The 44,719-nt window shown below is 60.9% G+C and carries 43 protein-coding genes; 17 read left to right on the forward strand and 26 right to left on the reverse strand.

Annotated features, from left to right (window positions below; genetic code table 11):
- Window positions 1–176 precede the first annotated feature (176 nt).
- Window positions 177–884, reverse strand: a complete 708-nt coding sequence (locus tag BP846_RS10170) for a DUF1614 domain-containing protein (protein ID WP_292395005.1) — start codon at window positions 882–884, stop codon at window positions 177–179.
- Between the two features lie 443 nt (window positions 885–1,327).
- Between BP846_RS10170 and BP846_RS10175 the strand changes: the two genes are divergently transcribed.
- Together BP846_RS10175 and BP846_RS10180 are read left to right on the forward strand one after the other, a co-directional pair.
- Complete coding sequence (locus BP846_RS10175) at window positions 1,328–2,047, forward strand: ATP-binding cassette domain-containing protein (protein ID WP_292395007.1); 720 nt, start codon at window positions 1,328–1,330, stop codon at window positions 2,045–2,047.
- A 95-nt stretch (window positions 2,048–2,142) separates the two neighbouring features.
- Entirely contained in the window at window positions 2,143–2,577 is a 435-nt protein-coding gene (locus tag BP846_RS10180; protein ID WP_292395009.1) for a rhodanese-like domain-containing protein, read from the forward strand.
- A 3-nt stretch (window positions 2,578–2,580) separates the two neighbouring features.
- On the opposite strand, the gene BP846_RS10185 is transcribed toward BP846_RS10180, so the two are convergent.
- From BP846_RS10185 to BP846_RS10230, 10 genes are all read right to left on the reverse strand, one after another.
- Complete coding sequence (locus tag BP846_RS10185; protein ID WP_292395011.1) at window positions 2,581–3,033, reverse strand: RDD family protein; 453 nt, start codon at window positions 3,031–3,033, stop codon at window positions 2,581–2,583.
- A 410-nt stretch (window positions 3,034–3,443) separates the two neighbouring features.
- Window positions 3,444–4,190, reverse strand: a complete 747-nt coding sequence (locus tag BP846_RS10190) for a proteasome assembly chaperone family protein (protein WP_292395013.1) — start codon at window positions 4,188–4,190, stop codon at window positions 3,444–3,446.
- Window positions 4,172–4,339, reverse strand: a complete 168-nt coding sequence (locus BP846_RS10195) for an RNA-protein complex protein Nop10 (RefSeq protein WP_292395015.1) — start codon at window positions 4,337–4,339, stop codon at window positions 4,172–4,174. Before BP846_RS10195 ends, BP846_RS10190 begins: the two co-directional genes overlap by 19 nt.
- Window positions 4,340–4,345: 6 nt before the next feature.
- Window positions 4,346–5,125 (reverse strand): translation initiation factor IF-2 subunit alpha, encoded by a 780-nt coding sequence (locus tag BP846_RS10200; protein ID WP_292395017.1) that lies wholly within the window; start codon window positions 5,123–5,125, stop codon window positions 4,346–4,348.
- Window positions 5,126–5,132: 7 nt separating this feature from the next.
- Entirely contained in the window at window positions 5,133–5,321 is a 189-nt protein-coding gene (locus BP846_RS10205; protein WP_292395019.1) for a 30S ribosomal protein S27e, read from the reverse strand.
- A 7-nt stretch (window positions 5,322–5,328) separates the two neighbouring features.
- A complete protein-coding gene (locus BP846_RS10210; RefSeq protein ID WP_292395021.1) occupies window positions 5,329–5,607 on the reverse strand; it encodes a 50S ribosomal protein L44e in 279 nt (92 codons plus the stop codon).
- Window positions 5,608–5,644: 37 nt separating this feature from the next.
- The gene (locus BP846_RS10215; RefSeq protein ID WP_292395023.1) at window positions 5,645–6,310 is read right to left on the reverse strand and encodes a hypothetical protein; all 666 of its coding nucleotides are present in this window, start codon (window positions 6,308–6,310) and stop codon (window positions 5,645–5,647) included.
- A gap of 1 nt (window position 6,311) precedes the next feature.
- On the reverse strand, window positions 6,312–7,430 hold the full coding sequence (locus BP846_RS10220; RefSeq protein WP_292395025.1) for a DNA primase small subunit PriS: 1,119 nt from the start codon (window positions 7,428–7,430) through the stop codon (window positions 6,312–6,314).
- Complete coding sequence (locus tag BP846_RS10225) at window positions 7,427–9,001, reverse strand: tRNA uridine(34) 5-carboxymethylaminomethyl modification radical SAM/GNAT enzyme Elp3 (protein WP_292395027.1); 1,575 nt, start codon at window positions 8,999–9,001, stop codon at window positions 7,427–7,429. Before BP846_RS10225 ends, BP846_RS10220 begins: the two co-directional genes overlap by 4 nt.
- Window positions 9,002–9,004: 3 nt before the next feature.
- Window positions 9,005–9,271: a UPF0058 family protein gene (locus BP846_RS10230; protein ID WP_292395029.1), complete on the reverse strand. Its 267-nt coding sequence runs from the start codon at window positions 9,269–9,271 to the stop codon at window positions 9,005–9,007.
- Between the two features lie 76 nt (window positions 9,272–9,347).
- On the opposite strand from BP846_RS10230, the gene BP846_RS10235 reads away from it, so the two are divergent.
- Window positions 9,348–10,211, forward strand: a complete 864-nt coding sequence (locus tag BP846_RS10235) for an ADP-ribosylglycohydrolase family protein (protein WP_292395031.1) — start codon at window positions 9,348–9,350, stop codon at window positions 10,209–10,211.
- A gap of 2 nt (window positions 10,212–10,213) precedes the next feature.
- On the opposite strand, the gene BP846_RS10240 is transcribed toward BP846_RS10235, so the two are convergent.
- A complete protein-coding gene (locus BP846_RS10240) occupies window positions 10,214–10,666 on the reverse strand; it encodes a UPF0179 family protein (protein WP_292395032.1) in 453 nt (150 codons plus the stop codon).
- A 7-nt stretch (window positions 10,667–10,673) separates the two neighbouring features.
- Window positions 10,674–11,756 carry an NAD(P)-dependent glycerol-1-phosphate dehydrogenase gene (locus BP846_RS10245; RefSeq protein ID WP_292395034.1) on the reverse strand — a complete coding sequence of 361 codons (1,083 nt, stop codon included), beginning with the start codon at window positions 11,754–11,756 and terminating at the stop codon, window positions 10,674–10,676.
- Between the two features lie 11 nt (window positions 11,757–11,767).
- On the opposite strand from BP846_RS10245, the gene BP846_RS10250 reads away from it, so the two are divergent.
- From BP846_RS10250 to proS, 3 genes are read left to right on the forward strand one after another with little or no spacing between them, the layout of a single operon-like run.
- Window positions 11,768–12,613 (forward strand): DUF63 family protein, encoded by an 846-nt coding sequence (locus BP846_RS10250; protein ID WP_292395036.1) that lies wholly within the window; start codon window positions 11,768–11,770, stop codon window positions 12,611–12,613.
- The gene (locus tag BP846_RS10255; protein WP_292395038.1) at window positions 12,606–13,172 is read left to right on the forward strand and encodes a stage II sporulation protein M; all 567 of its coding nucleotides are present in this window, start codon (window positions 12,606–12,608) and stop codon (window positions 13,170–13,172) included. The genes BP846_RS10250 and BP846_RS10255 overlap by 8 nt, the downstream gene beginning before the upstream one ends.
- 33 nt (window positions 13,173–13,205) lie before the next feature.
- Window positions 13,206–14,639, forward strand: a complete 1,434-nt coding sequence (gene proS, locus BP846_RS10260) for a proline--tRNA ligase (RefSeq protein ID WP_292395040.1) — start codon at window positions 13,206–13,208, stop codon at window positions 14,637–14,639.
- On the opposite strand, the gene BP846_RS10265 is transcribed toward proS, so the two are convergent.
- Window positions 14,640–15,095 carry a hypothetical protein gene (locus BP846_RS10265; RefSeq protein ID WP_292395042.1) on the reverse strand — a complete coding sequence of 152 codons (456 nt, stop codon included), beginning with the start codon at window positions 15,093–15,095 and terminating at the stop codon, window positions 14,640–14,642.
- A 480-nt stretch (window positions 15,096–15,575) separates the two neighbouring features.
- On the opposite strand from BP846_RS10265, the gene BP846_RS10270 reads away from it, so the two are divergent.
- Window positions 15,576–16,496, forward strand: a complete 921-nt coding sequence (locus tag BP846_RS10270) for a DUF362 domain-containing protein (RefSeq protein WP_292395044.1) — start codon at window positions 15,576–15,578, stop codon at window positions 16,494–16,496.
- A gap of 3 nt (window positions 16,497–16,499) precedes the next feature.
- Here BP846_RS10270 and BP846_RS10275 read toward each other — a convergent pair whose 3' ends face one another.
- The gene (locus tag BP846_RS10275) at window positions 16,500–17,060 is read right to left on the reverse strand and encodes a manganese efflux pump MntP family protein (RefSeq protein WP_292395046.1); all 561 of its coding nucleotides are present in this window, start codon (window positions 17,058–17,060) and stop codon (window positions 16,500–16,502) included.
- Window positions 17,061–17,158: 98 nt separating this feature from the next.
- Here BP846_RS10275 and BP846_RS10280 point away from each other — a divergent pair, with 98 nt between their 5' ends.
- Window positions 17,159–19,072 (forward strand): agmatine deiminase family protein, encoded by a 1,914-nt coding sequence (locus BP846_RS10280; RefSeq protein ID WP_292395048.1) that lies wholly within the window; start codon window positions 17,159–17,161, stop codon window positions 19,070–19,072.
- 791 nt (window positions 19,073–19,863) lie between these two features.
- Here the strand turns inward: BP846_RS10280 and BP846_RS10285 are convergent.
- From BP846_RS10285 to BP846_RS10310, 6 genes are all read right to left on the reverse strand, one after another.
- Window positions 19,864–21,345: an MFS transporter gene (locus BP846_RS10285; protein ID WP_292395050.1), complete on the reverse strand. Its 1,482-nt coding sequence runs from the start codon at window positions 21,343–21,345 to the stop codon at window positions 19,864–19,866.
- 264 nt (window positions 21,346–21,609) lie between these two features.
- Complete coding sequence (locus BP846_RS10290; RefSeq protein ID WP_292395052.1) at window positions 21,610–21,789, reverse strand: hypothetical protein; 180 nt, start codon at window positions 21,787–21,789, stop codon at window positions 21,610–21,612.
- A 38-nt stretch (window positions 21,790–21,827) separates the two neighbouring features.
- Window positions 21,828–22,712, reverse strand: coding sequence for a thiamine pyrophosphate-dependent enzyme (locus tag BP846_RS10295; protein ID WP_292395054.1), 885 nt, complete (start codon window positions 22,710–22,712; stop codon window positions 21,828–21,830).
- Window positions 22,709–24,367, reverse strand: coding sequence for a 2-oxoacid:acceptor oxidoreductase subunit alpha (locus BP846_RS10300; RefSeq protein WP_292395056.1), 1,659 nt, complete (start codon window positions 24,365–24,367; stop codon window positions 22,709–22,711). The genes BP846_RS10295 and BP846_RS10300 overlap by 4 nt, the downstream gene beginning before the upstream one ends.
- A gap of 314 nt (window positions 24,368–24,681) precedes the next feature.
- A complete protein-coding gene (locus tag BP846_RS10305; protein WP_292395058.1) occupies window positions 24,682–25,815 on the reverse strand; it encodes an NAD-dependent epimerase/dehydratase family protein in 1,134 nt (377 codons plus the stop codon).
- Window positions 25,816–26,004: 189 nt separating this feature from the next.
- Window positions 26,005–27,594: an FMN-binding glutamate synthase family protein gene (locus tag BP846_RS10310; protein ID WP_292395060.1), complete on the reverse strand. Its 1,590-nt coding sequence runs from the start codon at window positions 27,592–27,594 to the stop codon at window positions 26,005–26,007.
- Window positions 27,595–27,838: 244 nt separating this feature from the next.
- Between BP846_RS10310 and BP846_RS10315 the strand changes: the two genes are divergently transcribed.
- Window positions 27,839–28,303, forward strand: coding sequence for a hypothetical protein (locus tag BP846_RS10315; protein WP_292395062.1), 465 nt, complete (start codon window positions 27,839–27,841; stop codon window positions 28,301–28,303).
- A gap of 45 nt (window positions 28,304–28,348) precedes the next feature.
- Here BP846_RS10315 and BP846_RS10320 read toward each other — a convergent pair whose 3' ends face one another.
- Window positions 28,349–29,029, reverse strand: coding sequence for a 2,5-diamino-6-(ribosylamino)-4(3H)-pyrimidinone 5'-phosphate reductase (locus BP846_RS10320; RefSeq protein ID WP_292395064.1), 681 nt, complete (start codon window positions 29,027–29,029; stop codon window positions 28,349–28,351).
- Window positions 29,030–29,316: 287 nt separating this feature from the next.
- Between BP846_RS10320 and BP846_RS10325 the strand changes: the two genes are divergently transcribed.
- The 3 genes from BP846_RS10325 (at window position 29,317) to BP846_RS10335 (ending at window position 32,989) form a co-directional block, all read left to right on the forward strand.
- Complete coding sequence (locus tag BP846_RS10325; RefSeq protein ID WP_292395066.1) at window positions 29,317–31,047, forward strand: PAS domain-containing sensor histidine kinase; 1,731 nt, start codon at window positions 29,317–29,319, stop codon at window positions 31,045–31,047.
- A gap of 3 nt (window positions 31,048–31,050) precedes the next feature.
- Window positions 31,051–31,479 carry a response regulator gene (locus BP846_RS10330; RefSeq protein ID WP_292395068.1) on the forward strand — a complete coding sequence of 143 codons (429 nt, stop codon included), beginning with the start codon at window positions 31,051–31,053 and terminating at the stop codon, window positions 31,477–31,479.
- A 184-nt stretch (window positions 31,480–31,663) separates the two neighbouring features.
- On the forward strand, window positions 31,664–32,989 hold the full coding sequence (locus BP846_RS10335; RefSeq protein WP_292395070.1) for a glycosyltransferase: 1,326 nt from the start codon (window positions 31,664–31,666) through the stop codon (window positions 32,987–32,989).
- 245 nt (window positions 32,990–33,234) lie between these two features.
- Here BP846_RS10335 and BP846_RS10340 read toward each other — a convergent pair whose 3' ends face one another.
- A complete protein-coding gene (locus BP846_RS10340) occupies window positions 33,235–33,711 on the reverse strand; it encodes an Hsp20/alpha crystallin family protein (protein ID WP_292395073.1) in 477 nt (158 codons plus the stop codon).
- Window positions 33,712–34,235: 524 nt separating this feature from the next.
- On the opposite strand from BP846_RS10340, the gene BP846_RS10345 reads away from it, so the two are divergent.
- Entirely contained in the window at window positions 34,236–35,480 is a 1,245-nt protein-coding gene (locus tag BP846_RS10345; protein ID WP_292395075.1) for a hypothetical protein, read from the forward strand.
- A 354-nt stretch (window positions 35,481–35,834) separates the two neighbouring features.
- On the opposite strand, the gene BP846_RS10350 is transcribed toward BP846_RS10345, so the two are convergent.
- A complete protein-coding gene (locus tag BP846_RS10350; protein WP_292395077.1) occupies window positions 35,835–36,485 on the reverse strand; it encodes a phosphoribosylanthranilate isomerase in 651 nt (216 codons plus the stop codon).
- A gap of 183 nt (window positions 36,486–36,668) precedes the next feature.
- Here BP846_RS10350 and BP846_RS10355 point away from each other — a divergent pair, with 183 nt between their 5' ends.
- Window positions 36,669–37,955: a site-specific integrase gene (locus tag BP846_RS10355; RefSeq protein ID WP_292395079.1), complete on the forward strand. Its 1,287-nt coding sequence runs from the start codon at window positions 36,669–36,671 to the stop codon at window positions 37,953–37,955.
- Between the two features lie 357 nt (window positions 37,956–38,312).
- The gene (locus BP846_RS10360; RefSeq protein WP_349680779.1) at window positions 38,313–38,915 is read left to right on the forward strand and encodes a GNAT family N-acetyltransferase; all 603 of its coding nucleotides are present in this window, start codon (window positions 38,313–38,315) and stop codon (window positions 38,913–38,915) included.
- Window positions 38,916–39,594: 679 nt separating this feature from the next.
- On the opposite strand, the gene BP846_RS13130 is transcribed toward BP846_RS10360, so the two are convergent.
- Together BP846_RS13130 and BP846_RS10365 are read right to left on the reverse strand one after the other, a co-directional pair.
- Window positions 39,595–40,416, reverse strand: coding sequence for a PEGA domain-containing protein (locus tag BP846_RS13130; RefSeq protein WP_394339970.1), 822 nt, complete (start codon window positions 40,414–40,416; stop codon window positions 39,595–39,597).
- A gap of 65 nt (window positions 40,417–40,481) precedes the next feature.
- Complete coding sequence (locus BP846_RS10365) at window positions 40,482–41,084, reverse strand: tyrosine-type recombinase/integrase (RefSeq protein WP_292395083.1); 603 nt, start codon at window positions 41,082–41,084, stop codon at window positions 40,482–40,484.
- A gap of 294 nt (window positions 41,085–41,378) precedes the next feature.
- Between BP846_RS10365 and BP846_RS10370 the strand changes: the two genes are divergently transcribed.
- The gene (locus tag BP846_RS10370; protein ID WP_292395085.1) at window positions 41,379–41,600 is read left to right on the forward strand and encodes a helix-turn-helix domain-containing protein; all 222 of its coding nucleotides are present in this window, start codon (window positions 41,379–41,381) and stop codon (window positions 41,598–41,600) included.
- Window position 41,601: 1 nt separating this feature from the next.
- A complete protein-coding gene (locus tag BP846_RS10375; protein ID WP_292395087.1) occupies window positions 41,602–44,634 on the forward strand; it encodes a hypothetical protein in 3,033 nt (1,010 codons plus the stop codon).
- The last annotated feature ends 85 nt before the right edge of the window (window positions 44,635–44,719 follow it).

Here is a 44,719-nt window from a genome sequence, read left to right on the forward strand (position 1 = left end):
AGTTCTCTGCTGGAGCACTACCGAATCGCCATGGGCGAGGCTGACGCTATATCCCCTCGAAATCCGTGCATGGGGTGCGCGACCAGAAGCGAAGCCTAAATTATCCGCATTATTTTGAAGTGGCCCTATGGATCGTCATCAAGATCTGCCCCGTGCGCCTCCCTCTTCTGGCATCATCACTCCTCCCTCTCCTGCGGGCAGACTCCCGCCTTCTCCCGCAGGCGTCTTCCTGCATACGCGGCCAGCAGGACCGAGAGCACACCGGTGATGAAGATGCCGTCGAATATCCCGGCCCCGCCTATGGAGAGGACCGTTGCCTTGCTTCCGGCAAGCGCCGCGAGGACTGCAGGGTTCGCGAGGTTGAGGATGTCGGCGCCGAGCAGGGTGCCCATGGTCCCGCCCGCGTAGGCGAGTCCGGGGGCGGTTTGGCAGCCGCGGGCGAGGAGGAGTCCTGTGGCAGCGCCTGCAAGGGGGGCGACATAGAACGGCATGGTGATCCCGAGGCCGGGGACCGGCGTTGCGAACGCGTAGGCGACGAGCGACACGAAGACGATGGCAGCGAGGGTCTTTGATGGTGAGACCCGGCTTCTCGCGACCATCCCGATGGTCACGAAGAGGGGAATGACGGCTCCACCCACGTTGACCGCGATGACGGCCTCGCCGATGGGGACGAGCGGTATGTTGATGAGGCTCCCGAGCAGCGCTCCCACGGTCACCAGCATCGCCTGGTAGAACCGGAGCCCGATCGATTCAAAGACCTCCTCGCTGATGAGGAGCAGGTTGAATATGACCAGAGCCGGTATGAGGACGGCTAGAGCGATGAGAACCTGCTCCGGACTGAAGGGAACCGGGAGAATGGCAATTGTGGATAAATCGGTCTCCATGACTCAAGTTTACCTGATGGGTCCATGCCTTAAATAGTTTGATCGGCATGCCCGGTATGGGCCTTCCGGGGCCGTTCTGTGGAGAGGCTGCCGCAAGACCTTCGGACCGGGGCGGGGTCGGCCTGCTTTACCGGCTACGGATTTCTCCCAGGTACTGGCTCGCTGGAGCAGTTTTATGGTAAAATGGGCATGTAAGGAAATATAAAAACCTTAAAGGATTAATTTTATGTCTATTTTTAAATAGATACATTCATGTGCAGATAGTCAAAATACTATTACCCTGTCGTTCCTTCCCCAAATCGGATAACGGGCACCGGATCGCACATCTCTGGGCGGTATTCCGCAGGTTAACTCCCATCCCGGAATGCCGCACATATATCGGGGTAATGGGTGATTGAAGACGATTTCGTTCTATCTGACTGACCGTGTCTGTGCGGAGGAGCATGACTGCCTTTACCGTTGAGGATCTGATCCAGCGCCTGGAGCAGCTTCAGGCACGAGGTCCGATCCCGTTCGATGTGAAGAGCGGAGAGATTTTTGGTATCCTCTGCACCCGCGGCCAGGGTCGGCGGACCCTGATTGCCGTTCTCATGACGATGCTCTTCCCGGTCTCCGGGTTTGCCGAGTCTTCACCGTTTGCGATCCTCGGGAACCTCGGGGATGTGCGGCGGAGCATGGGCATCGTCCTCCGGGAGTCAGTGCTCGACCCTGCGCTGACCGCGAGGGAGAACCTGGACTTCCACGCACGGCTGCACGGCCTGGATGACGAGATCAGGGGGAGAAGGATCCCTGAGGTTATCGGGCTTTTCAGGATATCCGGGAGCGCTGACACCGCGGTTGAGACCTACTCTCCCGCCATGGTGCAGCGTCTTGAGATCGCCCGGGCTTTTCTTACGCACCCGGATATCCTCTTCCTTGCTGAACCGACGAAGGGGCTGGACGAGCCCGGCCGCCGGGAGATCTGGAACCTGCTCCGGCGGCTGAACCGCGAGCGGAGGGTGACGATCGTCTTTACGACTCATGATATGGATGAAGCGGAGGCGATCTGCAACCGCGTTGCCGTGGTGGATGGCGGAGAGGTTGTAGCCCTGGATACGCCGGATACTTTCTGTGCAATAATGGCCATCAATGGTACGCTGCTGAAGTTTGACGATACTGCCTGAGGCTTCCGGGTTCTCGCACCGGCGGACGGATCCCGGGAATAAGAGTGACCCGGAGAACCACAACCCCTTTATCTTTGCAGTCGTGACATGGGAGTATGACCGACTCTTATCCGCCGCTCGCGTTCCTGCTCGCTCTCGGGAGCGCTGTCGCGGCCGTGCTTATCGCCGGATGCCTTGGCGGCGGTTCGGTCCCTGAAGACCGGATCATCCGGACCATACCGCCCGCCGAGGCATCTGCCCTGATAGAAGAGATGGGGCAGGGCTCCGGGTTTGTCATCATCGATGTCAGGAGACCGGACGAGTTCGCCGCCGGGCACATCCGGGGTGCGATCAACATTAACTCGGTGCAGTTCTCAGAACATCTCGCGAGTCTTGACCCGGGCGGGACCTATGTCATATACTGCCAGCGGGGCGGGCGGAGCGCAGGCGTCCGGGAACTGATGAGGGAGGCCGGATTCCGGGAGGTCTATGAGATCGAAGGCGGCATGAGTGCCTGGAGGGCTGCTGGGTATCCGGTGGTCAGGGGTTGACCCTCACTCCTCGCTCTTCACGTAGGTGACGCCTTCCGGCTCTTCCCTCTCCTGGGTTTCTATCACGATGGTGCGGGAAACCCGGTTGAAGAGCCTCTGTTTTGAGCCCGGCATGGCAAGCCATGCGATCAGGCAGTCGGGGACAAGGAGAAACGCCTTCCCGAAACTCTCGACCGCAGCAGCAGCAAAGCCGATCTCTTCCCCGCCACGGTCGGTGACCCGGATGTTCAGCGCCATCTTGCCGATGGACTGGCCCCGGTAACCCTCGAGCAGCGTCCAGTAGAGAAAGAGCACGACCGAAGAGAGGCTGATGGAGAGGAGTCCCGGGGCTACCGTGACCTGCCAGGTGGGCGGCAGCCGTTCGGAAAGCGCCGACACAGGAAGCCCGATCAGGAGAATGTCGATGAGCCAGGCCCAGAACCGGGTGCCCCAACCGGCGAGGCAGAGGGTGACCATACTACTCCTCTGTATCCTCCGTGGGCCTTAAGGATTCGTATCGGTCGATGCGGATTCGCTGGAACTACGATTCACCATCGAGCATGCGGCGTGAGCCACGCGCGAACTCCTCCCCCCGGGAATGCGCGACGTCTGTCGAACACGGTGATATACCGGGATGATATTGTTGCCCAGGTTGACAGGAGCCGGTTCAGGCTGCTCATTGCCAGGCCGTACCGATAACGACATGGCTGGAGATTCTCCTCCCCTGGCTGCTCGTAGCGATTCCCTGCGGGACGCGGGCAGAATACAAGAGCACGAATCCTCCATATAGAGACGGCACACCAGGGCCCATGCACACCTCGCGGAACCGGGGTGCGTACACGAGGGTTCCCGGCATGGTTTTCCCTGGAAGCCCAAAAAAAGAAGCACTATCCGATATAATTGAGTTCTTCCCGGGTCTTGGCCTCTTCGGCTTCCCGGATCTTCTCTATGGCCTGCTCCATATCCTCCGCACGCTCCTGCAGGGAGGTATGGTCGACCTCGATCCCGATCATGTGCGAGAGGACCGCAAGGAGGCTGTCGGCGCTCTTCGGGTCGACGAGGTAGCCGCTTGTCTCGCCCATAAGGCAGATCCCTTCGAGACCCCGCACCTCGCCGAGGCCGAGCAGGAGCCCCGACGCCCCCATGATCATCCCGCCGCTCCGGGCGTTCTCAAACGATCCCCCGGCCGCCTCCACCTCCGGCCGGAGATGCTCCATATTGACGGCAGAGAGCACCCTTGGGTTCTCGACCAGGTGGCCGACGCCGTAACCCCCGAGCGTATAGATCCGCCGGACACCGAGTTTCTCGGCGATATCCAGGTAGCGCTCGGCCAGGATGTAGTGGCCCTCGGCCGAGGTGCTCTGGAAGTCGCCCACGAGAAAGAGGATCGTTATTCCATCTTTCTCGCAGCGATATATCTCGTTATTGACCAGGTGAGTGACGCCCTGCTCGTCGACAACCACCTGCGGCGGGAAATGGATCGAAGAGATCTCCGCTATCTTCTCGCCCCCGAGTTCGTCGACCAGATGGTCGGCAACGAGTTTTCCGACGTGCCCGACACCGGGCAGGCCCTCGACCAGGATTGGAGCGCCGACGGTATCTTCCCGGAAAAAATTCACGGTGACGTCTTCCATCTGCGTACCGCCCTCCTGTAACTACAGTATCTATCCTCAGGGGAGAAACGTGCCGGATGAGCCGGCCGTGTCGGCCGGCCGCAGACCGGGCAGACCAGAGAAAGCGTGTACCTCAAGTCATGCGGACAGCGGCGAATGCGGCTACTCATACGGTCTTATCCGGCCTTCTGCTTCCGGATAAACTTACCGGAACCGCCTGCCCGTTCAACCACACCGACGGCAGCGTTTGCCGCCTTCTCGATGACTTTCTCTGCCGCTTTGTAATCGGGTGCGGTTACCTTTATCCGGTATTTTGGTGCTCCAACGTAGATCAGGTCGATCTCCGCATCTTCGACCTTCGGCTGGGCACTCCGGAGCGCCCGGCGGATAACGTTGACGCCGTCGGGCCGGGGCGACGTCAGGACAAGATGCCCTGTGATGGTCACCCTCGAGACCTTCACGTTCTCGTGCGCGATGGAGATGAGCGCTTCCTTGACCGGCTCGTCGAGTTTCAGCCTATCTGCTGCCTCGCCACCGGTGGTGACGATATCCTCGAAGGCCGGGTACAACAGGCCGTATTCACGGTATATGGCCTCTTCGATGACCTCACGGTTCACTCCCGCGGCTTCGGAGGCGAACCCGACCCATTTCGTGGCCTTCTGTTCGCTCTTCCACTCGTGAATCTTCTCGCGCCGCTGGTGTTCGTTTACGTCTTTTAGCGAGAGATCGATGTGGCCGCGGTCGGGGTCCACACCCAGGACTTTGCAGACGACCTTCTGTCCTTCCCGTATGTAGTCCCGGATATACTTTATCCAGCCCCGTGCTATCTCGGATATCGGTATGAGCCCTCTTCGCCCGTCGTACTCATCCAGGGTCACGAACGCCGCAAAGTCCTTGACGTCCGCGACCGTGCATACGACGAGTTCTCCTTCTTCGGGCCACTCTCTCTCATGCATGGAATAATCACTCAAGTACTGCCAGTATATCAGCCTTTATATCTGCTTTTCCGCCGTGGGGCTCTGCAAGGATACGCCCGCAGACGCTGCACTCCACAACGGTACTTGCTCTCTCAAAGACTATCTGTTCGTTCTCACAGTCGGGGCACTTTACCCGGAGGAATGTGCTCCTATTCTCTCTGTTCAGCCGGACCATAATAACCTCACTCCGTAAGTTCAAATTTACCGATCCGGAATCCCGGCCGGAGGTGCGCCTTTCCACAGACAGTGCAGCGATACCTGACGTTGATCTTCTTCGTCGGCTTGTCGCCGCCGGGCACCTTGCTGAACTTGCCCATGTTGCCCACCATGCTCCTGCGCCCTTTCTGGCGGTCGATCCAGTTGAAATGGCGTACCTTGCCCTTCTTCACCTTCACGACTTCATGAACCTGGTGATTTCTGCAGAATGGGCAGTACGTCTTGAATTTTGATGGCATTTTCATGATAGTAGCCTCTATTCAATAGATTCGAGTACCTATATTACTTGTTAAGCCTAATATTTAAGGCTATGTCGTGCTCGCAGAGCACGTCTGCATTGCTTTCCGGCAGGGTGACGATATCCCCCTGCTTCAACCCGTAGACTCTGCCGTCCACTCCCATGAACGACTCCATATCGGAGCGGATGTGCACGAGGGCGTAAGGAGACTGGACAGGGCGGGGAGCGGGGGCCGCCGGCACGCCTGATCCGGAGGCCGCCGGGGCATCATCGATAAGGTCGATCCTGTCGACGGCGGCTGCACCGCTGCCGTTGAATGAGTACTCCTCCCCGTGGACGAGCACTTCCCGGCAGCCCTCGATGGCGTCGACGATCTGCCCGTACATCATCCGCTCCGCCGGGAGCATCTTTCTCGCCTCTTCCTTATCGAAGTACTGTCCCTCGATCTGCTGGAACGCAAGGTCAAGGATCTGGCGGGTCCGGATGGAGAAGATCTCCTGCACAGTCTCGGTGACGCTCCCTATCTCCTCGATGAGCAGGCTTCCCGCCCGACTCTCCAGGGGGTTTTCGAGACCGTAGTAGTCCGCCTTAAGTTTCTCGACGTACGCCCGGGCATCCTCGTAGAGGCCGGGCTCGATATCGGAGAGCCTTCCCGAGTGGTGCATGTCAAGCAGCATCTGCCGCAGTTTCTCTAAGAGGTCGGCGGCCATTTCATGCACCCCCGGCGATCTCCGCCATGTTCCGGCAGCAGAGGAAGACCGCCAGCGCCTCGGGGACTTTCGCGGCCCCAATCTTGAGCGTGTAGGTGTTCCCGAGCAGGGATGTGGTGAAGTTTGCTTTCATCTCCACCCGTACCTCCCGCTCGCCGAAGACCACTGCGTCCACGAGCGGGTCGAAATCAGCGAGGTCCCGGATATCGAGCGGCACCACCCGCATGCCGCTGCCGCCGTGCAGCGACCCCGGCGCCCGGATCAGCCGCTTGATATCGGTCGTGACCGGCTCATCCGCACGTGCCCCTGCGTCCCGGACCCGGCTGCCAAAGTCAGGTGCAGCCACAATCGCCCGGACGACCCGGTCCTGCAGGAGGTCGCCGGGGTCCTTCTCCGGAAGAGCGCCGAGGCCTGCAAGGAACTCTGCAGCCGCCCGTTTGCTGATCCCGGCCGGCCCCGTCAGCCAGGCCGTCGCCTCCGCGGGGTCGAGGCCGCGAAGCCAGAGCAGGTGGTCACGGAGGGCATCGGCGTAGCGCCGCCGCCACCCGGTCCTGGGAGCCGCGGTGAGGTCGAGCATCACGGCGGGGTCGATCCCGATACCGCAGACGTAGTCGACGATCTCGCGCCGCTCCGGGCTCCCCCAGCCCCGGACGGCAATATCGGTGACGTGGATATGGTAACCGCGCCCCCCGGAGAAGGCGATCCTGATATGGTTCCGGGAGAATCCGAGTTCGTCGACGAGCATCCCAACCAGTTTCAAGGTCTCCTCCTTGACCCGCGCAAGCATCACTGCGTAGGGGCCGCGGACGATCTGGTCGGCGTCGAGATCGAAGATCAGGTCGGCGCCGGCCCAGTGCTTATCGTTCATCGTCGGCGCGGACGGCGTCTGGTAGTAGGCCGTCGAGTAATAGACGTGAGCGGGAACCAGGTTTTTGACGTAGGCTGCAAGTTCCTGCGGATCCACAAACGCCATGTGCCGCCGCATCCTGACTTCGGCCGAGGCGTCAAAGAAGACAAACCCCCATTCGCGCTGCTCAAGGGATGACGGAGCGGCGAGGTTCTGCCTCTGATAGTACTCAGTGAACCTCTGCTTCACAAACTCGAGCGTTGCGGGCTTCATGAGAACGTCTTGATCATGTATGGGCCCACTCGTTCATATCCCTGTTTCCTGTAGTAGGGCCGCACCCCGACACCGCTCATCACAGCGAGCCGCCGGTAACCGTGGTCGCGGGCCTCCTCCTCTGCCGCGGCGAGGAGCCGGACGCCGAAACTACGGTGCTGCCACTCGTCGGTCGCCGCCGGGGTGCTGAGAGGCACCACGCTCCCGTAGACGTGGAGCTCGCGCAGGAGCGCCGCGCCGACGAGGTCGTCGCGGAAGGGCTGGTGCGGGAACCGGAGACGGGCGAACCCGACAAGGGCGTCTTCCGAGCCCGCCTGGATGAACCGCTCTTCCCCGCCGCAGGACCGGTAGGCATAGGTCGAGACCGCCGCCGCCTCCGGCGCAATCGTCCTGCCCACCTCGCGGCACCGGATGCACCGGCACCGGAGCCCCTGCGAATGAAGCCGCTCCTCTGCAAGCTGCCGGAAGTTGCTGTGCCGTGAACCCGCAACGATCAGCTTTGCCGGTATGTCCCGCTGGATACGCTGGAGGCGGACGTACTCCGGGAGGAGCGATTTTCCGTAGGCAATGAGGTCGATCAGTTCCTCCTCGGTGTAGGGCCGGTAGTCGCCCCGCTCCCAGAGGGCCTCGATCTCAGATGCCGGCGTCACCAGGGTCGGGTAGATCTTCAGGAAGTCCGGCCGGAACCGTGGATCGGCGAAGAGTTCCTCAAACATCCGCCGGTCGTCGGCCAGGCTCGCTCCGGGGAGGTTCGGCATCACATGGAACCCCACCTTCAGCCCGGCGTCGCGCAGGAGGCAGTTCGCCTCGACTGAGTCTGCGACCGAGTGGCCCCGCCGGTTGTAGTCGAGGATCCGGTCGTCCAGGTGCTGGACGCCGACCTCCACCTTGGTCACGCCCATCGTGAGCATCCGGTCGATATGCTCCTTCCGGCACCAGTCCGGCCTCGTCTCGAACGTGGTCGCGACGCATCGGACCCTCGATGTCTCGTTCGCGGCAAAGACCGCCGCTAGATCGGGCTTTTCCAGCGGGATTCCGGCCCGGGGATAGTCGTTCATCGCCTGCACGGCGGCCCCGACGAACCACTCCTGGTATTCGACCGTTCGGGCGGTCATCGTCCCGCCCATCACGATCAGCTCTGCCTTATCGATGTGGTGGCCGAGCGCCTCGAACTGCCCGAGACGGGCCTGAACCTGACTGTAGGGGTCGAACGCGTGCTCACGGGCCCTGAGCGCTGCCGGCTCCTCTCCTGTGTAACTCTGGGGAGACTTGAAAGGATGCTCCGGCCCGCCGGGGCAGGGGAGGCACTTTCCGTGGGGGCAGGGGTGGGGTGAGGTCATCACCGCGACGGGCGCCACCCCTGAGAGTGTCCGGGTAGGTTTGACCAGGAGAATCGGCCGGAGCCGCTCGCGCTCGTCCGGCATGGCTGCGGCGAGAACTGCGGAGTTTTTGGGCATATTGATGCCGTACTCCCGGCAGACATCAAGTTTGATCTTCTGGACGTCGGCGGGCTCGGGGCCGAGAGAAAGGATGCGGGAGATGATCTCCCGGAGAGTATCGGTATCGTTCATCGTTTAATGTTCGGTTGCAATCCGTTCGGACTGAAAATCGGCGTGGTATTCGATGTATGGGTTATGGTTGGCCCTGATGTGCTGGACTATCTCGTTTCCCAGAGTCAGGATAGCCTTTTTATGTGTTACCTTATTCTTATGGATATGGACGGGTGAGATGTGGAGTGCGTTATACTGGTCCGTCGGGACATCCTCTCCTGTGGTGCTTTCATAATACTTTCTGATGTGGACTAACAGCATGTGTAAGTGGAGCAGCTCTTCTTTTTGCACAATATCACCTTTCCTCGAAGAATACTACTGTCCGCGGGTAGATATAATTTGTTGGTGATCTTTTTATATGCACAAGATGCGGGCAGTCGGGGCGCTCATCGGGCTTGCAATCGGCGACGCACTGGGCGCGCCCCTGGAAGGCCTTCCGCCGCCGTCGGTTCGGGTAACGGAGATGCACGGGGGCGGGATTCATAATACCCTTCCAGGCCAGTACACCGACGACACTCTGCAGGCGTCAGCTCTCGCGGAGACCCTCGTCCAGTGCGGGGGGTTCGACACGGACGACTTCGCCCGGCGCTTAATCCGCGCATACCGGGCCCATCCGGGATTCTTCGGGCCGACTTCCCGGGCCGTCCTCGACCTGATCGAGAGCGGTGTCGGCCCCAGGGATGCCGCGAGGATGGCGCATGAGACGCTAGGAGGGAGCAGGAGCAACGGGAGCGTGATGCGAGGGGTCCCGGTCGGCATCTTCTATTCACCCCGGGAGGTGCGGGAAGCAAGCCTCGCTGCATCGGGGGTCACCCACTTCGACACCGCCGCCGGCGAAGCCTCGGCGTTCGTCAACCGGATGGTCAGCGGGATGTGCCGGGGAGAAGAGGCAGGTGCGGCGTTCGGGCATGCTCTCGCCGCCTGTCATGATCCGGAACTCCGGGGGCTGCTCGAAGACTACCAGGCATACCCGCCCGAGCCCTCGCTCGACGCCCTCCTCTGCACCCACTGCGCTGTCAGGGTCTTCATGGAAGCCTCATCCTTCCGTGATGCGGTGGTCACGGCGGTCAACCTCGGGGGCGATGCTGATACCGTCGGCGCGATCGTCGGCGGACTCGCCGGGGCGTGCTTTGGGTGTCGGGCAATTCCTGCGTCGTGGCTCTCGACACTCTGTGACCGGGAGGACCTCCTCGCTCTTGCCCGACGACTCTCTCTCGCGAGCAGGCCGTAGCGTCAGATCGGCCGCAGTTCCACCAGTTTCAGGGGGCGGCCCCGTTCGCAGACGTCGGGGGCGTTGCCGATGACCTCCCCGACGATGTACTTATCCCCCTCGATGATGCCGTCAGGTCGGCAGAGCCGGTAACTCCGGCACTCAGTTCTCGTGCAGGAGAACTCGTACCTGACCTTGGAGTTCGCTATCGCCATATCGGCGCCTATCAGCGCGACGATGGGGGCCTCCACGACGTCGATCGCGACCGCCGCCTCGTGGTGAACCGGGCAGTCATGCCGGGTATTTGAGCGGATCGCAACGATCCGGTATTTCTTCCCGGACTGCAGGTTGTGGCAGACCTTGCGCACCTTGCAGCTCTCGCACTCGGTGCATGTGCTGCCTTCATAGACGAAATCAAGCCCCGGCTTTGCGAGCGCGGCGCCGATCAGCGTCACCTTTGTCTTCTGTTGTACCATCTGTCACTCACTCCCGGTAGAGCATCTTCACGAGGTCCCGCGCCGACTCCACGGTCAGCCCCATATCCAGTATCGTGAACCGCTCCGGCCGGATCGTCCGGGCGGCGAGCAGCGCCGCAACAGCCGTCTCGTCGTCGACGCCGATATCGGCCGGAGTGGTCGGTGCACCGATCTTCCGTAGCGAGTCGCGGATCCCTTTCCAGTCCCCGCCGTGGAGGTACATCGTTATGATGGCCCCGATACCGCATTTCTCCCCGTGAAGACCCTTTCCCGGTGCAAGCCGGTCCAGAGCGTGGGAGAACTTGTGCTCGCCGCCGCTGCCGGGCCGGGACGACCCCGCGATACTCATCGCGACGCCTGAAGAGACCAGCGCTTTCGTCACCAGCCAGGCGCTCTCCTCGGAGTGCGGTTTGATGAGGTCGGCGTTCCGGAAGAGGATCTCGGCGGTCATCCGGGAGAGCGTCAGCGCATACTCCGAGAGCGGTTCGCCCCTGAGGCGGTGGGAGAGTTCCCAGTCGAGGATTGCGGTGTGGTTTGCTATGATGTCCGCACACCCAGATGCCAGTAGCCGGTGGGGCGCCGAAGCGATGATGGCGGTATCGGCGACGACGGCGATGGGCGGTTCGGCGGCGAGCGAGACGTTCCCGTCGGCGGTCGGGACCGAGGCCCGCGAGGAGGCGATGCCGTCGTGCGATGCGGCGGTGGGGACGCTGATGAAGTGGCGGTCGGCGTTGTAGGAAGCGATCTTCGCGGTATCGATGACCCGGCCCCCGCCGACACCGATGACGAACCTGGCCTTCGCTGCCGCCGCCTCGGCCTTCTTGATGGTTTCGAGGGGTTTGTCACCGGCGGCGGCAAACGTCACAACGTCGTAGGAGTCCTCAAGAAGCGCCTCAACCCTCCTCCCGGCAATATCCCTCGTCTGGCTCCCCGATATGATGAGCACAGAGTCGCCGAGAGCAAGGTCTTCGCAGACAGCCGGGATCTGCTCGATGACGTCGTGGCCGATGACGACATCACGAGGGAGCTGCATCCATTTGGACTTGTCGAAGACCTTGGTTCTGAGTAGATTTATGCCGTCTGCGCTCATTAAGATCAGTAATGATTAGGGAGTTCCTCTACAAATATTACATCGATCCCATCCGATACGGCCAGGCGTATACGCTCATCGATACGCTGACCTACGCCCTGATCCTCATCGTCGCAGTCTACCTCGTCTACCGGGGGCTCCGGCGGTATAAGATCGCCATCGACGACGAGCTCGTGCTTGCGACCCTGCCCTTCGTCGTCCTCGGCGGGCTGCTGCGTGTCGTCGAGGATACCGGTATGGTCACATCGGACTTCCGGTTCCTCCTGATCACACCCTTGATCTTCTTCACGATCTTCGCAGTTGCGGCGGTCGCCCTCTTCGCGGGAAAACTCGCGGAGAACGAAGGAATCGTCGCCCGTTACAGCCGGGTCTACGGGGGGACGGGCATCGCCGCCTGCCTTCTTGCCACCGCGGCGCTCGTCTGGTTCGGCCTCACTGAGGCAAGGATTGCGCTCGATGTCCTCGCCACCATCCTCATGCTCGCGCTCATCACGTCGCTTGCTCTCTGGGCGTTCCTGGTCTACGGCCTGAAGTGGTCGTATGCCTCAAATATCCTCTACAAACTCCTGATCTTCGGCCATATGCTGGATGCCAGCGCGACGAGTTACGGCATCGATATCCATCCTGTCCACTACGTGGAGCAGCACGTCGTGGGCTCGAGCCTGATCGACGCGACCGGCACAGCGTTTTCGATGTTCTTCCTCAAGATCGCGGTCATCATCCCTGCCATTTATGTCCTTGAGATGTATAGGCGGGAGGGAAATTCAGGTCTCTGGCACCTCATCCTGCTTGCCATGATCGTTGTCGGCATGGCGCCGGGAATACGGGACCTGGTGCGGATGGTGCTCTATGTCTGAGGGCTCACTCGCCGGGGCCACGGGTCTTGCGGCTGTCCTCTTTGCCGTCTCGGTCGGCCTCGGCGTCGTTGCTGTGGCCCGCGACCCGGCGGTCGGCGCGGAGGTCATGACGCTCTTCCGCGACCAGGTCGCAAGCCAGCTCCTCTCCGACTCCCCGCCAGTCCTTGCGGGTAAGATATTCATAAACAATCTCAGCACTTGCGCCCTCCTCTTCCTCGGGGGAGCCTCCTTCGGCGTGGTCACGGTGCTGATCCTCACGGCGAACGGGCTCCTGATCGGTGCGGTGGCGGAACTCGTGCGGCAGCAGCAGGGTCTGCTCTTCATCGCGGCGGCGCTCGTCCCGCACGGCATCTTCGAGATCCCCTCCTTCCTTATCGCGGGGGGTCTCGGGCTCCTCCTCGGGCAGGAACTCATCGCCGAGTGGCATGGAAGAGGCGATGCCGCTGCCGGAGCCTGGTCTCTGGCCCGCCTCTTTCTCCGGGTAGTCGTCCCGCTCCTGGCGGTTGCCGCGGTCGTAGAGGCATTTATTACGCCGGCAATCATAAGTATGATCGCTTAGAGAGGCAATCATAATTTTTGAGGTACGAGACGGATGGAAGAAGATACAGGCGCACTTCCCCGGAAAGACGATTTTTCCGAGTGGTACAATGAGGTTCTCTGGCGAGCCGAGATCATGGACGTCCGCTACCCGGTCAAGGGGCTATACGTCTGGTATCCCCATGGGTTCGCCATCAGGAAACGTGCATACGGGATACTCCGGAACCTGATGGACCGCGACCATGAGGAGACGATGTTTCCGCTCCTGATCCCCGAGACCGAGTTCATGAAGGAGGCCACGCACATCAAGGGTTTCGAGGACGAGGTCTACTGGGTCACCCACGGCGGCAAGAATGAGCTCGACGTGCCGCTCGCTCTCCGGCCCACGAGCGAGACCGCCATCTACCCGATGTACTCGCTCTGGATCCGGTCTCACACCGACCTGCCCCTGAAACTCTACCAGATCGTCAACACGTTCCGCTACGAGACGAAACACACCCGCCCGCTCATCCGTCTCCGGGAGATCACGTCGTTTAAGGAGGCGCATACCGTGCATGCGACCCGGGAGGAGGCTGCGGCGCAGGTCGAGGTCGCACTCGGCCTCTATAAGGAGTTCTACGAGAGCCTCCGGGTGCCGGTGATCATATCCCGTCGCCCCGACTGGGACAAATTCCCGGGTGCCGACTACACCATCGCGGTCGATACCATCATGCCTGATGGAAAGACGCTCCAGATAGGGACGGTGCACATGCTCGGCGACCACTTCTCCCGCACCTACGATATCACCTACGAGGATGCGAACGGGGAGCGGCAGTATGCCTACCAGACCTGCTACGGCATATCCGAGCGGTCGATTGCGGCCACAATCAGCATCCATGGCGACGACAAAGGGCTCGTGCTGCCGCCGGAGGTTGCGCCGATAGAGGTCGTCATCGTGCCGATCATCGTCGGGAAACGGCGCGACGAAGTGCTCACGGCGGCTGCGGCGCTCGAGGAGGATCTCCGGAACGCCGGGTTTGTCGTGAAACTGGACGGTCGGGACATGCGCCCGGGCGCGAAGTACTACCACTGGGAGATGCGTGGTGTCCCGCTGCGGATCGAGATCGGGCCGCGCGACATCGACGCGAACACGGTCGTTGCCGTCACGCGGAGCGGCCAGAAGATCACGCTCGACCGCCGGGGCGTCGTTGAAGGAGTATTCTCGGTCCTTGCAGAGTTCAGGGAGGGGATCTCGCAGGCGGCGCGGCAGGCGATGGCCGACCGGATCACCGTTGTCGGGACCCTCGATGAGACCGCTATCGCGGTGAAGAACGGGGTTGCGGTCGTTCACTGGTGTGGGTCACAGGAATGCGCAGAAAAAATTGAGGCGGCTGTGGATGCGAGCATCCTCGGGTCCGATATCCGATCGGACCTGATCACCGTCTCGGACGGCCCGTGCATCGCCTGCGGCGGCAAGGGCATGTCCACCCTGGTTGCCCGGACCTACTGATCAGCAGGACGGGCAGATATACGCTTTCGGGTGTTCGGGGGACTGGAGGTCTCCCGAGATCACCGCTTTTCCGCCCGAGACGAACATTCTGCCGCACTTCGAGCACCTTTTCGGGAGCAGCTGTTCCCAGCGGCTCATCGGAACTTCCAGAGTAAACTGCATCTTCTCCGCGTCAGCGGGGTTGCACTGGCTGAGCTCCTCATACCGGGAGAGGATCTGCATGACCTGGAACGGGTTTGCTCCCTTGTTGCAGAACCGTTTGAAGACAAAGAATTGAAAGATCATCCACCCGAGGTCGGAACGTTCGAGGGTCTCCTCATACTCGTTGCATGTTCCATCGTCTTCGTCGAGGGAATATCCGCAGAGGGGGCAGCGCCCGCCCACGAGTTCGTCCAGGAAGACCTCTTCGTGGCAGCTGGGACAGGTGGTGTGGGGGGTATGCATTCTGGAAGTCATGGTTGTACTGGCCTCATACCTTTTCTCTCTCCGAAGACCCCGGGCTCTGCCTCGTGTCCTCCGAGAGCATTCCACGCAAGTATGCGCGGTCTCTACGATGTCTGAGGTTTTACTACGTATTGCGTTCGTGGTGCTCTTATACGTGTCGAATGCGACGCCCGGATCCACACACCCGGGCGCCTGGTTGGGGCGGCGCTCTTCGCCGATGTCGGTGCCAGGATGGCTTTCCGAAGGGATACCGGGAATCACACCCCCCCTGCGAGACGATACCCCCCTGCTCTGGTGCATTGGGTTTTCCCGGTTCCCGGCGCTCCCTCGGTTGCTCATCGCCTCTTTCATCCCGACAGGGGCTCGGGCCGCTATCCGTCCCCCCTTATCAGGAAAATTGCAATCCCTCGAATCTGTTGTCCCCCTGGTAACCGGGTTTCTGCAGGGCCGGGCGGCGTATATATTTATAGGTTGGCAGGTCACTCTGCGCGCATGGCATCTCCTGCGGCATCTGAAGTCTACATCATCGATGCATCGGATCGCTACCACGCCGTAAAGACGCTCTGGCACGAGGTCGGACCCCCCTCCCTCGACGGGAAAGACGTCGCGGTCAAGGCGAACTTCAACAGCGACGACCCGTTCCCCGCGACGACCCATCCCGACACCCTGGAGGCCATCCTCGGACAGGTCCGCGATGCCGGTGCCCGGACGATCCGGCTCGGGGAGCGGAGCGGGATGGGGGAGACGCGTGCGGTGCTGAAGAACCGGGGTGCAGTCGGTATAGCGGCCCGGATGGGAGCAGAGGTGGTGGCGCTCGACGACCTCCCTCCGGAGGGGTGGGAGGCGGTCCCCCCGGACGGCCTCCACTGGGAACGGGGGTTTCTGATCGCCCGGCTCTTCCGGGAGGCCGATGCGGTGGTTCAGACCTGTTGTTTAAAGACCCACCGGTTCGGCGGGCATGTCTCCCTCTCTCTGAAGAACCAGGTAGGGGCCGTGGCGAAGAGGAACCCCGAAAACGGCTACAACTACATGGCGGAACTACACACGTCGCCGCACCAGCGCAGGATGATCGCCGAGATAAACCGGTTCTGTGCCTGTGATATCACTATCATGGATGCGACGGAGGGGTTCTCGTCCGGGGGTCCCGAGAAGGGCGGCCTCATCGCGCCGAATATCATCCTCGCGAGTACAGACCGCGTGGCCCTCGATGCCGCCGGGATCGCGCTGCTCCGCAGCTACGGCTCGACGCCGGAGGTGATGCGGGGCCGGATCTTTGCGATGGACCTGATCGCCCGGGCGGCAGAACTCGGTATCGGCGTTCGGTCGGCGCAGGATCTCAGGCTCGTCGCGCTCGACCAGGAGAGTAAAGATCTCGCCTTTGATATGCGGCGGATCCTGGACGAGGCAGCCTGAGCATCAGAAGATGATATGGTCGAGCAGAATACGGATACCGATGCCTATCAGGATCACCCCGCCGAGGATCTCGACTTTCCGCCCGAATAACCGGCCGAACGAACTCCCTATCAGCACACCGGTGGCGGAGAGGGCAAAGGTTACAGCGCCGATCGTGATTGCGGGCCAGAGGACCGGCGTATCCAGCACGGCAAAGGTGACGCCGACCGCCAGAGCGTCGATGCTTGTCGCAACGGCGAGCAGAAGCAGGGTTGCCATGCTCGCGGTGGCAAACTGCACGTTATCGCCGTCCCCCCGCACCGCCTCGACGATCATCTTCCCGCCGATCAGGGCAAGCAGCAAGAAGGCGATCCAGGGGCCGTAGGCCCCGATGAACGAAGTCAGGCTCACCCCGCCGAGCCACCCGAGCACCGGCATCCCTGCCTGGAATCCGCCGAAGAGCGCCCCGACGATGAGGGCATACCTGGCCCGGCCGTCCCGCACGGCGGCCCCTCCACTGACCGCAACGGCGAACGCATCCATCGCAAGGCCGACGGCGATGAGGAGGGTTGTCGCGAACTCCATTTCTCCTGTAAATACAGGCTGCGATACCGGATAACGCTATGGCCCGGCGGTTGATATAAGACGCTGGAATGCCCTACCGATACGGTGAGATGATACAGATGAGCACACAGAAGATCGGCCTCATCCAGACGGCGGTGAGCGAGGATCTCGACCGCAACCTGGAGCACACCCTCGATATGGCAAAAGCGGCGATCGCAGAGGGTGCCCGGATCCTCTGCCTGCAGGAACTCTACCGGACTCCTTACTTCCCGCAGTACGAGAATAGAGATGCCTCCTTCTTTGCCGAGACCATTCCAGGAACCTCGACCGAAGCGTTCTCGGCGCTTGCCCGGGAGCACGGCGTGGTGATCGTTGTGCCGCTCTACGAGCGGACGGCCTCTGGAGATTACTACAACACGGCGGTCGTGATCGATGCAGACGGGCAACTGCTCCCCCCCTACCGGAAGGTGCATATCCCCTACGACCCGCTCTTCTACGAGAAGGCCTACTTCCAGCCCGGGGACCGCTACCGGGTCTACGATACCCGGTATGGTCGGATCGCCGTGCTCATCTGTTACGACCAGTGGTTCCCGGAAGCCGCGAGGGTGGTTGCTCTGCAGGGTGCGGAGATCATATTTTACCCGACCGCGATTGGCCGGATGTCGGGGGAGGAGGAGCCCCCAGAGGGCGACTGGCGGGAGGCGTGGGAGACAGTGCAGCGGGGCCACGCGATAGCAAACAGCGTCCATGTCGCTGCCGTCAACCGGGTGGGCGACGAGGGCGATATCCGGTTCTTCGGGAGTTCGTTCGTCGCCGACGCCTTCGGGAACGTTCTTGCCCGGGCAGGGGAGACTGGTGAGGAGATCCTCGTCGTTGAGGTCGATCTCGCGGAGAACGAAGCCGTTCGGGAAGGCTGGGGCTTCTTCCGGAACCGGCGGCCGGAGACCTACGGGGTGCTCACCCGGAGGCTCCCGCCGGGCAGGACTCCGCAGGCGCTCGGCTACCGCATGCCGGCGGAGTGGGAGTTGCACGATGCCGTCTGGCTCTCCTGGCCCCACGATCCCGAGACGTTCCCCGACCTTTCCGCTGTGGAGGCGGCCTACGTCGGTATCATTGCGGCGCTCCGCGGGTCCGAGACCGTCAACCTGCTCGTCACCAGCGAGCAGATGCGCTTCCGGGTCGAGGCGATGCTGGAAGAAGAAGGTGTCAATACGGGGGGCGTCAGGTTCCACGTCGCTGATTACGCCGATGTCTGGTTCCGGGACTACGGCCCGACGTTCGTGGTCAACCCGAAGACGGGGGAACTCGCGATGGTGAACTGGACGTTCAACGCCTGGGGGGAGAAGTACCCGGAACTCATGGAGGATACCCGTATACCGCTCTTCATGAACCGTGATATGGGTCTCCCCCTCTTTACGCCCGGGATCGTCATGGAGGGGGGTTCGTTCGAGGTGAACGGGCGGGGCACGGTCCTCACGACGGAGGCCTGCCTCTTAAACCCAAACCGGAACCCGGATCTCTCCCGGGAGGATATCGAGGCCTACCTGGAGGCCTACCTGGGTGCACGTCACGTCATCTGGTTAAAGCAGGGGATCGCCGGCGACGACACCGACGGCCACATCGACGATATCGCCCGGTTCGTGAACCCGACGACGGTCTTCTGCGCCCTCGAGGAGAACGAGGACGATGTGAACTACGCCGTCCTGAAGGAGAACTATGAGATCCTCCGGGCGTCGACCGACCAGGACGGCAACCCCTTAACGGTCATCCCGCTGCCGATGCCGGGGGCGGTCGGCGGCGAGGAGCGGTTGCCGGCAAGTTACGCGAACTTCTATATCGGTAACACCGTCGTGCTGGTGCCGGTCTTCGGCCACCCGAACGATGAGGTCGCCATAGCAGAGATCCAGCAGGTCTTCTCGGATCGCGAGGTCGTCGGCATCGACTGCACGGCGATGGTCCCGGGGTTTGGCGCGATCCACTGCGTCAGCCAGCAGCAGCCGTCGGTGAAGAAGGCCGCACCGCGGATGGGGTGAGAGGGACAACTTCGGGAGAGTACCTGCCATGCCGGCGACAGCCCACCTCTCCACCGATTTTTCGTGAAACCCGTGGTGTCCTGCGCACCTGAAGGGCGCGAGGGGTCCCCCCCGCAAGGTGATACCCGCGAAACCCCCACTCCGCCCGGCCTTCGGCCTCCTCACTCACACCTGATAGTGCTCAAACTCCTGCCTTCACACCTGCCGGTGCTCATGCTCCGGTTCTGCGAACCTTCGCACGTTCCGGCAGCGTTCCCCGCCTCCAGGGGCGGGGGCTTTGAGGAGGAACGTACGGGTACCCGCCTGCGGGGAGGGGGTTTCCCCCTCCCCGGTCCCCTCCCCCCAGGGCGATATCCGCCACGGTCCACTCCAGGGGGAGATCCCGGAGGAGAACCGGATACGGCTCATTCCCGGGGACGAAGGCCGGATATGGTCTATTATTTTGGAATCGATGCAATAGACCTCCAGGGGTTAGGGGGCGCCGGCGGAGGGCGGTCCGGTATCCCCGGCTGTCCGTGATCCCCCTGTGCCGCCCAGAGGACCTGCCCGACGTCGACGAGGGTCTGCGGCACTTCGGCATAGATCCGGAGCGCCTCCTCGACGGAGATGCTGCTTTCGGGCCGGGGAGCCGGAGGGTCACGACGCCGTCCCGCGGTGCCGGTGAGAGGGAAACCCCGGGGTCAGCAGAGCTGCCAGCAGCGCAGCGACGATGAAACTGGTGTGGGCACCTCCGATCCGTGACGCCGCACGGGGCTGCCCGGGTTCATGACGGTATCTGGGCGCCCCCGCGCTTATCGCTTCTTCTTCCTCCGCCGTATCCTGGCCGACGAGAAGGGGAACTTCACCAGGTCCCGGAGGCCTCCCGCCGGGGAGAAGTTCTGCATATCCCGCCGGACCCCTGCGATGAGCTCGTCGACGACCTCCTGCTCCTTCGCCTCCCCCTCCTCCTGCACCGCCGTCAGGCGGTGAAGGGAGTAGAGCCCGAGGATGAAGGCGAAGAGAAAGAAGAACTCCCACTGCTGCAGGTCGAGGGTGACAAAGACGAGTTCTCGCACCGGATCTTTCCAGATCAGGGTCCATATCAGTTCCCGCTCGGCAAAGAAGTCTACGAAGAGCCCGCCGAGGATAGGGGCGATCCCGGCGGCGACTGAGTTCATGAAGGTGCTCGCTGCAAGGTAACTGGTCGCCTGGCCCTGCGGGGCCATCTTCAGACTGATGTTTCCCGAGGCGAGCGAGACCCCCGCAAGCGATATCCCCATAAGGATGTGGATGAGGATGAGCAACGGATAGGTCAGGACGTAGACATCGGGAAGCGTGACGAACATCCACGCGAAGATCGCGAGCATGAAGAGCGGGCCGCTCACGGCGAGGACTGACTTATTGGAGAACCGGTCGGAGACCCGGCCCCACGACCGGTAGAAGACGATGTTCATGACCTGGCTGAGGACACCGAGGGCGACGACGACCGATATGTCGAGGCCGATCCTCTGCAGCATGTAGACCGTGAAGAACGGCGCCGCGAGGTTGACGGCGAAGTTCCACGAGCCGAGGAAGATGATGAGGTTCTTGAAGTTGATGTCCTGGAACGGTTTCAGGATGGCGGCAAGCAGGCCGTCCTCCTCGGTCTCGGTGACCATCCGGGGCTCGGGTGTGCGGGCGAGGAGCGTGATGCCGATGAGCCCGGCGATGAGCCCGAGCAGGAAGAGGGTGGAGTAACCGTAGGCTGCAAGGTCCGGGAACACGACTTTCCATGAGTCAATGAAGAAACCGGCGGCGAGGCTGATGACGAGTGCAATTCCTGTGGAGAGGGTCAGCCGCCGGGAGAAGAAGGCCCCGAGCCGGTCCTGGGGTATCAGATCTCGCATCCAGGAGTTCCAGCCGCAGTGGGAAACCGCCGAGAACGCTGAGTAGAGGACTATCGAGGTGATGAGAACGATGATCCCCTGTTCCGGGGAGAGGAAGAACGGGATCAGGATGATGGGTATCCAGAAGAGGCGGGCGGCGAGCGATGCCGCGACGACCACCAGCCGCCGGTTCTGCACCCGGTCGACGAGGTAGATGGCGGGCATCTGGAGGAGTTCGGCAAGCGGCGGGATGGCGGCGATCAGACCAATGACGGTATTCGATGCCCCGAGCTGCAGGGCGAAGGCTACGAGGAATATGCCGCCGGTCAGTGTCACCATCGCCTGGGTGGCAAGGCCGTCCCTGATGACGAGTTTCAAGCCGTGGCTGATCTCTTCATCGGTCAGATTCTCTTTCGTCTCAAAGACCATGCTTTACCCAGCTATCCACTTCTGGTCCTCACGGAGCCGTTCACCTCGAAGGATCGCCCGGCGGCAGGATTGGGGTCCTCCTTGCCGCAACTCCCCCGACAGATACTTCCTCGGGCGCCCTTTTTCGGGTTCTATTATATAAAAATGAGATTATATTAATTTGATTGAATAGATCCGGCGGCCCGCCGGGGCCTCCCGGCAGCGATAACAGCCGTTCGAGGGTAGAATCCCCCGTGACCGGGAAGGGGTGATTCCCCCGGCCCCTCAACTCCCCGACGACCACGGTGTCCTGAAGTCGGCACAGAGGGGCAGCCCGCCGTCGACGTAGAGCGTCTGCCCGGTGCTGTAGGCGGCCTCGCCGGATGCCGGGAAAGCGAAGACCGCGGCAATCTCCCCTGGCCGGGCACCTGCTAAAACCGGCGGTATTCCGCCCGTTCCGGGCACCTGCGGTCCGGGTGGGCTATGAAGATCTTGGCCGAGGTTCAGCGCCACTCCTCGATCACTCTCCGGACGAGCGCCCTCCGGTCCGGCTTCCCGGCGGTGAGCGCCTGGAACTTCTCCTCGTAGGCCGGCTTTTCGATCGAGTAGAACGTCCCGAGTGGGATCGGAGCCTCCCGGTCGTAGTCCCACTCCCGGATCTTTCCAAGAGCGCTCTCGAACCTGCCCGTCTCGACCTCGCCCTCCTGCATCTCGTAGGCGTGAGTGTTGTAGTAGTCGGTCAGGTTGAAGTAGGTCGCACAGATCTGGAGGACGTCGATGAACGAGAAACCCCGGTGCATGATCGCCTCCTTGAAAAGGTCCTTGAGGTGCCGGATCTTCTTCGTATAACCCCGCGCGATGTGAGTGGCCCCGGCGGCGAGCATCACCTCCAGGGGGTTTAAGGGGTGCTCCGTGATCCCGCCGGGGGTGGAGCGGCCGCGAAACCCGAAGGGTGACGTGGGGGTGTACTGCCCCGTCGTCAGCCCGTAGACCCGGTTGTCGTGGACGATGACCGTGATATCGCTGTTCCGTTTGGCCGCGAAGATGAGGTGGTCGAGTCCCTCGGCGTAGATGTCGCCGTCCCCGACGTGGCAGATGATCTTCAGGTCCGGGTTTGCGAGGCGTATCCCGGTGGCTGCCGGTATCGACCGCCCGTGAATGCCGTAGAAACCGTTGATGGTTAAGTAGTCGACCAGTTTCCCGTGACACCCGATGCCGCCGAGGAGGACGAAGTTCTGGAGTGGTATCCCCTCCTCCTCCGAGAGTTCGGCGATCGCCGACTTCATCATGTGCTGGATCGAGAAGTTGCCGCACCCGGGGCACCAGGTGTTCTCTGCCGGGCTGATGAGTTCGCCGGCCGGCTTTCCGGCAAACTGCTCCGGGCTCATGCGATCACCTCCCCGAGTCTCGCCGCGAGTTCGTCGACTGCAAACGGCCGCCCGTCGTACTTCAGGACCGGGCGGCCGGGGTCGAAGCCCTGTTGCCGGAGGAGGCGGGCAAGTTGTCCGGTGGCGTTGTTCTCGACGCACACGACTCTCCCCGCCCCGATCATCGCCTCCTTCCAATGGCGGACGGGGAACGGCGCAAGAACGAGCGGCTGGACGACCCGCGCCCCAAACTGTTCGGCAGCCTCGATGCATGCCCACTTCTCCGACCCCCAGCATACGATCGTCGTCCCGGCATCCCGGGGGCCGTAGGCCTTCACCGTGGGATAGGTCGCGAGCTCCGCCTTCAGGCTCTCGCCTTTCTGGAGCATCTTCTCCTGTAGCAGCCTCACGTCCTCCGCCGTCTCCGTGGTGAGCCCGGTCTCGTCGTGAGCGTAACTGTTCACCCTGACGACGGCGCCTTCCCTCCCCGGGAACGCGAGCGGCGATACCCCGCCTTGCTCCCGGGCATACCGGCGGTACTCCCCGGTCCCGTCCCAGAGCACCGGCTCCTGTTCGAGGGGCGGGGTGACGGCCTCGATATCAAAGGAGTAGCCGCCTTCTGCAAGGGTTTTGTCGGTGAGGATGATCGCGGGGACCTGATATCTCCAGGAGAGCATCAGGGCGGTCGCCGACCAGGTGTAGGCTTCTTCGAGGTCTCCGGGAGCGACGACGAACCGGGGGAACTCTCCCTGGCCTGCGTTCAGGACGAAATGGAGATCGCTCTGGGCGGTGTAGGTCGGCATGCCGGTGCTCGGCCCCGGCCTCTGCCCCATCACGATCGTCACGGGGATCTCCGACATCCCGGCGAGCGAGAGTCCTTCGGTCATCAGGCAGAACCCGCCTCCCGATGTGCCGACCGCCGCCTTCTCGCCTGCATAGGCGAGCCCGAGGGCCATCAGTATGACGCTGATCTCGTTCTCGGGGTGGATAACCTTGATGGCGAGGTCTTCGGCGCGCCGGGCAAGGAAGTGGAGGAGGTTCGATGACGGGGTCATCGGGTAGGCGACGTAGGACTCAAGCCCGCCGTAGACGAGCCCGAGCCCCGTGACCTCGTTTCCCGTCAGGACCGGGAGTGCCGGGTGATCGAGCGGCTCAACGGTGAAGACCTCACCGGCGGCATCGTAGCCCCGGCGGGCGACCCTGAGGTTTGCCTCAAGGTGCTTTGCGGGGACGGTCGCCCGGAGAACGTCCTCGTAGATTGCCCGGTCGATGCCTGCAACTCGTGCAAGCGCCCCGAGCATTGCGGAGTTCCCGGTGATCGGGGGCGCCTTCTCTTCTTTGATGATCCGGTCGATCGGGAGGCCGTAGCCCTCGCCTCTCACCGCCTGCGAGGCGTCGTAGATGACAGTCGTGCCGCCGCGAATCCGTTCCTGGTGATTATCGATACTCTTCTGGTCGAAGGCGAGAAGGACGTCGACCGGGGTGCGGTGCGCTCCTATTCTTCTCTCCGAGGCCCGGATGATGGCGAAGTTGTGCCCCCCCCGGATGAGCGAGGGGTAATCGAAGTACATGTAGGTGCGGTAACCGAGGCGGGAGAAGAGGCCGGCGATGGAGAGACCTGCCGTATTGATACCCTCCCCGGCCTTTCCGCCGATCAGCACGGAGTATTCGCTCATGGTAATCAGGCGTGTCATGCCCTGTCTGCTTATATATTGTACCCTGGTCCTTTCACCGTACAACCGGCGACGCCGTCTCGTCGAAGGGGTTACTCCGCATCGCAAGCGAGAAGAGGTAGGGGTAATTCTGCTGGAGATACTCCACGTAGGTGACGGGCCATTGCCCGAAGAACAGGGCATATTTTACGGTATAGATGGCGCTGGGAGGGCGATCAGGGCGATCCCAAGCCTTACTTCCCGTATCCGGAGGTTCTGGGGCATGCTGGGGCCACAACACTGCGCCGGGAAAATAAAGGTTGGGCCCCGGGCGGCCTTCAGACCCGGAGGCGTGACGGTTTTGGCACCTCAAGAGGCGCCGGGACCTTCTGCCGCTCCGTGATCTCCGCCTCGACCCAGGCGGTCAGGTCGAGCAGGCCAGCCTCGAGGGTGATCTTCGGCTCGTAGCCGAGGGTCTCCCGGGCGCGGCTGATATCCGCGATGCAGTGGCGGATATCCCCGACCCGGCTGGTCCCTGTGACTGTGGGGGAGAGGTCCTGCCGCCCGGTTATCGCCGCAAACCGATCGGTGACGGTCCGAAACGTGTAGGGGCGGCCGCTCCCTATGTTGAACGTCTCCCCCCGTGCTCCGGGGGCCTCAAGAGCCAGGCGGAAGGCACGTGCCACGTCGTAGACGCTCACGAAGTCGCGCTGCTGGTAGCCGTCCTCGAAGAGGTGCACCGGGAGACCCTGGAGCAGGCGGGATGCATACTCGGTCAGCATGCCGGAGTACGGGTTGGCATACCCCTGGTGCGGGCCGTAGACGGAAAAGAGCCGGAGGATGGCCGTCGGGATGCCGTAGGATTCACCGATCATCCTGCACATCTCCTCCTGGTCATACTTGGAGATGGCGTAGACCGAGAGCGGTGATACCTCCTTCGTCTCCGGTGTGGGGAGGGGATAGATCACCTCACCGTCCGGGCTCCGGGGCTCCCAGTCCCCCTTCGCCACCTGCCCGGTCGAGCGCCGGATCTTAGGGTAGGTGGTGCCATTGTACGAGCAGTATAGACCTTCCCCGTAGACGGCGCTGCTTGAGGCGACGATGAGCCGCTCGACTGGATGGTCCAGTAAGGCTTCGAGGAGGACGGCGGTCCCGGCGGTGTTGACGCTCATGTACTTCTCGATCTGGTACATGCTCGACCGTTCCCCGACGACCGCAGCCAGGTGAATGACGGAGTCGACTCCTTCCAGGGCCTCCTGGACGCGTTGAGGGTCCCGGATATCACCGACCAGGAGCTCGGCTCGTGGGTCGAGATGACCGGGTCGTTGCCGCTCGGGGCCGTGCACCCTTGGTATCAGGTTGTCGAGGGTGCGGACCCGGTAGCCATGCTGCAGCAGTTCTGTTGTGAGGTGCGACCCGATGAATCCCGCCCCCCCGGTGATGAGGAGGGTCGGACTGGTATCCGTAGGCATGATGTATCAGGCACACCTGATGCGCTCTTCGCATTAAATATTATCGCGAGTGATAAATATTATCAAATGATGTTGATTTTCAGTATCCATCGACTCTGGGATTGTTTCTGGTCATCGACGGCGTCTCTCACCTCGGGTGGAGAGGGGGGCGGTGTGGTGCCGGGCTCCCCCGCCCCTACAGTTCCGTGCTCACGAATCGAGGACCGCTTCAGCCGCGTCACGGTAAGCCCGCATCACGTACGGTATGCCGGAGACCGTCTCTGCCTCCTCGGTCAGCGCCATCAGGTCGCTCCGGGCGACCGTCCCGAGGCTGAAGTTCCGGGTTCCGGCCATGATCTGCTGGAGCCCCGTCCTGAACTTCTGGGTGTAGGTGTAGACCCCGACCGCACCGAGCGGGATCTCGTCGATCCGGCCGGGGTACTTCTCCCGGAGCTCCTCGTAGCAGACGAAGATCTCCTCCCTGGTGCGGCCGTACTTCGAGATAGTCTTTGGGAGTTCTCCTGCCTCAAGCCACTTTGCAATGTTCTTGCCGACCATACCGGGGATCATGAGGCCGCGGCCCATGCAGACGGCCCGGACGTGGGGGCTCCCCATGGCAAGCGCCTTGAAGACGTTTGCTTCGTCGGCAAACCCACCGGCGACGGCGATATCCGGGACCCGGATGCCCCGCTCCCGGAGCCGCTCGCAGAACTGGTAGGCAAGGGACTCGATGTAGAAGGTCGGGATACCCCACTCGTTCATCATCGGCCAGGGGCTCATCCCGGTGCCGCCGGGTGCGCCGTCGATGGTGAGGAGGTCGATCTTCGCTTCGGCGCCGTAGCGGATTGCCATAGCGAGCTCGACGGCCGAGTAGGCACCGGTCTTGAGGGTGACCCGCGTAAAGCCGATGTCACGGAGCCGGTCGACCTCTTCGAGGAAGCCTTCCCGGGTGACGAAACCCACCCGGGAGTGACGCTCGAACTCCTTTAAGGCGCCGTCCCGGAAGGCCGCCTGCACGCCGCGGATCCCCGGGTCCGGGAGGACGATGTAGCCCCGATCTTTTAACTGATTCGCCTGGGTGAGGCTGGCGACCTTAATCTCGCCGCCGATGCACTTTGCGCCCTGCCCCCACTTCAACTCGATCGTATCGAGGTTGTGCTTTGCGGAGACATACTCGGCCGTCCCAAGCCGCGTGTCCTCCACGTTCAACTGCACCAGAAGTTCCCCGTACCGATCATGGAACTTCCGGTAGGTCTCGATGCGCCGGTCCATCTCGGGGGACCTGCTGACCTTACCGTTGTGGTCGAGCACCAGCCCCGGGTCGACACCGCAGACGTTCTCCCCGCAGACGAGCGTGATGCCCGATATGGCGGCCCCGACGGCGAACTGCTCCCAGTTCTCCCGGGCGCTCTCGGTCGATCCGAGCGCCCCGGTGAAGATGGGGAGCCGCATCGGGACTTTTGTGTTCCACCCGTACTCGGTCCGGGTGTCGGCGGTGTGGAATACCGCTGTGTCGGGGCCGGCCTCGATGCCTTCAGGCAGCCCCTTTGCCCCCCTTGCGTAGCCCTGGATGTTCAGGTGCGAGTAGTCGACCGGGTAGTTCTTATCCGCGCCGGCCGTGACCTCGCCGAACGGGCCGGGGTAGAGCACTTCTCTGCCCCGGAAGGAGGCGAGCCAGATCTCGCAGGCTCCCTTGCACCCGTCGACGCACCGGGTGCAGATGCCGGACATGGGCACAACGTCCCGGGACCGGTTGCTCGTTCCCGTCGCCTCATTCGCGTTCGGTCTTCGCAGGTTCATTGTTGCACCTCTATGTGTCTAGATAGAACGTTCCTTCCTGCGAATATAAAACTTTCCGTTGTGATCGTCCGGATAGGAACCGGACCTAGCCCTCCTGGTCTTTCTCCTGTTGCTGTCCTGGCCTGAGTGAGGCTCCCGCCGGGCTGCCTATTCAGCAGCGACATCGGATATTTAGACCATTGTATCCCTGATATGTTGCGAGCATGACGAAAGAGTGAAATACCTTGATGTGCATGGATGGTTTATGAACTTCAGGTTGCTATCTGCTCTGATCGTGCTTCTGCTCGCATTTTCGTTCAGCGCTGCCTGCACGGGCTCGGGCAGCGACGCCGGGCCATCCACGACAGAGACTCCGACGGCTGCGGCAACTCCCGTGCCGACGACCCAGGTCTCGCTCGCCCCCGGCCCGACGCAGACGGTGCCGCCGGGAAAGGAGATTGAGTTCCAGATTACGGGCGGATACCCCTCGCGGGTTACGAACGATCTGTATATCGCGTTCCGTGGCGGCAAAGGCCAGGACTTCATAAAGAACATCGATCTCCGTGTGACCAAGTCGACCGGGGAGGTCGTCACCGAGACGATGCGGGCGGTCATCGGCGAAGAACGTGTTATCCACAACGCACAAGGTGAGAACCGGGTTGAGATAACCGTCTCCCTCGTCACGGGAGGTTCTTACAAGGTTAAGGACGAGATTGTGAAGGTTCCGTAACCTTCAGGTTCTCTTTTTCTGTGGCGGGAGAGGTCTCTCCCGCTCTCATTGCTTCTCAACGCTCCACCGTACAAGTAGGCCGTCATCGAGCCGAATGGTCTCGATGATGCGCAATCGAGCAAAATCCGCCTCCCGGAGAAACCCGGCACCGTCTGCCGGCGTGGGGGCATCCTTACCGCCGATGACGATGTTGCCGATGAATGTCTGGAGTTCGTCGACGAGCCTCTGCTCAAAAAGCGCCCAGATCAGGGTTCCGCCCCCCTCGACCATCAGGCGCCGGACACCCTGCCGGTACAGTTCCTCGAGCAGGGCCACAAGATCGACGGTTTCATCACCGGCGACGACGACGACGGCGTGCTCCCCGAGGGTCTCCGCCCTCTCCCGGGGTGCTGCACCCGAGACGGCGACGATACGCTTCCCGGTCCCCTTGTGGAGGATATCCGCATCAACAGGTGTTCTTCCTCTGCTGTCTACCACGACACGGATGGGATGCTCATCCCTCCCGGCCGCTACACGCTCGGCCCGGAGTTCCGGTGACTTGACGGTGAGTGAGGGGTTGTCAGCGAGCACGGTGCCGATGCCGACCATGATGGCATCGCTCTCCGCCTTGATCCGGTCAACACGTGAGAAATCCCCACTCCCCGAGATCCTCACCTGCCGCCGCTCTCGTGTTGATATCTTCCCGTCAGCGCTCATGGCGACGTTGACGAAGACAAACGGGCGCATATTCCAGGGTTATGCGGCGATCCTCATATATGCTCTCCCTGGAAGCGGTACGGAACCCCTGCGGCCCTTGCCCCATCCCCTCCGGGACCGGAGAAATATTCGATAGTGGTTCCCTTTTGGGAACATATTATATTTCTTTTTGGGAAACATTATTTATGTCCTGCAACAGGATTCCGAATGGTTTATATATATTCCCCGGATAACCCTTTGTATCTTCCATGTCCGTAAACCGGTGCTTATCGAACCATTTCCAGGAAGGCCACTTTACCGGAACGGACATCGTCAAAATGATCGTGATAGTATCATTTTCGGCGATATCGCTCATGCTGACGGCGGCTGCACCGGATTACAGTGTTTATCCTGTCTGCCCCCTGATCTACTGTATCCCCATACTCCTTGTCGCTCTCTGGTTCCCTCGCCAGGCGCTCCAGGTGACCGCACTCCTGGTTGTTGGGTTCGCGCTCATACGGACGTATCTGTCAGCCCTTGGCTTTACCGTAGACTTCGTTATGACGGGGTTGCACATGATGCTCTTCTTCTGGGTCTTCGGGGCCACGACCCTCTTCTCGCAGGACTCCCGTCTGATCGCCTCCCGGTGCAGGCAGGTTGTTGAGAATACTTGCGACGCAAAGTTTCTCTGCGACCCTGAAACCCTCCGGCTGCTCTGCATCAGCAGGCGGTGTGCCGATATGCTCGGTTACGCACCCCACGAACTCATCGGCATCCCGGCGGAGAAGTTCTGGGCGGATGAGAGCAGCAAGGCCCGGTTCATCGAGGAGATGAAACGGGAAGGCTACGTCGGGAATGTGGAGACGACGTTTTGGGCACGTAACGGCGATGTCCGTCAGGTCCTCATCTCCTGCAGGGCGCTGATCGCCGAGAACCTCTTCGAGTGCACGATCGTGGATACCGGCAGACTCGGGGATGGGCAGGCCGATCTCATCCAGTCAAACGGGCGCCTGACGGAACTCATCCACCAGTCAAACGATATCTTCTTCATGCAGGATATTACGGGCCGCATCCTCCACTTCTCCTGGCAGCGCGCCTCTGAGCACGGGATCTCTCCCGACGATCTCATCGGACGGGGCGTGGATGCCATCCTCCCCGGTGACCTTGCCGCGCAACACATGGAATGGGTTCGTAAAGTGGTTGATGAACAGGAGAATGCCCGTTACGACCTCGACCTGGAACTGGCGGGAGCCTGTCATACCTTCTCCGTCACAATCGCTCCCTGCCCCGGGGCGGACGGCGACCTCATCGGCATCGTAGGGTCGGCACGCGACACCACCGAGATGCGGCGGCAACAACTTTCCTGCAGGCAGATGGCGTGGGAGGTTGACCAGTGGAAGGGGCTCGTCACCACCCTGTCCCACGAACTGCGCACGCCATTGCAGCCACTCATCGGCTATCTCCAGATGATCGTCGAGAATCCAGGAGACTACGGTATCGCGGGTGAGGCGGAGAAGCACCTTGCGACCTGCCTCGAGTGCGCCCGACAGGAGCAGGCGGTGGTTGAGAGAATGGTCGAGTTGAGTCTGCTTACGATGGACCATATCGACCTGACCCTCCACAATATTCAGCTCCGCCAACTCATCGATTCCGTCATTTCCGGCGGCGGATACGATCGGGAAGCCCGGTTCAGCAATGAAATACCGGAGACCGCCCACATATTAGGGGATCCCGACCGGCTTTATCTGGCGGTGGAGAGCCTGGTATCGAATGCGGTTAAGTATAGTAAACCGCCAGAGAATGTATGGATCCGCTACGTGGAGTCAAATGAGAACCATTATATTATGGTGTGCGATAATGGCATCGGTATCCCCGCGGATATCATACGATCGATCTTTGGGCCGTTCTATATCGGGGGCGCCGAGAAACTGGGCCGAAACAGCGGCAGAATATGCCCGGGACTCTCGATCGCGAACAAGTATGTCCAGCTGCATGGAGGGGAGATAACAGTGACGAGTGTGGTGGGCGAGGGGAGCACCTTTACCATCAGGATACCCAGGGAGGTGTGAATAGTGGGAAACAAGATTATGGTCGTCGACGATGATCTGCCGACGCTGGAAGTAATGGAACTGCTGCTCAAAAAGATCAACCGTGAACCACTTCTGGTTCACAACGGGTGGGATGCCCTGCGGCTGCTCAAGAAAGAGAAGCCCGCGCTTATCATCCTCGACGTGATGATGTCCCCCATTGACGGGTGGCAGTTCCTGGAGGAACTGAAGCGGAATGAGGAACTCAAGGATATCCCGGTCCTGCTCTTTACAGCAAAACATGTCTGGCCAGAGGAGTATTCGAGGTATGCAAATGATATCGTCGGTGTCCTGGAGAAACCCATCTCGCTTGCCGAATTGAAGACGGCGCTGGAGAGAGTCCTTCCCCGGGATGCCTCTTCCGGCACAGACGATGACAACGCCCGCTATACACCGCAGATCCGGAGCAAATAACCTCTTATTTCGGCTCGCAGCCTCGTCGGAATCCCATTTCCGGGACTGGCGGACCCGGGCAGGAAGATACCATACCCGGCAGAGTGACGGAGTTCTGGTCGACTCCTTCCTATCCGGGCTGCTGACCCCTCTACCGAAAGGCATTTTATTGGCCGGAGGTGTATTACCGGGCAGTGGTTCTCTGATGATCGTTACGGACCTCCCCGGTTGTCCTTCCCTCAAGGAGTACCGGCAGATTGTGGGAGCCGAGCGTTTTTTGGCAGTCGAAGAGCTTGCCGAGCGTCTCTCCGGCATCAAGATGCAGGAGATCAACTCGACCCGCCACGGGGGCGGCGTCGCGGAGATCCTGATCTCATACGTCCCGTTCCTCAACGCGCTCGGTCTTGAGACGACCTGGAGCGTCATGGAGGCCGAACCTGCATTCTTCGACGTCACCAAAACCCTCCACAACTTCCTCCAGGGCCGCGACGGGTTCTCACCGTCGATGGTCGAGACCTACTGGGAGGCCCAGCGGCGGAACGAGGGCCTGATTGAGGATGATTGCGACGTTGTTACCGTCCACGACCCCCAGCCGCTCGGCCTGGTGGAGTTCCTGACGAGCAGGGAACTCGAACAGAAGAGGCTCCTCTGGCGGTGCCACGTCCAGCTGGAGACGGTCCCCACCGGGACCGTGGGGAGTATAGGAAACATCATGCGGAGACTGGTCGAGAAGTACCATGCAAGTATATTCTCCAGTTTCCAGTACCTCCCCCTCTGGAGCGTGCCGAGTTTCATCATCCCGCCGTTCATCGACCCCCTCTCCGAGAAGAACCGCGACCTTCCTGCGGCCGAGATCGACGCCACCCTGGAGAAATACGGTATCGACCCGGAAAAGCCGATCGTCACCCAGGTCTCCCGCTACGATGTCTTCAAGGACCCGGTCGGCGTCATCCAGGCGTTCCGGAGGGTCCGCCAGAAGACCCCCTGCCAGCTTGTCCTCGTCGGCGGGCGGGCTTGTGACGACCCTGAGTGTTTCCTCGTCCTGCGCGAAGTCCGCGAGACGGCCGAGGACAACCCCGACATCCATATCCTCGACCTCCCGCCGGATAGCCACCGGGAGATCAACGCACTCCAGCGGGCGTCAGACGTGATCGTCCAGAAGTCCATCAAAGAGGGGTTTGGGCTGACCGTCACGGAGGGGCTCTGGAAGGGGAAACCCGTCGTCGGCGGGAACGTCGGCGGCATACCGCTCCAGATCCGAGACGGCTGGAACGGTTACCTGGTCTCGACGGTCCAGGAGACCGCTGACCGGATCCTCCACCTCCTCCGGCACCCGGAGTTGGCCCTCGAGATGGGAAAGCGAGGCAGGGAGTTCGTGCGGGAGTATTATCTCCTTCCCCGGGGCGTGCAGGATCACCTCGCCGTCGTCGACCAGGTGAAGAACGGCAGGATCACCGCCCGGGATAGCGTCATCTGCTACCACCCGCAGGTGGTGACGAGCAGGATGGCTGCGGGTGCAGCCCGCTACTGACGCGGGTGCTAGATACCTTGACATCCTCCGGGTGGGAGGTGAGAAACGCATGAAGATAACAGTTGCCAGCGCGGGTTCCGGGGGGTTCGACGATACCGTCTCGCCGGTCTTCAGGGCGTCGCCCTCGTTCACCCGTGGTCGACGTAGAGGGCCAGGAGATCCTAGGGTGGAGATCGTCGCAAACCCGACGGAATGCGTGCTCGGCGGGGGCGGCACGGCCCGCACGCGACCTCGCCGGCTCCCGGTCACGTGATCGGGATCTCCCTTCCCCCGGGCCCTGGCCGGCCCCTCATCTTTGTGAGGCGCACCTCAAGGACGCCGTTCTTGAAACTGGTGCTCGCCCCTTCGCTTATCACGCTCGCCGGCAGGCGTACCAGCCGGCTCAGGGTGCCGTCCCCGCGTTCATGGATGGAGTAGCCTCCCGGCCCTTCCGCGGCCGGCGCGGTACGTCTTGCCGTTATCCGCAGGGTCTGCGGGTTGAGCAGGCTGATCATGATCGCGTCCTTCTCTGCACCCGGCAGTTCGGCGACCACGATCACCTCCTTCTCGTGGTCGAGGATATCGACCCTGAAGTCTGCGGATAGGCCGGGGAAATCGCGGCTGCCCCCGCGGGAGATCGGTGGCAGCCTGCCGCCCGACGTATCCCGGTTCTCCCGGTCGTTCACTCTCTCGTTGATGCCCCGCCTACCGGGGCTGGAGGGATCGTCTTCTCTTCCTGTCATGGCTGTTGCCTCCTGCAGTCCGACGGCCGTTAGGCGGCCCGTCCGGTGATCCCTCTCGATCCGGTATACTTAACCTTTTTTGCCGAAGATATGCGCGCCCGGGACCGGGGATTCGGCCTTGCCCCGGCTCCCGATGGCTACGGGATCGTATGGACGGCGAGTGCCATCCCTGGTGGAGGTAATTACCGGTTCAGTTGTGTTTTCCGGGGTCGTTGCACCCGGTGATGCACTTCTCCCGGATCCGCACCTCTGGTGATGTATACGTTCCGGTCTCCCGGCGGCCCGGTGCGGTTCCGGGCCGAATAGTTCTCCAGGTATCGGCGGCAGGATTGGCAGAGCGGCCGGGAGAGATAGTTTACGCGGTTCCCCCTCTTGCCCGTTAAGTTTTTGTGGCGTGACCGGTATGGTGGGAGGCCCCCCGGTTTCCCGGGGTGCGGGGTGATCGGAACAGTTCGATGTCTTTCGCCGCTGCATCGCCGGAGTATCCGTACTGATGGAATCGGTGGGGTTATGGAGGAGGGAGAATGGCTCAGTTTAAACCCTTTGAGATGGAAGGCATGCCGATCGAAGAGCAGCCCATGAACTGGAAGGATATGGTCAAGGCCCCATACGACAAGAAGGCGGTCGACGCCTACACCCGGACCCGGATCATCCTCATGAACGGCATCGAGAACAACGCCGTCCTTATGTCACACGCTATCGAGCGGATGCACCCGGACCCCGAGGTGAAGAAGTCGATGGCCCTGATGCGCCGGATCGACTCCCAGCAGCAGGTGGCGGTCAACTGGCTCAACCCGGCGGACCAGTCGGTCATCGAGACCACGCTCGGCTACGAGCAGGTGGCAGTCGACCTTACCGCGAACCTGGCGAAGAATGAGCCGGATCCCTACGTGAAGCAGACGCTGGACTTTGCGCTGCTCGAGGACTTCGACCACCTCTACCGCTACAGTTGCCTCTACGACTACATCGAGGGCGGCGACCCCGAGGCGATCGTCCAGGGTAAGACCGAGGTCAAACCGGGCCGGCCGACGAGCATCGAGCACCGTCACCCCGACGACTCGATGCGGAAGCACTACGACAAGGACACGGCCGACATCAAGACGAAGATGAACTACAACACGATCGTCTCGGGGGAGCAGCAGACGATGCTCTTTTACCGGGCGCACGGGTCCATGTACCCCGAGGAGATCGCGCGGCAACTCTACGCGGAGATTGCGGAGATCGAGGAGCAGCACGTGACCCAGTATGGGCTCCTTGGCGATCCGCGGGAGACGATGCTTGAGAAGATGGCGATGATCGAACTCAACGAGGCCTACAACTACTACTCCTGCGCACAGACCGAGAGCGACCCGAGGATCCGGGGGATCTGGGAACTCTTCACGAGGATGGAGGTCGCGCACTTCTCCGAGTGTGCCCGGCTCATCAAGAAGATCGAGGGGCGCGATATCCGGGATATCATGCAGGCCGATATCATCGAGCCGCTGATCGTCTTTGAGTCGAACAAAGACTACGTCAACAGCGTCATCGCAAACCAGCTCGATCTTGCGCCCCACAACATGGAGTACGTGCGGATGCGGGACCTCCCGGACGACTGGGCGAGTTTCGGCTATCAGCGCGCCATGAACGCGAAGGGCGTCCCGAGCGAGGAGGTCGTCGGCAAAGCGGGCCGGGAGCTTGCACAGCGCGACCAGGCGGAGAACGTCAAGAGAGTCAAGCAGGAGATGGCCCGCCGGGTGGAGAAGGGCATGGCGGCGGTGCCGGCCCGGTGAATATCTTTTTTGCGTGACGGCTCCGCGGGAGCCCCCACGGGTCGCACCACTAACCGTGATTCCGGCACCATATCGAGCCCCGTTCAACTCACGCGAAGATGCGAAGTCCGCGGGGTGGCGATCCACCTCCCAAACCCGGACACACAAATTAAGGTGAAATAGCCCACTATAGCCCCGCACGAGAACACGAGGAGACGACTTCTTTGCGGCGAACGCTGGACCGCTCCCGGCAAACCTACACCGGATCTGGTCATCCGCCCACGATCAGGCCGATTCATTTCTGATCCGGATGCCTTCCCGCATAAGAAGATCAACGTCTTCCCTCCGGCTGCGATGATCGGCGATACGGGTACCTCAGTTCCCCGGCAGAGCGCCTCGTGCTCCGCGGGCAAAGGCCAGGGTTTTCTCAGGGTCGCGAAGACCGTCTTTCTTGACGCCGGTATGCACGTCGACCCCGTATGGGCGGACGCTCCGTATCGCCTCTGCAACATTCTCCGGCTTGAGTCCTCCTGCGAGTATTACAGGGATTGCTGATTTTGCCACGATCTGCGCGCTGATATTCCAGTCGTGAGGGATTCCTGTCCCCCCGATCTTCTCCTGGGTCCGGGTGTCGAGGATGAGGGCATCGGCGTAGGGCTCATAGAGTTTCGCTGCCGCTATAGCCGACTCACCCGTCACGTGAACGGCTTTCACGATCTTCAGGTACGGGAGAGCATCCCGGATGACAGGTATCCCGGACGGCTCGACGGCATCCTGGATCTGCAGCGTCGTGCAGCGCGAATCTTTCACCAGTCCGATGAGGTCCTCCGTATCCCTGAGGTGGGTGACTGCGACCGGTTCGATGAACGGCGGGAGCTCTCGTATCATCTCCGCCGCTTCTGCCGGGGTTACGACATCGGTGCTCTGGTAGGTCACGCCCATGATGAAACCCACGGCATCGCAGCCTGCATCGATTGCACACCGCATATCCGCAAGGCTTGCCGTCCCGCAGAATTTGACACGCATCAGATCCTCTTTGTCGTTATGGGCAGATGGAATATCCGCAGAGGCGACGATCACACGGTGCATCCGTAACGACAGATGATTCAGTTGTAGAGGGTGTAAGAAAAGTTGCTCGAAGTGCCCCCGCCCGGATTACGACCAGGGAAGTTCCAAATCCTTATTACGGGTGAGCGCGCATAGGTGACTATGCCACAGCCAAACAAACCCTTCTACAACGGCCAGATCCGGTATGGATACCAGGTGTCCCTGGAGTCCGGGATTGAGAAAGGGACTATCACCGACCGCGACCGGAAGCTCATTCTGGAATATGTCGAGGAACGGAAGGTCGTCAAGGATCTCTCGCTCGCGAGGATCAACAAGATTGTCTCTCATCTGGTTGGATGGCGGAAGTTCCTTACAGTCCCATTCTCCGAGGCTACGATCACGGATATCTACGCCGCCATCACTGCTCTCAAGGGGGGAGTGAGCATCAAGGGGATACCCTTCTCCCAGAATACCATCCACGATTATATCCGCGTTCTGAAGCCCTTTCTCCATTGGCTGAATGAGGAGGGGCATAACGAGCTCAATACCACTAAAATCCGAAAAATTCAGTCCCCACCGGTGGATCGAGACACCAAAAGTCCAGACGATCTCCTCACCGTGAGGGAGGTAGAGCAACTCCTCGAAGCAGCCAAGGATCTCAGAAACCGGGCAATAATCGGAGTCCTTTATGAATCTGGGTGCCGGATAGGCGAACTCGGGCGCCTCCAGTGGAAGGATGTTATTTTCGATGAATACGGCACTAAGTTGTATCTCACTGACAATAAGACCAAAAAGCGAAGGTATTCGCGGTTAACGCTTGCAGCCTCCTATCTTGCAGCCTGGAAGGTCGAGTATCCCGGCTCCCCCTCGGGTGATAACCTCGTCTTCATCTCCCAACAACATAACAGGCTGGAGTATAACGCCTTCCTCCGCATACTTCAGCGAACCGGGAAGGCTGCTGGGATACAAAAGAACGTGCATCCCCACATCCTCCGATCGTCACGGATCACGCATATGGTCTCCCAGAACTATCAGGAGAGCGTCATTAAGAAAAGCATGTGGGGGAATTTGAAGACCGATATGTTCGAAACCTATGTGAAGTTAGGCGAAGGGGACATTGATGCTGAGTTCCTGGAAAAGGCCGGAGTCGCGATGAAGGCGGATACTGCCGATGAACTCAAGGCTCGGCCATGCCCGAACTGCCATACAGTGAACGCCCCAACCTTTGACCACTGTTATAAATGTGGGTGGGCTCTGTCGCCCGAAGCGATCGCCCGGACGAATGATCTCAAAGGGCAGATTGAGGGGACGGAAGCATACCAGATGCTTGAGGCGATGCGCGACCGGCCAGAGTTATTCGACTCATTCCTCGCAAACTTCGACCAACTACTATTAGAGCGGCTAAAGATGATGGGGCTCGGCTCTCAAACTGCAGGTGTTGGGTTATAATAGCCCGGCACCCACAAAGCCCAGCAAAGATCAAATTGTGCCAGTTATTACTTGCGTAGGAGGGTGAGGACTCTTGGCGTACAGAACCTTTTGATAAGGTATATATGCCAATAGGTATTTAATATCCTCAAACGCATCGAACGTGCCAGGGGTTCCACTGTTCTTTATAATCCTCATGATAACGGCACACGAACCAAGGACTACCATATGCGAAACGTAAGGAGAGATAAAAGATGGTCAAAGAATTCGAACTCGGTCTGACACTTGAGGGCGATCAGATCCAAAGGTTTGAGGAATATATACGGAACCCTACTTGTACGGATTTAGGGATCGAAATCGTCCGGAAAGCGGTTCTTGATGCCAGAGCAGGGAAGTTTCAACGGAGATAAACCCCAAAAAATCCCTTGGGATGAATTGAAAGTCCAATCCATTTGCGGGGATATAGATCCGTCTTCGTTTTTTTGCCAAGATGAGAAACTAAACGAATTTTTATACCGTCGTGCATATTTGGGACACAGGTATTGCGTCTCTGTGACTCATCTCGTCATATATAATGATGCTCTTGTAGGCTTTTTTTCCCTCGCAAATGGGATGATAAATAAAGGAAAAGTGCAAGAATTCCATAGAAAAATAGGATTTCAACATGACTATCCGGTATTAAAGATTGTAAGATTGGCTACACACAAAGATTATGAAAACCGAGGAATTGGAACTTTTATGATATACCAGGCAATTGGAACGGCTGAAACAATTTCGGCAATGTCTGGTTGCAAATTTGTCGCTGTAGATGCCAAAGTCAAATCGGCACAGTGGTACCTCTCGCGTGGATTTAAAGGCGCAGACCCCCCAGAAAAATGGAGTACTAACCCTGAGAGCACAGTTCCCTTGTACCTTGATTATAAGGGTGTTTTCGAAAAAACAAGCCCTACGGGGGCCCACATTGATCCATCCACAAATTAGAGCAGCAAATTTGTTTTCACACCCAAGGATGATGCAGGGTATCTCTCCTCAGTAGATCATTCCATTCAGTCAGATGACTCACCGAAAACAGACATATAAATGGATTCTTTTTCGTGCACAGAGCGTTATATGAAAACTAGAAGGAGATTGCGCATTTTTAAGACACATTTTATTAGACAAGCATTATCTACTCAGTCGCCTCTGGATGTCGTCTTCGAGCGTTTGGAGATCATGCGCGATGTCGTCCGACAACTGCGGGGCATATTTTTTAATGATCGTAATTGATCTCAAGGCAAACTCCAATTCGAGTCGTGCCTGTTCGTATTTTCTAGTCTCGTCCTCAATTTTATCACACAATTCAATTAGTATCTCTGCATCAATCTGTTTGTTTCTGCCATCCTCCAATGTTCAACACCCCCTGGTCTTCGTAGGTATTTTTTCAGAACCGCCCAAATTGTGATCTAAGGTCAGATCTCGTCCAGTCCTCGATAAATCACCTCATTCAATAAATGGTTTGGTTGTAATTAAAGTGCTCCTTGGTCATCACAGCCTCGCGAGCGCCTCGAAGATGGCCCGGTCTTCCTCGAGGATCCGATCAAGGACCCTCTCAACTCTGGGGGGAGCTTGGGGGTTTCACCCTCCTCCCTCCCATCCATCTCACCGGTCATCTCGCTCATTGCTACCCTCCAAACAGCCCTCGGAAGAAGTATACCACGTACTGGAGCACATCCGTAGGTTCATCTGATTGTGCGCTTGCCCGTGTTATAGCTGTCGAGGAGGTAGACCCTGAGGTCTCGTGCATTATGGGCTCTGTTTGAACCGGCTGTGACAGGGGTGCCCCCTCCTCGGTCAGGATCCAAAATACCTTCTGGTTTGAGCGGTCGGAGGTCTTGTACAGATCCACTGTCTCTGTCCTATCGAGATACCCCTCCAACCGGAGCATAACTGTATGCGGTCCCGCGGATGCTACGATCGTGCAGGGAGTCGTCCCATTAGGGCGACCGTCGATATATACGGACGCTCCTGTCGGACATGACGTCACCTCAAGACCTGCCAGATAGACTGGTGCAACGTAGTTTGGATCTTTATCTAAAGTGATGGAGATATGCGAGCGATCTCCGCTATTGATCTGGAATCGCTCTGTATGTGTTTGATACCCCGGTGCTGTGGCCCGGATCGTGTGGGTGCCGGTGGGTAGAGAGTAGGTTTCCCTCTTGGTGGGGGACTTTGAGCCAGTTATAGGCGACTTCATAGGGGCAATAGGTCCGTACCCGCCATCAATGGATATTGTAGCCTCACCGGGTGAAACCTCGACAGTCAAGTAATTCACGGGAGTTTGGGTCGGCGTCACATACACGACTATTGGTCTTTGATGCGAGGCGCCCGGGGCTCCCGGCGGCGGGACAGAACGTACTGGAGGATTGATTATAGTGGAGGTTACTGGATATACGATACAGAAGACGAGTATAATAACAGCCAGAAGACGAAAATATTTCACCATATTTAAACTCACCTGTCACATTACTGCGGCAGTATGGTTCTAATGGTTTAAATCGTTTCGCTTAATCACTCCCCTCCCCACCCCGCCGTGTATTGCTTAATCTCCTGTCGAGCCTCTGGAGGCCAGCCGAGCCCCGCGTAGTGCCGTAACATGGTTCGGATGTCATGGCCCATCGATAGCGAGACGGAGCCCTCCCGGTGACCGTGGGTCGCGAGGATCCACGATGACCACGTTTTTCGAGTCATTTTCGGGGCGATCCCCTTAAGACCCGCGAGGTGCCCCTCGTCCTTGGCTTTCCGCGCCGCCCGGAGCAGGGTCTCGCTCCAGGATTGCCTGCTGATCGGCCGGAGGTCTTCGGGGTTCTGCTTCCGGTAAGAGATCAGGGTTTCGATTGCCTGAACCCCGGCGTTTGAGAGGAGCACTGTCCGTTCCGCCTGTTTGGCTCGCTTCTTGAGCATGGATCCCTTCGGGAGGTCAATAGCATGGCGGGATGCCTTATACCAGTCGGGGTGCTCTAAGAACCGTGCGAACTCCACGCCCCGCATTCCGGAGAAAAGGAGGCCGTCGAGGAGCAACTGGTCTTTGAAAGTGAGATGACTTCTGATCGCCCGGTACTCGCTAGGATAGAGGATCCTGGTGCTTTGCTTGAGGATGGGTTCTGGTGGCATTGGATAGTGGTCGAAGAGAGACCAAATAAAGAATGTCTGTGGTTGTCGTCTTATCATAAGATGACAGGGAGAGGCGGCATCGGGGGCGCTGCCGGAGAGATCCGGGTCGATACCCCCTACCAGGATAGGGGGATTGCCTGTCACGTTGCACAGTGCGACAGGGAGAGAACTAAGTTGCATGTGCAGATTTTTCGCATCACTAACCATAGGTAAACATTATCCCTTAAAACCCTGACCATCCTCGCATCGACTACGAGATCTATAATATGATCTCACCGAGGAGGAACGCCAGAAATGAAGCATATCCCGAAAAAAGACATCAAAGCCGCCAGCCAGCGGTTCGAGACCCAGCGGGCCAGATACCTCTACCTCACAAAGTTAGGCTACTCCCAGGCGGAGATCGCCGAGGCCTTCGGTATCTCGAAGCGGGCAGTCTGGCAGGCGATCAATGCCCCCGCGACCCCCCGGGAGATGGGGAAGCTGGAGAGGTACCGGGTCCCCATCAGGAGGCGGTAATATGGGGCTAAATACCGCGCTCTCCTCGTGGCTCAGGGGAGCGCAGTCTTCCGCAACGGCTGCCCTCCGTGCCGCTCAGGGGTATGGGGCGACACTCCGGCAGCAGACGATGACCGCCGTCTCAGTTGCACAGCGGGCGGCCACCCAACCTATCCAGCAGGCGCTCCAGCCTCGCTCCGCGACCCCGACATCCTCGCACACGACGAGGACCCTCACTCCGGTGGACGCCGTGGCCCGCACCGTGCAGGGCGGCGTCCGGGGGGTCCAGGAGGCGACCCGGCAGATCGTTCGGGCCCACGCCCCCATCGTGCAGGGAGTCCAGCGTGACGTCTCCCGGGCGGCTCGTTCTGCCCCGGCGGCCGTACGGAGTGCTCCGGCGGCGGTGCAGCAGGCAGCCCGACAGATTTCCGCGGCTCATGCTCCGATCGTTCAGGGGGTCCGGCGAGACGCGGGGAGGGCCATCCAGAGTGCTCCCGCGGCCGTCAGGAGTGCCCCGGCTGCTGTACAGGAGGCTAGCAGGCAGATCTCGCGGGCCCACGCCCCGATAGTTTCGTCTCCAGCCGCCCGGCAGGTCGCCGGCGCGGTTACCCGGGGCATCCAGAGCACTCCGATGGGGTTCCCGGTCGTCGCCGCGCGGGCCGCTTCGGGGGCCGTCCGGGTGGGCCAGGACGCTCTTGGATTCTCCTCTGCCGTTGATCGCTACAAGGGCCGAGAGGCGGCGCTTCAGAAGACGTATGCCGCCCAAAAACCCCTCTACGACCAGTATACCAAAGGCGTCCAGAACTACGAGAAGGGGGCCAAGACCTACGAGAAGGTCGCGTCGCAGTACGACCAGCGGCTCCAGGCATACAAGGCCAACCCCACCCGAACCGGGCTCGCGGAGGTCCGGATGCTCGAAGCAAACCTCCGGATGCTCGGTACCCCCCTCCAGGCTCAGTATGATCGGCTCCAGGCCCAGGATCGGGCTCTCTCCCCGCTCTGGGCTCAGGCGTCCGGGGTCGCGGCCGAGCGGAAGAAGGTCGAATCCCTCCAGGCTCAGGATCGGGGGGTAGTCTCCTCTGCCGTGATCGACGCACTAGGGGCCGCTCGGATGGGAACCACCCCGCCCGCGTCCCGGCAGGCATCGACGAGATCGGAGCAGGCCCTCCTCTATGGGGTCTACCCCGCCGCGGTCGGGGCGGCTGAGAAGTGGCGATCAGGAGTGGCGGAGCCGTTCGAGCGCGAAGCAACCAAGCTAACCGGGGGGCGTCCTCTGGTCATTCCGCAGGGCGCTATTGATGCCGTCCGGCACCCGGTGGCCCGGGGGGCGATCACGGCTCTGGCCCCGGGGATGGCGAGTACCCCCCTCGCAATGGATATTGTCACTGGGGCAAAGCAGTGGGCAGGGGCTGAACCGGGTATCAACGTGACCCGGTTCGCGGCCGGCGTAGTGCGGTCCCCGGCCGACGCGGCAGAGATGATTGGGATGGCCATACCTGGAGCCGAGGTGGCTGCCCGGAGGGTCGCAGAGCGACCCTCTGATCTCCTGTACCTCCCGATCGCCGGGATGGCCTACATGGGTGCGGGGACGGTCGAAGCCTTCAAACAGGACCCGGAGGGTACGGCAGGCTCGCTCGTGGGCATGGCGGCCCTCTCCCGGGGGGTAGGACGAGTATCCTCAGCCCCCCTCGGTCGGGTCGCGAAGACGGTTCGCCCCCGGATCACCGAGGCCCGGATCTCCGCCAGGATTAACCCCGTAGACCGGCCGGCGTTTCATGCCGTGAGCACCATCGGCCGGGGCATCGAAGGGATCCGGTCGGATGTGCTGATGGACCCGCGGTTCGGAGATGTTCTGAACGTCGGGGCGGAAAGAGCCCCGATCCTCACCAATATCCTCGCGGACACGCCCCACTCGGTATATGGCTCTGCCACCCGCACCGGGCAGATGCGCCCGGGGTCGGTCATGCGGCAGGCTAAGGATGTGGATATATTTGTCCCCGACGTGGACCTCCTCAATACGCGGATCGCCCAGGAGTTCGGCCGCCCCTACTCCGTCGAGGGGTCAACGGTGGTCCGGCAGGTCCCCGGGCAGGGGACGGTCCATGCGATTGATACCCACGCTGTCCCGGAGGGGTACCCGCTCCCCGGAGCAGGCCGAGGCGTGAGGGTCCAGTACGAAGAGGCCCAGGTTGCGCCCGAACTGCCGTTCGAGTGGATGCCCAAAGACCTCTTGAAGGCGGGCCGGATAACTCAGGAGTACCTCCATACTCAAGTGCAGCGGAAGGCCGCCTCTGTCGCCGGTGAGCCGGTCGAGGGCGGCGGCTGGCGGTTCGGGCCGCCGGAGCATCGGGCAACGAAGGACACCTTTGATCTGATTAGCGATGCGGAATACCTAATCTCCGCCGAGGAAGCCCGGCTCCCGGGCATGAACCCCGTGCGGCGCGCCTTGGTATCCCGGAGGCTCAAGCGGCTCAGGAAGGCAGTCGAAGACCTCAAGACGAACCCCACGCTCTCGCAAGCGTACCGCACCGAGCTCCAGAAGGCGAAGAAGTCTGTGGAGGAGGTAGCCGCGCCCGAAGATGATATCCTCCTTCGGGTCTCATCGATGCCCGCCCCACGGCAGAGGAGCCCCACTATCGGAGACCCCTCCCCGCTCGTGATCCCGGGGGTCTCCTCCCTCCTGAGCGCGGATCCGGCGTGGGTCGCGAACATTTCCCGGCCCCCCTCGCCTGTGCGGGGAGCATCCCCTCGGACGTCCGGGGCGATGATGTCTCCCGCCCGGAGTCCCGCCCGGAGGACGGCACATCGGCCCTCCCGCTCGCCCTCGGTGTTATCGCCCGGACGGGTCTCTCCCCTGCTGGCCGGCGGAGCGTCGCCCTCCCTGCAGACCGGGATCGTGGCATCATCCTCCCCCACGACCGGAAGACCTGCCGAGACCTCCCGGACCCCCAAGGTGGGACTAGGATCCGCCTCTCCGGGATCGCCGGTGGTCCTCGCCCCGAGCCCCTATCTCTACGAGCCCGGACCCGGCACGGCCATCCCCCATAAGCGCTAACTTTATCGACAACTATTTACCTGCAGACGGTGCATTATACTCTGGTGGAACCGAGGAAGGGGGAGCGAATCGGGGATGAACTTTG

The organism is Methanoculleus sp. UBA303 (genome assembly GCA_002501655.1).
Classification (GTDB): domain Archaea; phylum Halobacteriota; class Methanomicrobia; order Methanomicrobiales; family Methanoculleaceae; genus Methanoculleus.

Coding starts and splice junctions, on each gene's coding strand:
- BP846_RS10170 (WP_292395005.1), bottom strand. CDS start 884: ATGGAGACCGATTTATCCACAATTGCCATTCTCCCGGTTCCCTTCAGT.
- BP846_RS10175 (WP_292395007.1), top strand. CDS start 1,328: ATGACTGCCTTTACCGTTGAGGATCTGATCCAGCGCCTGGAGCAGCTT.
- BP846_RS10180 (WP_292395009.1), top strand. CDS start 2,143: ATGACCGACTCTTATCCGCCGCTCGCGTTCCTGCTCGCTCTCGGGAGC.
- BP846_RS10185 (WP_292395011.1), bottom strand. CDS start 3,033: ATGGTCACCCTCTGCCTCGCCGGTTGGGGCACCCGGTTCTGGGCCTGG.
- BP846_RS10190 (WP_292395013.1), bottom strand. CDS start 4,190: ATGGAAGACGTCACCGTGAATTTTTTCCGGGAAGATACCGTCGGCGCT.
- BP846_RS10195 (WP_292395015.1), bottom strand. CDS start 4,339: ATGAGTAGCCGCATTCGCCGCTGTCCGCATGACTTGAGGTACACGCTT.
- BP846_RS10200 (WP_292395017.1), bottom strand. CDS start 5,125: ATGCATGAGAGAGAGTGGCCCGAAGAAGGAGAACTCGTCGTATGCACG.
- BP846_RS10205 (WP_292395019.1), bottom strand. CDS start 5,321: ATGGTCCGGCTGAACAGAGAGAATAGGAGCACATTCCTCCGGGTAAAG.
- BP846_RS10210 (WP_292395021.1), bottom strand. CDS start 5,607: ATGAAAATGCCATCAAAATTCAAGACGTACTGCCCATTCTGCAGAAAT.
- BP846_RS10215 (WP_292395023.1), bottom strand. CDS start 6,310: ATGGCCGCCGACCTCTTAGAGAAACTGCGGCAGATGCTGCTTGACATG.
- BP846_RS10220 (WP_292395025.1), bottom strand. CDS start 7,430: ATGAAGCCCGCAACGCTCGAGTTTGTGAAGCAGAGGTTCACTGAGTAC.
- BP846_RS10225 (WP_292395027.1), bottom strand. CDS start 9,001: ATGAACGATACCGATACTCTCCGGGAGATCATCTCCCGCATCCTTTCT.
- BP846_RS10235 (WP_292395031.1), top strand. CDS start 9,348: ATGCGGGCAGTCGGGGCGCTCATCGGGCTTGCAATCGGCGACGCACTG.
- BP846_RS10240 (WP_292395032.1), bottom strand. CDS start 10,666: ATGGTACAACAGAAGACAAAGGTGACGCTGATCGGCGCCGCGCTCGCA.
- BP846_RS10245 (WP_292395034.1), bottom strand. CDS start 11,756: ATGAGCGCAGACGGCATAAATCTACTCAGAACCAAGGTCTTCGACAAG.
- BP846_RS10250 (WP_292395036.1), top strand. CDS start 11,768: ATGATTAGGGAGTTCCTCTACAAATATTACATCGATCCCATCCGATAC.
- BP846_RS10255 (WP_292395038.1), top strand. CDS start 12,606: ATGTCTGAGGGCTCACTCGCCGGGGCCACGGGTCTTGCGGCTGTCCTC.
- proS (WP_292395040.1), top strand. CDS start 13,206: ATGGAAGAAGATACAGGCGCACTTCCCCGGAAAGACGATTTTTCCGAG.
- BP846_RS10265 (WP_292395042.1), bottom strand. CDS start 15,095: ATGACTTCCAGAATGCATACCCCCCACACCACCTGTCCCAGCTGCCAC.
- BP846_RS10270 (WP_292395044.1), top strand. CDS start 15,576: ATGGCATCTCCTGCGGCATCTGAAGTCTACATCATCGATGCATCGGAT.
- BP846_RS10275 (WP_292395046.1), bottom strand. CDS start 17,060: ATGGAGTTCGCGACAACCCTCCTCATCGCCGTCGGCCTTGCGATGGAT.
- BP846_RS10280 (WP_292395048.1), top strand. CDS start 17,159: ATGAGCACACAGAAGATCGGCCTCATCCAGACGGCGGTGAGCGAGGAT.
- BP846_RS10285 (WP_292395050.1), bottom strand. CDS start 21,345: ATGGTCTTTGAGACGAAAGAGAATCTGACCGATGAAGAGATCAGCCAC.
- BP846_RS10295 (WP_292395054.1), bottom strand. CDS start 22,712: ATGAGCCCGGAGCAGTTTGCCGGAAAGCCGGCCGGCGAACTCATCAGC.
- BP846_RS10300 (WP_292395056.1), bottom strand. CDS start 24,367: ATGAGCGAATACTCCGTGCTGATCGGCGGAAAGGCCGGGGAGGGTATC.
- BP846_RS10305 (WP_292395058.1), bottom strand. CDS start 25,815: ATGCCTACGGATACCAGTCCGACCCTCCTCATCACCGGGGGGGCGGGA.
- BP846_RS10310 (WP_292395060.1), bottom strand. CDS start 27,594: ATGAACCTGCGAAGACCGAACGCGAATGAGGCGACGGGAACGAGCAAC.
- BP846_RS10315 (WP_292395062.1), top strand. CDS start 27,839: ATGAACTTCAGGTTGCTATCTGCTCTGATCGTGCTTCTGCTCGCATTT.
- BP846_RS10320 (WP_292395064.1), bottom strand. CDS start 29,029: ATGCGCCCGTTTGTCTTCGTCAACGTCGCCATGAGCGCTGACGGGAAG.
- BP846_RS10325 (WP_292395066.1), top strand. CDS start 29,317: ATGATCGTGATAGTATCATTTTCGGCGATATCGCTCATGCTGACGGCG.
- BP846_RS10335 (WP_292395070.1), top strand. CDS start 31,664: ATGATCGTTACGGACCTCCCCGGTTGTCCTTCCCTCAAGGAGTACCGG.
- BP846_RS10340 (WP_292395073.1), bottom strand. CDS start 33,711: ATGACAGGAAGAGAAGACGATCCCTCCAGCCCCGGTAGGCGGGGCATC.
- BP846_RS10345 (WP_292395075.1), top strand. CDS start 34,236: ATGGCTCAGTTTAAACCCTTTGAGATGGAAGGCATGCCGATCGAAGAG.
- BP846_RS10350 (WP_292395077.1), bottom strand. CDS start 36,485: ATGCGTGTCAAATTCTGCGGGACGGCAAGCCTTGCGGATATGCGGTGT.
- BP846_RS10355 (WP_292395079.1), top strand. CDS start 36,669: ATGCCACAGCCAAACAAACCCTTCTACAACGGCCAGATCCGGTATGGA.
- BP846_RS10360 (WP_349680779.1), top strand. CDS start 38,313: ATGCCAGAGCAGGGAAGTTTCAACGGAGATAAACCCCAAAAAATCCCT.
- BP846_RS13130 (WP_394339970.1), bottom strand. CDS start 40,416: ATGGTGAAATATTTTCGTCTTCTGGCTGTTATTATACTCGTCTTCTGT.
- BP846_RS10365 (WP_292395083.1), bottom strand. CDS start 41,084: ATGCCACCAGAACCCATCCTCAAGCAAAGCACCAGGATCCTCTATCCT.
- BP846_RS10370 (WP_292395085.1), top strand. CDS start 41,379: ATGAAGCATATCCCGAAAAAAGACATCAAAGCCGCCAGCCAGCGGTTC.
- BP846_RS10375 (WP_292395087.1), top strand. CDS start 41,602: ATGGGGCTAAATACCGCGCTCTCCTCGTGGCTCAGGGGAGCGCAGTCT.